Origin of the sequence: Streptomyces sp. NPDC002032, from assembly GCF_042890765.1 — a bacterium.
Lineage (GTDB): Bacteria > Actinomycetota > Actinomycetes > Streptomycetales > Streptomycetaceae > Streptomyces.
The window spans coordinates 1-55,895 of sequence record NZ_JBIASM010000031.1 but is presented as its reverse complement, the minus strand read 5'-3'; the positions used below and the strand labels follow the sequence as shown (position 1 = coordinate 55,895).

Below are 55,895 nucleotides of genomic sequence, written 5' to 3'. Positions count from 1 at the left end.
GATGCACGGACCGGAACACGGCCGCACGATCACCGCCGACCAGTACTGCGGGGACTTCCGCGAAGTCCACCGGACCCCGGACGGCTACAGCTACCAGCTCACCGACCGGGAGGATGACCGTGGCCGCCGGATCGCCGTCGGCTACCAGGACTAAGGGCTGTCCCGCAATTGATCTCCGGCACGTGGAGTCAACGGGGTAACAGCGTGACCGCTCGCTATGCGGCCCGATTGAGAGACCAGGGCGGGCCTGAACTTGTCAGGCGTAGATAGTGAGCAGGGGGCCGTCCCAGGAGACGGAGGACTCCGTCGGCTTGAGCGCGCCCGCCCGGAAGTTGCAGGGGGCGGTCCAGCTAGCGTTGTTGTAGCCCGTCTGCGACCAGTCGTTCCAGTTGAAGGAGTAAGTGTGGCCGCAGAAGTCCTCCCCGCTGACGTAGAAGCGCTCGTCGGTGCTGGACCCGGTGTGAGCGGTCACGTATTTCCCCAGGTTTCGGGACCTGAGCGTCACGTAATTCCCCACCCCGGCGGTCACAAGTCCCCATGGGGACGGCGACCGTGGGCGCTTCCAAGCCTGCAGCCCGAAACTCGGTAGACGCGGCAGGGATACTGCCGTCATGGCCGTTACTCAGCAGCTCGCCCGCATCCCCGCGGGGTATCTCGCCGCTTGCCGTCAGTCCGCCGCCGCGTCATCGGACCGTGATCCCCACTGGGATCCACCGGCGTACGATGTACTGGACCTGGACTGGGCACCGGCGCTGCTGGAACGCGTCGGCGAGGTGGCCGGACTCGGGGAGGTCCATCTCGGTGCTCTTCGCCAGGCCACCGACGGCGACACGGCTCTCGACCTCGGCTTCCTCAACACTCACCCACACGCCATAGCCCCCTTCGGGGGCGCCCCCAGCGGCCTGGCTGCCTCCCAAGTGGCACGCGTCTCCGAACTGCTTAGCCAGATCGACATGCCCCTCCTTCTCGCCGCCCTGCCGGCCGACGAGCGTGACGCCGAATCCTTGATCGGCCAGATGGGCGGCCCCATCACGGGCGGTCTGCGGACGTACCTGCTGGAGCACTTCAACGCCTTGCGCGACTTCTACCTCGACGCAGCAGAGCGCCACCTGCTCGTCGTGCTCTGGTGGGACTGACCCACGACCCACCAGGCGTCCCCAACACGAGCGCCTGGGGAATTACGTGACCGTCGGGCTGGGGAATTGCGTGACCGTCCACACCCGGTTTTGTCGACGTACCAATGGAGCTGGTTTCCGTTCTCCATGCACAGCTTGTACGAGGCGCCGTGGACCGTGCGGTACCAGCCCGTGCAGCGGTCAGCAGCCTGGGCGGTGCCCGCGCCGAATCCGATGGCGCCGCTGATGGCGAGCGCGAGCGCGGCTGAGGCGGTGACTATGCGCCTGATCATGTTTCCCCCCTCATGAGGTGGCGGTAGCCGGCGGGTGCTGGCTACCTCTGTTGAGGCAGCGACATGTGCCACCTCGCACCTCGCCTGCGCGCATCGGCTCGTGGCGAAGCGGTAGTACCACGATTGGCTGCCAGCGCTTGGGCGACCAGACTTTTTTGCGGCAGGATGCAATAGCGATGGGCCAGCACAGGTGCGCTGGGCAGCTTCGATCACCGACTCGCGCCTGACGTCTTCTACCACCTCGCCCAGCCATGATCACGCCCGGCCCCTACTCGTCCGGTGCGCCTGGATGGTGACGCTGGAGCGGCGGGTAGCCGTGGTGTCCGGCACAGCACTGAAGTGCCACGCATTACGGGACAGCTCTTAGGTGGGCCTGTTCACGCAGGCTTCCGTACTCGAGGAGGTGCTCAGTCGGGCGACCTGAGTCGTTGTCTGGGCGAGGCACTGGGCCTGTATGGGGGACCAGGCCGTCGAGCTGGGCTGCATGCGGGCCTGGCCAAGGAGATGACCAGTGTGAACCTCTACGACCACGATCACTTCGATCAGCCCATCACGCTTCCGTTGAAAGCCGTGATGGCTCCGGTCTCCCTTCAGGACCTCGGGCTGTACGTCCAGATCCGGTATCTGCTCACGGTGCGCAGTGGGGAGCTGGAGGGCGTCCTCGGTGAATTCGAGAGGGGGCGCAGCCTTCAGGAGGTGGGAGGCAAAGCCGCGCTGAGAGCCAGCTTGGAGCGGCTGGTCGCAGCCGGCCTGCTCGAACTCCATCCCGATTAGGCCTGAGGCTCGATGCAGGGCATGACGAGGTCCCCGGCAGCTGCCGGGGACCTCGTCGCTGTCTCAGCTACCGCTCACCGTTTCCTCAACCATGGAATCAGCCAGCCACCTGTCCGGATCCGAGGCAGAGCCACCCCACGGCAGCGCAGGCCGGTAGCATCCGCTGATTCTGGCACTTGGGGGAGGGCATACGGATGCTGCTGCAGCCGTTACAGGCCGTCAGGGAGTCCTGGTCGGCGAAGATCCACGACTTCCTCGAACCTGAGGAGAGTGAGATCTACCGGCGCTGTGTACGCGTCGCATTAGCGGACCCGGCTACTGCGCGGCTCCTGGACAAACGCGCAGGGATCAATGCCACCACGATCAATCGCGAGCTGCTCCGCCCGTTCTACCGGGCCGTCGCCGTCAGCGAGTCGTCGCCGGTACGGCACAGGGCTTTCCTGGAGGCACAGGGCCGTCTCCACGAAGACCGGCAACGACATCGACGGGAAGCGGACAGTACCAGCTGGAACTGGGTGGCCGTCTCACTCCTGCTTCTTCTCGGCGGCCTCACGGCGCTCATCGCGCTGGGGGCACCAGCGCTGGTCCTCGCTCCCGCCCTCATGATCGTGTTACTGATCCGTACGGAACGTCCCCTCTGGGTCAACCTCCAGCACTGCCTCCGTGCGGCGCGGTACGCGGGCGTCTGCGCTGTCTTGCGATGGAGGCTGGGGGTGCGTGCCGCGAAGTGGGGAGAGGCGCTGAGCGCGGAAGGGGCCCGTACCACTGCGTTACAGCTGGTCCGTCTGAAGCTTGGAGACGACGTCGACTCGCTGTTCATTCCCGAGGGGGATGACGGGTTGGGGACTCGGGACGCCGTTGTGGTGGTCGAAACCGAGGCCAGGCGTCAGCTCGACCGCAAGCTCGCCCACCTAAAGGACGGAACCATCGCGGTCTCCGGCCCGCGGGGCAGCGGGAAGACGACCCTGCTGGAGGTGAGTGCGAATCGCGCTGATTTCGGGTTCGTCGTTCAGGCTCCGGCGACCTATACCCCTCAGGAGTTCCTGCTCGCGCTCTCGGTCCGCCTGTGCCGGGAGTACATGCGCCACCACGGCTATACACCTCCCGAGTTCACCAAGGCCTCCGCGCTGCGCCGTCTGTACCAGCGGGCGCGACGGGGGACTGCACGCCTGGGATGGTGGGCTGCCTTCGCCGTACCCGCCGGCGGACTGCTGGCCCTGGGGCTGTTCAGCTCAGTGAACTCCCTCTACGACCGCTACGTGCACACCGTGGTCCATCTCGCCCGGGAGACGGCGCACGAGGTGATGAGCCGCAGCGTCCAGATCCTCCACGGGCACGCCGTTGCCAGCAGCGTCATCATCCTGTTCGTCGCCATCGCCTGCTGGAAGCTGCGAGCGGAAGGCTGGCCGTCAGCCTTCCTCAGGGGACTGTGGACCTTCGCCACCGCCTTCCTCGCCCGCGTCATGATCGCGGGAGTCCTCCTCAGCGTCGTTCTGGAAGTCCTGGGCGAGGGCGTCCACGTCGACTTCTCCAGGCTGAGCGTGACCCTCGACAAGCCGCCAGTCCTCCACGGACCTCCTTACGAGACACTGGGGTGGGTCATAGTGCTGGGCCTGCTGTGGGTGTTCTTCCGGATCCTCAAGGAAGCCGACATAGTCTTCCCCTTCCGAGGCCGTGACAGAGCCCTGGAGAACATCGCCGGCCCGCTCACCACCACCGCCGGGATCCTGTTCCTCCTCTACCTGGCCAGCGCCCCCTACACCCACGCCCTCCTCGGGAACAGCCACAACCCGCTGCGCATCGGAGTCCTCATCGTGGCCACCCTGCTGATCAAGGCCAGCCGCTGGACACCCCGCAGCGCGGAACCCGAACTCGTCAGCCGCTGCCGCGACCACCTCTACCGCCTGCAGACCACCCAGTCCACCACCCACGGGATGAGCTCGGCGACCCAGATGCTCGGTCTGGGAAGCACCCACAGCACGTCACTGTCCACCATCCCGCCCAACTTCCCCGAGCTCGTCGACAGCTTCCGTCTCCTCCTCGCCGACATCGCCAGGGAGGAGCACGCCGCTAAGGAGAGCGTCGTCATCGGCATCGACGAGGTCGACCGACTCGGCACCGACACCAAAGCCCTGGCCTTCCTCAGCGAGATCAAGGCTGTCCTCGGAGTCCCTCACGTCCACTTCCTGATCTCCATCGCGGACGACGTCGGAGCCTCCTTCGTCCGCCGCGGCCTGCCCCACCGCGACGTGACCGACAGCTCCCTCGACGACATCGTCCACGTCCAGCCCGCCACCATCACCGAGTCCACGCACATCCTCGCCGAACGCTCCTCCGCACTCACCGCCAACTACGCGATGCTCGCCCACGCCCTGTCCGGCGGGATCCTGCGAGACCTCAGCCGCTACGCCACCCAGATCAAAGAAATGCAAGCCAAGTCGAACTCCTACGAACTCGCCGAGATCTCCCGCCACCTCATCCTCGAAGAACTCTCCGAGACACTCGCCGGCTTCAGGACTCTCCTCAGCAAGCACCAGTGGAACCGGGAGACCAGCGCCATCCTCGAAGTCTTCCGAACCCTTGGCGGATACCTCCGAGACACCCACCCCACCAGCGAGCCCACGCTGCGAACCTCCCTAGAGCAGTTCGCCTTCCACCCCGCCGATCAGCGCCCGGGAGGAACCCCCGACGGGGGACAGCTTGCCGACGACGCACGGCAGCTCATCGTCGAGGCATCCGCCTACGCCTACTTCTCCCTCACCCTCCTCGACATCTTCAGTGCCGAAGGGCTCGACCGCCGTACCCAGCAGGCCGCAGAACAAGGCTTCGACGGAGACCCCGAGCGCCTCGCCGAAGCACGCCAGGAACTCGCCATCTCCCCCTACAGCGCACGCTCCCTCATCGAGGCCATCCGCAAAGCCTGGTCACTGCCGCTTGGACCTACGTCCGCCAGCAGCCTCCCGTGACCCCCGCAGCCACTCGGCAGTCTCCGGGGAGCCGTCTGTCGATGGCTGCCCCGCGGCCACTGGGCAAGCAGCCCAATGGGCTCCTCGGTAGGGCAACGGGCCGGGCTTACTGGTGACGCTCAAGATAGATGCTGGTGAAGACCGCGACTTTGGCCCGCAGCACCCAGGGGTCGAAAGGCTTGGAGATGTAGTCGACCGCCCCGGCCGCGTAGCCGCGGGCGGAGTGCTCGGGGTCCGTCCCCATTGCGGTGAGGAAGATGATCGGGACGTCCCGAGTGCGGGGCCGGCGTTTGATGTGGGCTGCGGTCTCGTATCCGTCCATGTCGGGCATCTGCACGTCCATGATGATGACCGCGAAGTCGTCGTGATCGAGGAGGGCCTTGAGGGCTTCCCGGCCTGAGGAGACGGCGACCAGTTCCTGGTCGAGGGTGGAGAGAACGGCACTCATGGCCAGCAGGTTGTTCGGCTGATCGTCCACCACGAGGATCTTGGGCATACCCTGCGGCACCAGCGCCGTACGGGGAACCGCGGCCACGCCTGTCTGCTGCACCTGCTCTATGGCCTCCAGCTGCCGCTCCAGCAGAGCACACCGCTCTTCTGCCTCGCTGTGCTGCTTCTGCGCGCCCAGCAGCTCGGTGCAGAGCCGAGCCACCTCGGCCTGCAACGCGTCACGCTCCCTCAAGATCTCCGAAACATTGGGATGGGCAGCCGCCAGCCGGTCGGCCCGCTCCCGCTCGGTGCTCCACTCGGCCTCCAAGTGGTTCAGGCGCACTTCCAGATCCGCGATGCGGTGCTGGCGATCGAGCAGGGCATCCCCCAGCACGTCGCCCCGAACGGTAGAGCGACGCGAAACCCGGTCGGCATCGGCCAGCTGCTGCTCCAACACCTCCATGGCGTGCTTGGGCAAGGTACTCGCGGTGACGGCGGCATGGTGCAGACCCCGTACGAGCTCGATCGCCTCCGGAGTGGCACTCAACCCGCGATGCTCGGCCAGATCGGTGAACAGGTCCATCACGACCTCCCACGGAGGCACGCGACTGCCACCCAGATAGCGGGAGAACGTCCCCGGGTCACGCGTCCTACGAGCCGCGTACCGGCGAACCGACACCCCGAGCCCGTCGAACAGCTCCCGTAAGGCCACGGCCAAGGCACGTGACTCCTTCGTCAGACCATCCCCGAGCGGCCGCAACTCACCCACGACGGTCCCCCGATTCCGCCTGCCCCCGCACCTGCTCCGCATCCGATTCGACCGCGATCAGTCTGTCGAAGAAGGGGACGGCCACTCCCACGGCTGCCAGACCGCACAACACGCCACGAGCGATCCCCTCACCGGCGGACACGGCCAGCAGGCCGGCCACACCCCCCGCCAGAGCAGCGAGCAAGAACACCAAAGTCGCCCGCAGCGACAGCAGTGAACGGTCCATCACGTCCCTCTTCGTCAGCCCCGCGCCGGGCCGAACCCGACGCTGCACACCTCCCCCGGCGACGGCCGGACGAGAAGGCCACAGCATGGAACGTGAACGGACCGTTGCACCCGGGCAACGGGAATATCGGCAACGTTGGCGCGTCATCTGGCATCACCCGCTCCGGTTGCAACAGCCATCCCCGCTCGTCAGGCACGCACCTGCACCGGAGGACGCTGCAACACGCCGCCCACCCCGCAACACACCAGACCCGGGCGCGGCTCGCCAGGCGAAAGAAGCCCGCTCACGAAGGCGCCGACAGAGATGAGCAGCATGAGACGCCCACCCGCAGCACACACAAGCCGGAGACGAAGAAACCCCTCACGTCACACCGGTGTCTTCATCGGTCGGGCAACTTTCTCCGCAAGGCCGCGAGCGCCAGCTTCAGCTCCTCGATCATGGTGACGAGCCCTCTCATCTGCGGCTGGGAGGCCTTGGCCACCGCCACCGACGCCAGCGTGGCATGCGTCTGAGCCAACGAAGCGGCCAGCTGCCGCTCCTGCATACTCCGCGACGGGTCGGCCGCAGCCTTCGCCCAGCCGCCCGACAGCCTCATGTACTTCGTGGCCAGGTCGTCGTCAGCCATCGCACCTCCGTCGAGCCACCGAACTCTGCCGCAAGGGAGCACAGGCCCCGGCCCGGCTTGCCGAGACCGGGGACCACGGGGTCTACCGACCGCCGTACGCGGCCTTCAACCGATCGAGGAGGCCCATCGTGTCCTCGGCCGAGAACGCCGTCACCTCAGTGCCTCCCGGTGCATCGACCCTGATCTCCCAGTCGCCGGCGGCACCGGCCGACACCTGGATCGGCGGCTGCGCCATCCACATCACGTCGATACCCCGCCTTATCACCACCCCGACGAGGCCGGGCACCTGTGCCAGACCACCGCGTCCTCCGGGCCCCATGAGCAGATCGGCGAGAGCCTCGTCCGGGGTGTCGCCCCGCACGCTTTCCGAGTTGACGGCGATCTGTCCACCGCCCACATGAGTGAGCGTCGTCGCCATGTACGTGCAGTCCTCATTGCGCTGCCACGGTGGAATGTCCCAGGTGAACGTCATGCCGCGATCTCTCCCCGCAGCCGGGGCGGTTGACTCTCTCCCCGCTGGCCGCTGACGATCCTCAGCCAAACTTGGCCGGTCGTGGGCCCACACCAATCTGCCCGCAGAGTCGCACGCCCGACCGCGGACTGGCATGCCCCTGCGCCTTCGTCGATGCCATCCAGAGGGTGACCCGCATCCCTCACCAAGATCTCGAATGGAACAGCCGAAGGAAGCATGGAGAGTGTCTCCCCGCTCTTGCTATGGGGAAAGGACAGTGCTGGCCTCGGCTGGCGGTCTTGTCAGCCGCCTGTGCGGGAGGCCCGGAAACGACGTGGCCTCCGGGCGTTCTGGGAGCACCCGGAGGCCACGGGGACGGTCCGGTCGTACTGCCCCAGAGCGCTCTGGGCACCGGCCCTGACCCGCACACCCATGTCGGCGCGGGTTGGTGAAGACCCTAGCCGGACCGCGACCCGGCCAGTGCCGGCGCGGTGACCCTCTCCCCGCGTCGAGATCAGTGGCGGGGATGACGCCCCTGAGACCGATTTTCTAGAGCGGAGTGCGCCACTGTCCCTCTCCTGAAATGCTTACCGGTTCAGTCTGCGGTCGGCACTTCAGGGGGATCGGACTTGGCCACGACGCGTGCTCACTACAGGAGGCCTGCCTCAAGCGGAGACAGAACTGCAGCAGTCATGGCACTCTCCGGGGGCGTCGCTGCCGCACTCACTGCGTTTGGTGGTGGCGAGAAGGAGCGGAACAGCGCACCCATCCCGTGGTCGCTCTGGGCAGTACTAGCTGTAGCCACCCTCCTGATAGCAGCTGCCTGCTGTTACTACCTTGGGACGCGGATCCGGCGAGAGCGTGTAGAGACCAAAGCCGCCCAGGATGCTGCGGATCGGCAGCAGGCAGAAGACGCTCAGAGGCTTGCACAGCTCAAGATCGTCACACCACTGGCCACGCTTCTGGAACTGAACCAGACCCAGATCGACGAGTATCACCGGATCGCTACCGATCAGGCCGATCGATCATTCCGCTCCTCCCAGCGAGCGATGGCCATCGGTCTGCTGATCATCATCGGCTGCTGTGCGGCGGGCCTGTACTTCCAGAACGCTCAGGTCAAGGTTTTCGTCGGGTCGATCGCCGCCGTCGCAGCTGGTCTCTCAGCCTTCCTCAACCGCACATACCTCCAGATGTACGGGCAGACACTGAGCCAGCTCAACCGCTACTTCGAGCAGCCGGTCCTCACGGGTTACTACCTCACCGCCGAACGGCTTGCCCAGGACCTGAAGGATGACCCAGAGAGTGAGATGCGCCGCCGCATCATCGATCAGGTCCTCCAGGCGAGCGCAAGGATGAACGGCACTGCAGAGACCGCGGAGCCTGAACCAGATCAGCCTCCGGCCATGCCACGACGTATGAGACGACGCAGGAAGTAACTTGGCCGATTGGCCATCGGCCACCAGTGCGTGTCAGGCCGTCGGCATGAGGATTCGGCTGACCTTGATCCGCACGATCGGCAGAATGTCACCCGATGGACTTACAGGGAGTCGGAGCCATAGCCGCCGCAGTCGTGGCAGTCATCGGCATTCCCTCCACACTGTTGATCGGCCGCTGGCAGCTCCGAGCGGCGCTGAAATCCGCCCAGGCCACCCACGAGGCGGGCCTCGCCCAGGCAGAGGCCACCTATGCCGCCGCCGTCGACACAGTCCGCGGCCAATCAGACTCCGCCCACGACCACTGGCGGCGAGGCGTGCGAAGGGAAGCCTGGTCAGCGTTCCTGCTCGCCTCCGAAGAAGCCACCGCCCAGGCGATAGAAATGCTCAACGGAGTCGCTGCGGCAGAGGAAAGGATCAGCGCGGCACGCAGGGACCTGAAACGGGCACTCGTCGTGCTGGAACTGGAAGGACCCCCAGCAGTGATCCAGGCAGCCATGGACCTGACTGGCTGCTGTGATGAACTGGCCATGCTCGCCACCCACGACGGATACAGCGCCCAAGTATGGAGGGCGTTCTACTCCTCGCTCGATGCCGAACGCCGAGCCATCGGCAGGATGGAACAGCTCACCAGCCCGGTTCACGACGCCTGGGCTGCCTTGGGGCAACTACAAAGCGCCCTGGAGAGCGTGCGGCAGGCCCAAACCCTCGTGACGCTTCCTACAGACGTCAGACCGGGCACCTTCGCCGCACTCGACAGATACGTACCCCACCCGGACGCTCTCATGGCCGACACACACATCGCCTATGAAGCACTTGAACGAACACACGGGTCAGCAGTGCGGTGTCTGAGAGAAGGATTGTCCATGTCAGCCCAAGAAGCCGAGGTGCTGCTGAGGGACTCCATGGACGAGAGCCGCATCGCGATGCTGGACCTCATGGCCGGCGAGCACACACGCCTGGACGAAGCACGTCGAGGGTTCCTCACCGCCGCACGCCACGCCCTGGATGGCGAGCTTCCGAGCGGTGGTCTGCCAATAGGGTCAGGGATGCCGGGCAGCACAGAGACCGCCCGATGACTCCACCGCCTGTCTCAGCCAGCAGAGACACCTGGCCGTTCCCACGGCTGGATACCTGAGCAACCCCAGGCAGGGCTGCCCTGACCAGAACAGCACAGCTCTGCCAGGACCGAGCGTACCGATGGGCAATCAGGACTCACCTCACATCCCCGATGAGCCCTGAACAGGAGCGTGCTCAGCCAGCTGGTCAAGCTGCTGCTGACGCCGCCGCTGTTTGTTGCGGCTCCCTACGGCGACCTTCACCACTACGCCCCTTCCGCCCACCCCGGGCTGCGCTGGAGCTACCTCTCTGCCCTCGAACGCCACCTCCGGCCCCCACTTCACCCCCGAGGGCCTGGCCCTCAGCCCCAGCACTGAGGGCCGCCAACCAAGATTTTTTGAAGTTTTCCTCTCCGGCCCCGTCCAAAGCCGGGTCTGCTTGCCTCATGTGCAGCGACCGACCCACCTGCGGCGGTCGTGAGGAGAACCGAGATGACCGACCTGATCCCGCTGGCCACCCCCTGCCTGGGGTGTGCCGCCCTTGTCGACCTGCTGGACTCTCAGGGCCCTGTCGGCGGCGCCGTGGCGGAGTATCTCGACCCGTCCCGGTGGTGCGACCGGTGCCTGCGCCACTACGACGACTGGGACCGCTTCTTCCTGCTCTACCAGCCACGGGTGCGCAGGTTCTGTCTGGACAGGCTGGAGGGGCTTCTGCCCAGGCATGAGGACTTCCGGCAGGCCGCCGAAGACATCGCTCAGGAGACGATGATCGTCGCTCTTCGGCGCTTCCGGGACTGGGACCGGCCCGAGCGTGCGATCTGGACCACCGCCCGCCGCAAGATCTACAAGATGTGCGAGGCCTACCGGCTCGTGACCGAGGACGGTTTCACCATCACGGTCAGGCACACGTCTTCTGCCGTCCCGGAGGACCTCGGCCGGAGCGATACCCCGGATCCCGCCCAGGCGGTCGTCGACAAGATCGTGCTGTACTCGGCGCTCTCCCGGATTCCCCGCCCCCAGCAGGAGGCCCTCCTGACCCACCTGGCCTTCCAGATTCCGGCGGCAGAAGCCGGCCAGCGGCTGGCCCGGCCGGCATCAACAGTCAAGACCCAGGCGGGTAGCGGACTCACCCGTCTGCAACGGGCAGCCGCCAAGGGTGCCTTCATCGCCCTTCCGGGAGCCGGCCTCGCGGGCCTGTACGAGATCTTCCAGCAGATTCCCCTGGACGCCCTCACAGACCGCGTCACTGATGCACTCACCCACCCCGCCCCCTACCCCATGCTGATCAGCCTCGCCCTCCAGCGCGCCATCCCCTACCTCCGCGACCGCTACCGAGCCCACCGCCGGGCCCGCACCAACGGCAAGACAGGGTCGACCGACCGCTACGACCGCTACGAGCGTTCGACCGGCAAGGGCCGCCACCATGGCAAGGTCTGACACCCAGAACCGCAGCTCCTCCTCATCCTGCCGCCCGCAAATGAACACCGGTGGGTGCTCCCCCGAGGGGTGCGGCACCCACCAGCTAGCACCCCGACGCGGCAGTCCCGCCCTCGTCAGCGGTCCAGGAGACCCAGCTCGCTGTCGGGCCGGCACAGCGGGCACGCCAGCACGTCCGGAGCCGTGAGGAGCAGCTCGCGGACGCTCTGGGCGGTGGAGGGTCTGCCCCGGCTGGTCATGGGGCACAGGCCGGTGTGGGCGCTCGGGGGTGCGGCGGGCTCCGATGCCGTACTCGATCCACCACTGAGGCGGCTCCTGCGGCGGCCGGCGCCGGGCCTTCTCCGCCTCGACGGTGCCGACCGCGGTGATCCTCTCGTCGACGCGGGCGAGGACCAGCTCCAGCCAGCAGCGTATGAGCAGGAGCTGGTCCAGGTCTGGAGGCAGGGGCAGGAGAGGGTCGGAGCCGAACGCGGAATGGGGAGAACATCTCCTCCACGTCCTCGACGCCGCGGTCACCACGGCATGAAGCGACGCCAGGCACCCCCTCCCCGCGTCACCAGCGAGCGGCCACCGGGCCAGCAGACGTCAACTCCCAGCCGAAGTGACCAGCACGACGGCGGCGCGCGAGAGCTCAAGGCCCTTGGGTAGCTGCTCCCGAGTTCGTCGACACGGCCGGAGCATGCGCCGGGGCCGTCGGATTGGAGATGGTGTTACTGCCGTCAACACGGACGAGGAGCAGCAGCAAGGTGGCCACGCCGACTCCGACCAGGAGGGCGGCACCAAGCCGCTCATCGCGGTAGGCCTCACGCACTACAAGAACAACCACGAGGCAAATCAGCGCGAGAGCCCAGGTGATCGGCCCGTTCATCGGGCGACGCCCATCTGTGCGCCGAGCCGACGCTGCTGGTCGACCAGGTACCGGACACGTCGGCGGACCTGTTCACCCGCGCGCTTCGGGTCGGCGGCCTCGGCCCGCTCGGCGGCCTCGCTCCAGGTGGTCACGCCGGGGTCTGACCAAGCCAGCACCACGTTCTGGTGCTCATGGGTCAAAGACTGCAGCACAGTCACCAGGCGGCTGTCCTCCACCTCCTGCAGCAGGACATGCGATTCGCCAGTGTTGGCATCCGCGAGCCAATCCTCCGAGGTGGCCCGGCCGAGCAGGGCGCTGAGCAGCAGCGTTCGCCTGCCTCGCACCCTTCGTTCCCACAACGGAAGCAGGTCGCTGTGTGCCTTGGTGGTCTGCCTTTTCAAGAGCTTGAGCAGAGCCTCGTCGTCGGTTCTCTGGGGGCGGCCCAGGCGGGAGATCCAGGAGCCGGTGAGTGCGGCCTCGACCGCCTCGCGCCACTGCGCCGGCTCGCTGATGCCCAGCCACGTAAGGGCGAAGGCGTCGACAGTCTCGACATCACCGTGGACGGCAGCGCTCCGTGCGTTCAGAGCCGCCCACAACGCCTCGCGCACGGCCTGGGGCGGATTCAAACGGGCGGCCTTGGCCAGGGCCAGCAGCGCTGCGCCGATACGGACCCGTAGTGCCGTGAGAACCCTGGCTAGCTCCTGTTCCAGTTCCCTGACGGTCTGGGCGAGCTCTGCGGGCACGGTATGGGGCGCTTCACGCAGGCGGCGCCTCCCGCGGAGCACAACGACCGAGTCAGCCTTACCTCTAGCGGCCAGCGTCGCCACGCCGGTGACCACCCACTCGGCCCAGATCCTCACGGGCTTGGGAGAGTCTTCGCGCAGTTCAGGCACCCGTGCACGCCAAGGCTGGACGAAGCCCCGGACGTACTGTTCCGGACGCTCCGGCTCGGGGATGCAGCCGAGGCAGGCCCCGGCGGACGGCAGCGTGATCATGTGTGGTTCCTTCGTGACGGACAGGACTGTCACCACTAAGGCGCGGGAACAGGCCCGACCGACCAAGAACCTCCCAATCCGAACTGTGAGCTGCATCACCTCGCGAGGCGTGGCGGTGGGACGGGCCTCAAACCAAGAACCCGATCCCGATTCCCGTCACACAGCCGTAGAACCCTGCGGAGACACCTGCTCGGCCGGCTGGTCAAGCTGCTGCTGACGCCGCCGCTGCTCATTACGCAACGTTTCCACCCGCTGCGTGAACTTCGCCAGCGCCTGGTCCTGCTCGTCCTCCCCGAACCCGCCGTACTCCCCCACACCCAACGCGACCGCGTTGGCCTCCTCCTCGATGGCATCCGCCGTCTGCTGCAGGAAGTAGCTGCGCTCCCGGTACTTGTAGTACCCGGTGAAGGCGCTCGCCAGCGTGACGCAGAACCCCAGAGTGATGACCAGGATGGTCTGCCAGTTCCACTCCTTCGCTTCCAGCGCTGCGAGCGTCGTCATCGCGGTCGAGCCGACCATCACCAGCGACTGAAGCGCGTTGTGAACCCGCCGGTACTTACGGCCCTCACGCTGGTACTGCGCGACGACTTCGGCCACGTCCTCGCGGTACAACCCTCTGCGCTCCCTCAACGGGGTCTGCCTCAACGCACTGAGCAGCCGAAGGGCCTCCCGGTTTGCCTCCAGGGTCTCCTGCAACTCCGCTTTGCGGCAGCTGTACCGGCTCGGGACAATCACGGGGCCGGCGTCCACGAAGTTGTGTGCCTTCACCAAATGGTCGATGAACGTCACCAGTAACGTCAGCCCCGAAACCGCGAGCACCGATCCGAGGACAGCGTTGCCGGCGACTAGGAACTTGTGGTTGTCGGTTTGCATCGCAGACCACGCTACGAGGGCCGGGATGGTCAAGGCGACCAGGCCCATCGCTAGGCCAGACCGTCGCGCGCGCCTCCGCTTCCAGGCGAGATCACGTTCAATGTCCCGGACACTCACCTGCAACTTCCTGATGTCTTCCCTAGCCCTGGCCAAACGGACGCCCTGTGCGTTGTCTACCAACTCTGCTCCTGATTCCACAGACGTACCCTCACGTATCGGGGAGCCGAGTATTGCCCAGCCCACAGACAGCCCAAGAGCGTTCGGCTTGCCTGTGACACGTCCATCACAAGATGGGTACACCAGCGAAGATGGCTCATCTCGCAAGGTGGGCCTCAGGGAACAGGCAACGCTCTTGTCGGCCACCCGCCACTCGAGTACGTCACCAGGCAGCAGACGGACTGCTACACCTGGTCACCTGCCGAGCATGTCCAACTCCATGCGTGCTGCGTCCACAAAGACATCTCGGAGGCCCCTCAAGGCCGTCCGCCCACCGGCCAGCGCCTGCCTCTGTGCCTCTCTGTCCAGACACGCTGTGCGAACCAGAAACGAGGCTTCGGATCCATTCACACCAGCTGCCGCAAGAACCTGGCGGGCCCGACCCTGCACCTCCTGGTCTCCCGGCGCCTGTCCGGCTTCGTCTAGAGCGTCAAGAGCAGCCCGGGCTTTGCGGCCTTCTTCGAACCGCGAGCTCATCTCCTCGTACTCCCATTGGCTCTGCGGCCCCACGGCGTCCCAATCATCAGGACCGACTTGAACCACCTCCGCCAAGCGTCCCCCTTCTTCTGAAATCCCTGATGCCGCCGCGACTGCCTCCCCCAACCGCTCGCGCGCGTGAGCCAGTCTCACGCAGTCGCTGAGCGCCCGGTGCTCCACGTTCAGTGCCCTCGCGAAGACCAGCGCTTCATTTTTGGACTCGTATGCCCTGGCCAAGACACCGGGCGGGCTCATCAGCTCTACCATGGCGTACGCCTTCAGCAAGCTCTCAGTGAGAGCTTCCTGGTCGTCGGCTTCCGTCTTCGGCAACAGGATGTCGAGCTCCTTGACGAACTCTGCCCAAACCTCCTGACATCGCCCCCGTTGCCACTGGGCGTGTGTCTCCCGGGACAGCTCCCTGGCGCTGGCGAGGGCTGCTTGCGACTGAAGCCTCCCGGTCTCCAAGGTCGCGGCTGCCTGAGCCTGCGCGGCCTCCAGTGCCTTCTCCGCTTGTGCCTGGGCACCCCTGAGAGCCTTACTGCCTTGGATGTGCCCCGCGATGATCACCCCTGGGATGGCGAGCAGGGCCACCACAGCCGACGCCACCGATCCGAAGTCCTGGGTTATGAATGTGCTGAGGTTGGGCATGCGCGGCCCCCCGTCCTGTATCGCGCCCGTCCGCCGAACGGTAGCGCTCACGGCGTCCCACAGCACATCGATAAGCCACCCGCGCTCAGCGAAAACGGCCCCGACACCTCGCTACGCACAACACCGGTCCGGCTGGTGCAGGGCGAGAGTGTCCTTGGGCTGTGCTGGCGATGGCGTTAGTCCGCAGAATCCCGTGCCCTCGCTGTCTCGCTCCGGCAGGCCAGCTCTGCACGGACGATCAAGGCCAGCCCTGCACTGCCAACCCCACGGAACGCGTTGATGCCTACATCAGCGACACCTGAAGCCACTCAGGCCAAGTGTGATGTCTGCCCCTGAGGGGTCAGCTTCCTGCTCCGTCCTTACTCGGCTGCGACTTGCTCTTCCGCGCCCTGATCAGGGACCGGCGCCTGTACAGAGTCGTTCCACCAAAAGCCACGGCGTCGCTCTGATCTTGGTGCTGTCCGTCAAGGACTGCCTGTACTTGGCAGTGACCGCCTTCTTCGCGAGACCAGACGAGCGTCCGGCGGCGTGGATTCTTGTGGTCCCAGCTGTCGTAGTCCATGACGGCAACGGTGTTCGACAGCCGTCACCGGGAGGAACCCCATGAGGCTTCAGATACCTCCACCAGGCCATCGAGGAGTTCGATGGCTGAGGCGGCAAGGCTGTTCATGGGCCATGGCTTCCATGTCGCGACGGTGTCGAGTTCGCCGCCAGCTGTGAAGCCGAGCTCGGGATCGACGAGGCACTGGACGCGATGCTCCGCCCGGAGCCGAGGCGTGCGACCGATGTGACGCGGCCACGGTCCTGATCCCGATCCTCCAGCTCGGCTAGGGCTACGGGCAGCGACGCGAGAAGGAAGTTGATGCTCGTGGACGACGAGATCGACAACATCTCCGAGCTGCTCGACCGCAAGGCTTGCATGTGACTTGCGCCATAGGTCCGCCACGGTGGAGCGATCGCTTACAGACGCGCGCTTCGTGCGCTGAAACCGTGTTGACCAGCAGATTCAAAGGCCCACCGGAGCCGGTTTTTCAGGCGCCGGGAAGCTAGGCGTAACAGCATGAAAACCTGCGCCACCAAAGCGTGTTGAGGGAGGGCACACGTGTCCAAGTCGGGATAGGTGACTAGCCTTGTGGACGAGTCAGACGCCCGGCACACGGCGAAGGGAGACTCCGATGAGGCCCATGCTTCCTAGGGCTGGCCTCGCGGAATCTCCCTCTCGCCATACAGCGGGCAACCGTCCCATTGCGAGGAGAGCAGACCCTTGGCGTCACTTGACCGTACCCCAACGCCCTTACCACCCAAAGCCCATCTGCTGGGCTGGCTGACCGCCGTTACCGGGCTCATCGCCGTCATCGCCGTGGTGGTGCTCGCAGCCTTGGGCCAGGGCGAGGCCGCAACGGCCGTCGGGGCCGTCGCAGCTGCTGCCCTCAGCGCCGGCGGTGTCCACGTCACGGTGCAGATCCGCCGGTAGAGCAGCCCGGATCGAACCCACAGGAGGCCCCGGACATCGTGCCCGGGGCCTCCATGCCAGAACGCAACCCCATCACGGGCCGTGCCCCCTGCCCCCGAATGTCACCTCCCGGCCCTACTCCACCCGCGACGGCCTGGCCAGAGGCCCACCCCTGAAGAGATGGACCTCGGCGAACGCGTGCCAGCGATGATCATCAGAACAGCGTGTCCTGTTCAGGTTCCTCGCGCGGTAACGGGGCGACGTCCTCACCGTTCCACTTCGCCTCCAGGTGCTTACGCCAACCGGACGGCGGAGGCCACGGCACTCCCCACTCGGCAAGCTGCCTCTTGCTCCAGCCACCGTTCGCGGTCTGCGCGGCAGATACCTCGTCAGGCGAGGGCACGTAGCTCGTCATGACACAGATGCTGCCCAGCAGGCCCTGACCTCAACAACCGCGCCACTACGCGACCGGAGAGGACTTCCTCCCCGCGTCCCGCCGACGTTGGTCACCCGCTACCCGACGCTGGTACGGAGTTTCAGGAGCCCTCCTGGGACGGAAGCAGAGGATCAACGAACCGGATGCGGTCAAACCGGCGGTCAGGAGCGTTGGGAGGGCGTGACCAGACGTTGGTGGCGTCACGGCGCTGCACTACGTCCTGGACGACTTCTCCGGCGTCACGCGCGAAGCCGCCGGGTACGAGAGCGACACGGTGGCAGTACATGTCGCTGCTGTCCTCCGCGAACCCCTCCCACTTTCCGTCCACGTAGCGCTTCTCAGGCCGGATCACGTCGATCAGCTGGAACGAGTCCAACGGCTGATGGGTCTCGTACGCGTCACGCCCCAGTCCGTAGTGCCCGAGACGCACGTCGCTCGGAACATGGCTGATGCGGAACTGCTCCGACTCGACCAGGGTGGCGTGGTAGGTGAGTGTGTCGACCCACATGAGCAGGGCGACGATCTCGCTCGTCGTGAGGACGTGGATCCAGCCCTGGGTGAAGAACTCGGGCGGGAGCTCGATGAAGGCTTCTGTCTCCGTGGGCACGGTGTACGGGACGGACTCGGCCACGGTGTTCTTGCCGGTTTCCGACAGGAGCTCGTAGCCCTGCCGGGCACGGCCGGGGCCACGGGTCGGCCGGATGAGGTGCATCCGCTCAAGCTGCAGCAGAGCCTGGGTGATCTGCCTGCGGCGGTTGACCATGGCGGAGGCGCCCTGGATCCCGGGGCCCTTGTAGTCGGCGACGGAGGCCATCAGCCGCATCAGCGAATGGTCGCCGCCGGCCTCCAGCTGCACGGGGTAGGGGCTCGACCATGCGTTGCCGGGAACAACTTCGCACTGCGCGGCGTACAGCAGCATCAGCTGCAGGCGCAGGGTGAGCCCCTTGGGCGTGATCATCTGCGCGGCCAGGGGGCGCTCGGCCTTGGGGAGCGGCTTGCGCTCGTCGTCCACGACCTTCTTGACCGGCAGGCGGTAGAACTCCCGCCGGACGCGTACGCCGGTCGGCACCGTACCGCCCTTCCAGATCGCCTGGACGGTCTCGTTGACGGTGGGGAGGAGCTCTCGGCGGAGCTCCCGCAGGGCTCCCAGCCGTGTCTCCACCTTCAGATCTCGTCGAATCTGCACAGTTACCACGGTTTGTCTCGCATGTCTGATTCGATCCACGAGTTTTAACGGATTCCCCGCTACGGATTGATCCGTATGTGTGCCGCATCATCTCAACTAGCAAGTTAGGGCTGACAAGTTGATGGCGCTCATGCGGATCAATCCGTCGCCCATTCTAGCCGACGAGGCATCAGGGGTCGCGCAGGATTTCTTCTGCAGGGCGCGAACAGCCCGGCAGGACAAGGCGGTCGGGGACTTCCCGCTCGCGGACGTCCAGCAGGCCTGGAGCAACGAGCCGTCCAAAGCAGAAGCTCCAAGGCCTGCAGACAGAACAGAACAGGAAACCAGTTTCGTGTCCAAGCTCGAACCTACCGCAGGCCCCGCCTACAGCATCACCTCGCTCCCGGCGACCCCCAAGCCCAGCCGCGCCCTGGAGTGGGCGGACTTCGGCCTGACCGCAGCCTGCATCACGGCCGGCGTCGTCGTCGGCCTCACCGCCTCTGTCCCCGTCGGGGTCGCCCTCATCACGGCCGGAGGCGTCAAGGTCATCGTGAACGTCATCCAGTAGCCGCCTGACCCGCCGCCGGCGGACGCGTGGTGTGGCCGACGGCCCAGACCGCTGGCCACACCACGCAGCAGGCAGTTCACGGAGCCGGGCTCTGCCCGCCCGGCTCCTCCGGCGTGACCCTGGCCCGGTACCGCTCGGCCTCGACCCCGGCGACCGTCTTGGCCAGGCGCAGCGCCTCACTGAGGGTGTGCCGGAATGCGGCCTGACGTCCGACGTCGCTCACGTACTGCCAGTCCGCGCCCGCCGCCGACTCGGTCCAGGTCCGCAGACCGGTCACGGCTCCATCGGTCACCGCCCACCGGTCCGTACCGGCGCGATCGCGCTGCACCACGATCTCCCCGTACCCGCCGAGCCCGATGTCAGGCACCGGGACCCGGAACTCGTGGGCCAGCTCCAGCACCTCTGCCGTCGCCATCGACCCGCCCGTCGACGACACGGTGCGCACCGGCCGGGACTCCACCGACACAGGCGTCACCCTCCCGCCGTCCGTGAGCTCCCAGCTCCCGCCAGCCGCCACCCACACGAGCTCGCCGGGCCCGTCCTCGTGCCTGTCGAACACCTCGTCCTGCTCGTCGACGTACGCCTCGGCCGCGAACCGCTGCGCCACGGCCAAGTCCTCGAACAGTTCGCTGCCGCCCCACGTCGGGTTGTCCTCCCAGGCCGGCTCAAACACCACACGCTCGCCGCTGCTCATGCCTCTTCTCCCCGATCGTGTCGAGCACCCGGCGGTCGCCGGTGTACCGCTGAAGCAACCGCAGCCGACCGTCACGGATCCACAGCATCGGCCAGTCCCGCTCCGCCTCGCCCGCCACCCGCGCCCTGGCGTGCGCGATCGCCTCGTCGAACGCGGCCACGTACGGGCCCCGGCCCACGCCCCACCTCCGCCAGGCCCGGCCCCACGGCACCCGCGCCCGGCGACGTACCGGTCGAGGATCGGCTGTAACAGCTCCCGCCCCCGCTCCAGGTGCTTCACCGCGACGAAGCCGCCCTCCTCGAGGCTCCAGCCGTACAGGCCCGGCGAGAAGATGGCGTCGAACGCCTGGAGCGTCTCGCGGGCGATCGCCCGCCACGCCGCGGGGTCGTCCCACTCCTGGCCGAGGGCCACGGCGATCACCTCTCCCCCGCGTCGAGCTCCGAGCCGGCGACCTGCGGGCCGGGGCCGTGTTCGAGGGCGAGGGCCGCCGCTGTCCGGCAGGCGGCGAGGACCTCGTCGAAGGTGCGCACGGGGTGCTCGCTCCAGACCTCGTAGTCGACGTACGAGGAGCCGGTGCTGAGCCGGAGCACCGTCTCCAGCACGGTCCGCCCGACGAACTGGGTGTCCGCGTCGCCCATGCCGTCGTCCCGGGCGCTCATCAGGGCGTCGCGCAGGTGGTGCCCGGAGAACGGGGCGTAGAGCTGCGGGTCCCAGCCCTTGCGCTCCATCAGGCCCGCCGCGGCAGTCAGGTGCCGCGCCACGGCCTCACCGGTGACGAGCACGCCACTGAGCCCGTACCAGACATCCCGCTGGAGCAGCTGCTGTGCGGCCTGGTCGGCCTGAGAGGTGCTGGTGGCCAGAGTCGTCTTCATCGTCAGCCTCCGTCGTTGTGGTTGGACCAGCGGTGCCCGGCCGGGCACCGCAGGACGTGGACGCTCAGCCGCTGGTGCGGCCCGCGGTCGTCCCACGCGTGGGTGCCCTCCACCGCCGTCTGCTCGCAGTGCGGGCACTCCCAGTCCGCGAGCTCGTACGAGGCAAGCGCCCGCGGCTCCGTCGACCGGGACTCCGCCGCCACGACCACCGCCGTGCCGGCCGTCGGCTCGGCGGGGTGGGTGTAGCGGACCGGGATACCCAGGCTCAGCGCGTACGCGATCTCCGACCGCGTCGAGTCGCCGACGTACCCGCCCGGGTTCACCACCAGCACCTCGTCCGCCATCCGAACCTTCGCCCGGTGCAGCTCATCCAGCCGCACCTTGACCTCCTCGGCGTCCCGCTCGTCCGCCCACAGCAGGTGCGGCCTCTTCATGTCGCACGCCGGGGCCAGCACGATCCGACCCGCGACGGTCTCGCGAAGGTTCGCCTCGGCGAGCTCCGCCCAGAACCGGGTCGAGCCGCACAGACACACCACCCGGGGACGGCTGCCCCCGGCACCGGCGGCCAGCGACTCAACGGCCGCCGGACCCGGCCTCAGGAACGAGATCAGCTTCTTCAACATCAAGGCCCCCTTCGGGCTCAGACCTTCTGCAACTCGTGCGCGTGGCACAGAACGGGAGCGATGAACAGCGATATCCCGCCCACCGTCCACCGGCCGTTCGTGAGCTCGCCCGGCGCCACCTCATCGACGATCCGGCCGACCCTCCCGACCGCCCGCGGGTCATCCGCGCAGGCCGTGATCAGTACCTCGTCGTTCGCCCGGAACGCCATGCCATGTCTCCTCCCCGAGGCCGGGACTGCCCCGGCCTCACGCATCGCCCACCAGCGCTTACGCGGTAGACGGAGTCAGGTAGATCCCGGCGGCACGCCCCAGGAGCAGCGAGGCCACGAACCCCAGGACTCCGCCGACGATCAGGAGCAGCGAGCGAACGACCGTGACCGTCGCCCCGCCGCGGAAGAGCTTCGCCAGGCCGCCGGCCACCACGCCGTACACGACCGAGCCGACCGTCACCGGGTCGTGTCCGTCCTTCGCGGCCGTCCACGCCGCCCAGGCCCCCGCCAAGGTGGCGATCAGGGTGATGAAGACGAGGGTCGAACGCTCGATCATGGCAATCCCCCCAGGGATCAGTACGAGACGGTCAGATCAGAAACTCCGCAGCAGACCCGGCAGGCCGGTGCCTGACAGCTCCCCCTCACCGCCCGACCCGGCCCCGCGAACGAGGCCGGTGCGAGCGGATCAGGCAACCGTCAGACGCCAGCCGTCAGCCGCGGTCCCGGCGGGGGAACGTCCGGTGGAAGCGGCTCCCGTCACCGTCCGCCTCGACGACCTTCCGCGCGTACTCCTCAACCTCCCGACCCCGGGCCTCCCGGCCCTCCGTGGTCAGAGCCGCGGCAAACGTCCCGGTCCGGAACGTCGACATCGCCTCCCGATCCCCGGACGCGATGGCCTGGTCCATGTCCCTGCTCATCTGGCTGTTGTCCTTCACCTCGGTGATCAGATCCCGGATGCGGTTCAGCACGACGATCTCCCTCTACTCGGATTTGGACTGTCAGCGCCGGACAGGACGCCGACGGGAACGCTTCCTGCCCAGGGCCTGGGCCATCCCGTACTGGAAGGAGCCGTACGCCAGGACCGCCCCCGACAGAAACGTGATCACCGGCACCACCGGCTGCCCGACCACCCACAGAGCCACCAGCCCCGTCAGCAGCGCCACGACCAGCGAGGCACGGTCCACGAGCTTGCGCACCGGAGCCGGAACACACGAGCGGCCATCACTCGCTCGCCTCGTCGCGCACCGCATCGTCGGAGCCGACAGACGGCGACACGCGCGGCACCGGGCCCAGACCCAGGTCCGGCGCGCCGTACTCCCACGTCGGCGCAGAAGAACCCTCTCCCCGCGTCGTCTGGGTTCCCTGCTGGTCAGGTACCTCTGTCGGTCGTGTGGGCATTTAGTGCTCCTCTTAGCTATCTGAGATAAGTCACTGATGCGATGCTGGTAGTGCGATCACTGCGAGTATGTAGCAACTGACTACGCGTAGAAATGTAGCGCAGATGTTGTGTGATGTGAAGGGGTCGGTGTAGCGTCATGTCTCGTGAAGGTAAGAAGCCTGAGACGGAGGAGAGGACCATGGAGGAGGTAATCGCCATCGCTGAGGCGCGGCGTAAGAAGCCGAAAGCCGACATTGAGGATCTGCCGAGCCCCGAAGAGCGCAAGAGGGTTCGGAAGGCGTTCGGCATTACGCAGGCGGACGTGGCCGACTCCGTGGGGGTGCACAGGATCACCGTCAGCGCGTGGGAGCGGGGAACGTACGACCCGACCGGCGACGCGCGGGCCAAGTACATGAGCCTCTTCGCGCACATGAAGAAGGAGATCGGTGAGGGGGAGGAGCCCAAGGCGTGAGTGGCGGCAGTGATCGTGTGGCGTTATACCGGCTCTTCGACGAGAAGGGCCGGCTGCTGTACGTCGGCGTGACCAGTAACCCAGCGAAGCGCTGGAGCTTCCATAAGCGGAAGAAGACCTGGTGGCCATTGGTGCAGATACGCGAGATTGAGTGGTGCCTCAGTAGGACTGAGGCGTTGACCATGGAAGCGCAAGAGATCGCTACGAAGCGGCCACTGCACAACGCCGACGGTGGCTGGCAGTACCTTCTGCGGCCCGAGGTCGTGGCGAGTCGCCAGGGATTTGTCCTTCCGACACGTGGAACGACAAAGCTGCCAGTGCCCTCGCAGGCGGATCTTCAGGTACTGGAGCAGGCGGTTCGAACCGTGAAAGACGAAGAGCGGGGTAGCGGGAGCCTTGATCCGCCGCACGTCGAACTTCCGGCAAGAGATGAGCGGATCGAGACTCGAAGGGCCTTCGGACTGGCGCAGGAGAAGATCTCATCTGTCTTCGGCGTAACTACGCTCAGGTTCTCGTGGTGGGAGCTCGGACATAAGGAGCCTCTGGGCTGGGACCGGCTGGCGTACGCCAAAGCCCTGGAGACCATGGCCAGAGTCGTGGAACGGCGTTTGGCCAGCGGTAGCTGAGAGTGGCAAGCAGGAGGGGGACCAGGTACAACCTGGTCCCCCTCCTGCTTCGTTTCCCGCGGGAAACGGTCAGTTCCGATCTGGGAAGCCGAGGGCGGTGGCGACCTTCTTGTACTCCTGGGTGGGCATGCTGTTCGGGGCCAGGATCGGTACGGGGCAGTCCTGGCGGTAGATCTTGGGCATCTCGCCGGACCAGTGGACGAGGGGCAGGAGGATGTCGCTGTACTCGTCCTGGATCTCCTGGAGGGTCTGGCGGTGCTCAGCCAGACCGAAGGACGAGTTGGGTGCGCAGCAGGCGAGGACCCGCTTCATCTCGGGTGCGATGCCCTTGATGGCGTACTTCCTCAGCTCGCGGATCTCTTTGAGCTTCTTCTCCAGGCGGACGAGCGCGCCGGCTTCCTTGTAGGTGCACAGGACCGGCGGCAGGACTTCGCCGTCGACGCTCTTGTCGAGGGCGATGAAGGCGGTGACTGTGGAGCGGCCGTAGGTGGCGGGACAGTCGATGAGGACGACGTCCCATTGGCCGTCCATCTCCGCCAAGCCCTCGCGGAGCCAGTAGGCGTCAGCGGAGCGGGAGTCGTTGAGGATCCGCTCGGCCTCGTCGATGTCCGCGTCGTCGATGTTGCCCGGGATGACGAACACGTTGGGCATCGGCTCGTAGGCGGCGTCGGGGTTCTCGGGGTCGATGTCGTCGACCTGGTAGCGGGCCGGTACGACGGCCTCGCTGAGGCTGGCATCGGCCTTCATGACGTCGGTGATCCCGACCTGGCCGTCGCCGAAGGCGCTGTAGCCGAGGACGTGGCTGGTGTTGCACTGCGGGTCCAGGTCGATCACCAGGGTGCGGTAGCCGCGGGCGCCGAGGATCGCGGCGAGGCTGGTGCACGAGCTGGTCTTGGCGGTGCCGCCGGCCTTGAGCGCGAAGACGATAACCCTGGTCCTGTCGAGGACGCGGGTCGCGATGGCTACGGATGTGCTGGTCATGGAATCTCCGGAAACGAGCGGGGCGGGAGCGGTCAGTGCTCGGGGGAGACGAGGCCGAGCTGGCTCTGCTCCCACTCGGTCGGCTGGTAGGCGGCCTTGCTGGTCATCAGCAGCTGAAGGTGCGCACGGTCCCGGTCGTCCCAGGCGCGGTTGGGCTGGGCGGCGCGGAGCTCGTCGGCGGCGAGACCGATGGCGTAGGCGACACGACGCTTGAGCTTGGTGTCCTTCGAGGCGGCGACCTCCGTGACGTACTTGCTGGGCCGCCCGAAGTCCGGCCCCTTGCCGAGCTCACGGAGCCAGGAGTGGGCCAGCGCGGCGGCCGGCCGCCACTCGTCGGGGTTGAGCACGGCGTCGACGAGGCGGGTGTACATGTCCTCGGCGGAGGCGTAGCGCTCCTCGGTCAGCAAGATCTGGCAGGCGACCGCGCGCACCTTCGCCGCAGCGGCGGCCTCACTCACCTCGGTTTTGTTCGGGGGAGCGGCGTCGCCCTGGGCCTGCTTGGGGATCGGTGCCTTCTCGTCCGCAGCAGCCTTCTGCAGCTTCCGGGCCGGCTCCTCGTCCTGCTGCTCGGGGGCTGTGGAGTCGCGGCTTCGAGGGGACTCGCCGTCCGTCGAGCCGGAGCCGGTGTCGGGTACGGCGACGGAGGCCGTCGTGTTTCCCGCGGGAAACGCTGCCTGCTGTTTGAGCCTGTTCTTCGCCGCCTCGGCGCTCAGACCCTCGTTGCGCATCCAGCCGAAGGCTTGGATCTGCAGCTCGTGCGCGGCCGGGGAATCGTTGGCGGCCTCGCCGTCCTGGATGGTCGACAGGACGTAGGCGGCCTTGTGGGACAGGTCGCCCTCGTGCACCACGGTCTGGATCTCGGCGGGCAGATCCAGCAGGTTCAGGTACCGGGACACGGTGCCCTTGCTGCCGTACTTCGACCGCTCGGCGATCTGCTCGGTGGTGAGCCCGCGCTGGCGCAGCAGATCGAGCTGGAGGGCCTGTTCGACGGGGGAGAGCCCGACGCGGTCCTCGTTCTCGGAGATCAGGTTCTCTTCGACCGAGCGGGACCTGGCCCACTTGTTCCTCAGGATCACCAGCATCGGCTTGCCGGCCTGCTGCGCTGCGGCGTGCCGCCGGTGCCCGGGGCCCAGGATGTACCGGCGCTCCGGGTGCGCGACGAGGTCGGCCCACTGCGGGTACATGTCCAGGAACAGATCCATGTGCATCACCGCGCCCGGTGTGTGGACACCCTGCCGCGCGACGCTGGCGACCATCTCGTCCATGTCCCCGAGCGCCATGCGCCGGTTCATGGGGTTGGGGGAGATGGAGAGCGGATCGCACTCGAAGAGCTCCCCCTCCTCCGGGTCCAGCGCGTGAATCCCGGTCGCGATGCTCTTCTTCTCGGTGGACTCCGCCGCGGCCTTCTCACGCTCGGTGCTGAGCTTTCCGCTGCCCCGCTTCTTCAGGGGCCTGCGCGCCGGCGTGGTCATGGAGTCCTCCGAGTGGTGCAACGTCTGATGGTGGAACCCTAGCGGCCACGTCCCAGCCAGTGGACGACCCCGTACGAAGCGGCGCCTCCTCCCCGCGTCTTCGCCGAAGGCCCCGGCTAGGGTCGGCGCCGTGACCATTGCCCTGTTCGACCTGGACAACACCCTCATCGACCGCCAGGAAGCCGTCGCCAACTGGGCGCGCACCTTCGCCGCCGACCACGGCTTCGACCCTGCCACGGAGGCCCAACTCGCCGGAGCGCTTGGAGAACGCGCCTACCCCGCGACCTTCGCCCGTCTTTGGGACGAGCTCGGCCTCACCGAGTCGGCGGCTCAGCTCTGGACCGACTACGTCCAGGGCATCGCCGCCGCCGTGAAGGTCCGGCCCAACGCCATCGAGGGCATCGAGCAGCTGCGCGCCACCGGATGGAAAGTCGGGATCCTCACCAACGGAGCGGGCGACATCCAGCGGGCCAAACTCACGGCGGCCGGACTGGCCGACGTCGTCGATGCCATCGCGATCTCGGAGGAGATCGGCGCCCGCAAGCCCGACCCGACGGCCTTCCACACCGCCCTCGCACTTTGCGGAACCGACCGAGAAGCGACGGCTTGGATGGTCGGAGACAACCCGCAAGGCGACATCAACGGCGCCCACCAGGCCGGGCTGCGCACCATCTGGCTCCGGGGCCGCGCATGGCCGGAAGACCTGCCGGCCGCGGACCACAGCGTCGACAACGTCACCGCCGCCATCGAGATCCTGCTGACAGAAGGCAACCAGTGACCACGATCGGACTCCTCCACCCCGGGGCAATGGGCGCAGCCGTGGGTGGCCAGCTCGTCCGCGCCGGCCACCAGGTCTTGTGGTGCCCGGAAGGCCGTTCCAAGAAGACGAGGGAACGCGCGGAGGCCCACGGGCTCACGGCCACCGACCTGAAGACGTTCTTGTCCGATGCCGAGGTGGTGCTCAGCATCTGCCCACCGGCCGCCGCAGAGGACCTCGCCCACAGTGCCTCCGGCTACGACGGCATCTGGGTGGAGGCCAACGCCATTTCGCCGCAGCGGACCGCGCGCTGCGCCACCCTCCTCCCCGCGTCAACCGTGGTCGACGGCGGGATCGTCGGTTCCCCGCCCACCGGTGGGAAACACCCGACGCTCTACCTCTCCGGACCCATCAGCACGGACGCCGTCGCCAGCCTCTTCACCGCAACCGACGTCCGCACCCACATCCTCGGAGGCCGGCTCGGACAAGCCTCCGCGCTCAAGCTCTCCTACTCCAGCTACCAGAAGGCATCCCGCGTGCTGGCCGCCGTCTCCTACGGCCTCGCAGCCGACCACGGAGTCGACGACGAACTCCTCACGATCGCCGGAAAGCGGCCGGGGTCCTACCTCACCGAGGTCGACTACATCCCCAAGACCGCCGCCAGAGCCTGGCGCTGGGGTCCCGAACTCATCGAAGCCGCCGACATGCTGCGCGACGCCGGCCTCCCGGACGAGATGCTGCGCGCCGCGGCCGCCGCCCTGGCCCGCTGGGAGCAGGCGAAGGACGACGGCCGCATGGACATCGCGAAGGCGCTGGAGCAGCTGCGCCAGCTGCCGGGCTAGGAGCCGTTTCCCGCGGGAAACGCACCGCGCACGCGCTCGCTGATCAGCACGGCGGCATCGGCGGGAGGATGGTCGCCGGTCTGCACCGCCAGGTCCCAGATCTGCTGAGGGTGGGCATCAAGGTCGTCCTGGGTGGCCTGCCAGGCCGCGAGCCGGGCCTCGGTGTCAGAGTCACCGCGCCCAGCAGAACGGGCCGCAGTCTCCTCACGGGTGCACCACAGAAGGACGGTCGTCCACCGAGCCGGGTAGGCGTCGATAACAGCCTGGACGCCTTCGATCTGCCCCAGGTGCAGCACCGGGGTCTGCCCCGCCGAGACCATCTCGTCCAGGCCGGGCTGGTCGACGACGTACACGTTGCCGTACCGGCTGTTGGAGTAGATGACCTGGCCGTCCTTCTCCAGTGCCGCGAGGTCCTCGGTGCTACCCATCCGGTAGCCGTCGGTTTTGCCGCTGCCGACCTTGAGCCGCTGGAACTGAGCGAAGCCGGCGTCGAGCTCGACGAGCGCGCGCGTGATGGTGTCCTTCCCGGCGGCTGGCGGCCCGTACAGGATCACGGCGGGAGGCAGAGCGGTCATGAGTACATCCGTCCGATGGCGAGCTTGGCCTGGTCCGTGAGGCTCACCGCGGAGCCGAGGCGGTTGTCGACGACGAAGTGGTCCACCTTCGGAGCGAAGTCCACGTCGACGCCCTTGATGTAGTCGTCCCAGTTGCTCAGCTTCCAGGCGTCGCGGGCTGCGCTGCGGAACGTGATGTACTCGCGCATGCTTTCGTGATCGCACTTCACCCAGATCACGGCGACCTCGGCGCCCTGGGCCTTGCACCTGTTGATCAGCCGTTGCATCCAGGCCGGGTCGGAGAACTCGCGCAGGAACGGCGCATCGAGCACGGTGCTGATCCCGGCGCGGATGTTGTCGGCTGCGGTCTCCATCAGGCACTGGTACTCGGCATCCCGCGCCTTCTCCAAGTACAGCGGCGTGTGCCTGTCGTGAGGATCGCCGCCGTGGGCAACCAGGAGGGCCTCGACCAGTGGCCGGGTCAAGGAGTCCTTGTCGAGTCGCGGCCAGCCGGTCAGGTACGAGATGAACTCCGCGAGCTCGCTCTTCCCGCTTCCTGCGTAGCCGCCGACCAGCACGAGATGAGGGCGGTGCGGATCGCCGCCCGTGTGGCGCCGACGCCAAGCATCCAGGATCCGGTGCCGCAACCCGTGATGGTCGACCTCACCACCCGGAGCGATCTGCAGAAGCGCCGACTCCACGGCCTGGACGTGCGCGCCGGTCACGGAGTCGGTGTGCGGCGTGATCTTCGGAACCTGGGACTGTTCCTCGTGCGGCAGCTTGCTCCGGAACTGGAGCTCCCAGGGCGCCGCGTTGTACAGGAGGCAGTACGCCCGCTGGTAGTGCGGGTTCGGGTACGCCTTGCCCGCCTCGTGGTTGAAGACGGTCTGGAAGTTCGCCTGGATCGGAAGGCGGGCGATCTCCGCAATCTTCCGCAGCTCCTCTCCGGACCCCTCCAGCGTCAGGCCGTGGGCCTCGCGATGCTTCCGCAGAGTGCCCGGCACCCATCCCGGATGATCTTTTGCCACCACGTCACCCCCGCCGTTCGTATCCATAAACCGGAGGCTAGGTCCGCCTCACGAGAGTCCGGTATCAGCCGCGAGTTGAAGCGATCGTTGAAAAAGCCCCTGAGCTGCGCGGATGCACCCCTTCGACTTGAACGATAGTCCGCGAATCCGTCACATCGACGGGGAATCGGCGAGCAAGCCGAAGGCCCGGGTCACTGACCCGGGCCTTCGAAGGAAGCAGTCAGGGCTTGAGCCCCGGAAGGTGGCCGTTCGCGGCGCGGGCGGCCTGGGCCAGCTCGGGAATCTCCACGACGGTGATGCCGGCCGCAGTCAGCATCTCGACGCCCTGGCAGTCGTCGACAAAGTACGAGGGCTCGCGCCAGGCGACCACCACCCGCGACAGCCCCGAGCGCAGGATGTGCTGCGTGCACGACAGTGGCCGCGAACGGCGCTGGCTGCATGGCTCCAGTGAGGTGTAGATCGTCCCTCCGCGAAGCTGGGCGGAGCTGACCTTCGCGAGTGCAGCCTCTTCTGCGTGGACATGCAGGTCGCCGCCTTCGCGGGAGTACCCGCGGGCAACCTCTTCCCCCGACGCGTTGAGGACGATCGCACCGACGCTGAAAGCGCCCTCGGCGGGCGGGCAGGAGTGGGACAGCTCGATCGCCGTCTTCATCCACTCGTAGTCGGCGTCTGTCCAGGCGCGCTCGGTCACTGGCCGCTCTCCTGCTTGGGTAGGTAACGCAGCAGCGCCACGTCGCCGACAGCCCGGACTTCGGCGAGCGTCATCCGCCGGGTGGAGCCGCCCGGGTACGACGCCGGGTTGAGGAACGAGGGCGCGTCGCCCTGGCCGACGACGAGCGGAGCGATGGCGAGGTGAATCTCGTCGACCAGCCCGGCGGACAGGAAGGCAGTGTGGATGGAACCCCCACCCTCGACCATGAGCTGCTGAACGCCTCGTTCGCCCAGATCGTCCAGGAGCCGACCGAAGTCGACGTCCTCGCCGAGAGAGACCACATCCGCCAGACCAGCGAGCCGTTCGCGGAGCTTCTCCGCCCCCGCGTCGGTGGTGTAGGCGACCTTCGCTTCTCCGTGGTGCCAGAACTTCAAGTTCGAGTCGAGATCACCCGAGGCGCTGATCGTGACCTTGAGCGGGTACGCGGACTTGCCTGCCGCGACTCGGGCCGCGCGGCGCTCCTCACTGTTGACCAGCAGCCTGGGATTGTCGGCGCGCATCGTTCCCGCGCCGATCAGGATGGCGTCGGACTGGGCCCGTACTTCGTCGACGCGGTCGAAGTCCGCGGAGTTGGACAGCAGGAGCCGGTCAGCGCTGGTGTCGTCGATATGGCCGTCGACCGAGGTGGCGACGCTCAAGAGGACATAGGGGCGGGGCAACGGTTCTCCCTGGTAAGAGCGGTAATGGGGCAGAGGGTACGGGTCACGCTTCGTGGACGACACAGGCGTCGAGCGAGTCCCGGAACTCGCGGACCGACGGGACCGCGTGCCACCCCTGCAGTGCGCTGTCGAGATGAGCCAGCTCCGCCATGATCCGGGCGGATCCCGTCTCGCTCCCGATCGCCAGAGCCTCCAGCCCGACGGTGGCGGCCTGCTCGGCGTCCCTGGTGCCGGCCAGCGCCAGCGCCTCGCGGGAGAGGTACACCCCGCGGTCGCGGTGATACCCCGGAGGCAGCGCGGAAATCGCCGTACGGAACCCCTCGGCGGCCGCGCGATGGTCACCGAGCGCCGACTGGCTGCGAGCCTGCTGGACGCTGATGTAGGCGTCGTCCAGCCACACACCCCAGTTGGACGAGGGATCGGGATCCACAGCGTGGAGGAGCTCGCGTGCACGGTCGTACGCCCGCGACGACTCGGCTGCCTCTCCCTGGAGCGCATACCCGTGCGCGGCATACGTCGCCGCGACGGCCGCCAGCCGACTCCCCGGGCGGGCCACGCCTTGCGCTGCTTCCGCCACGTCGACCGCTTCGACCGGGTCCAGCATGTCGCCGGCCAGCTGGCTCTTCCTCGCCAGGATGTAGACGGTGAGGTCCGGATCTCCGGCCCCGTGGGACCACTGGAGTGCACGGTCCATCCAGTACTGCGCAGCGCGGTGATCTCCCGCGTCCTGGTGAAACCAGCCGCACAGCTCGGCGAACTGGGTCTGGACCTGGAGGAGCTGGCGACGGTCTGTCCCGCGCTGGCCCTCCCGGAGCGAGGTGATGGTGTGGATCTGCTCCTGAACCTTCGGGATGAGCTGGTGGGGACCGAAGAGGTTGTCGGAGTCGATCAGCACCCGGCGGATCGCCTGGAGGTGCTCAACCGGGTTGCGGTCCACCATCGGTGCCCGCGGGGCCGCTTGAGCCAGCGGAGCGCCCACGAGGCTCGTGGCAGCAGCAGCGCCCAGGCCGCCCAGAAATACCCTTCGATGTACGGACACGAAGATGATCCTTCCGTCAGAGGTACGGCAAGGGATGGAGATCCCCTCCTCCTCCGACGGTGCCTGTGTGCTGGCTTCCTCGGCCAGACCGGTCGGGCTGTTGGCCACATGGGCCCCCGCTTTGGCCACATGGCCACGAGACAGGACATCCAGTCCCACGCCGCTCTGGATTGCTTCGTGGAGGCGGACCAGGGTGCCGCGGGCCTCCAGGGCGTCGTCGTACGCGCGGACTAACGACGCCGAGGGGGCCTGTTCCCCGCGCTCGGCGCGCGCCATGTAGCTGTAGTCATACCTGATCCGCGCCTTCAACTTGGCCAGGGACAGTCGGCGCTCGTTCCGCCACGACCGCATTTCCGCGCCCAGGTAGTGCTGTGGGCTCGCGTGCGGTGTCAGTTCGTTCGGCCGCTGCCCCACGTCGTCCTCCCCGATGTGGCCCACGTGGCCAGCACCCAGCGGCCACATGCCGCACCTGCCATCCGGGCTTGCACTGCGGATACAAACGGATCACAGGCAGCGCTCAGCCTATCCACCACCGGTGACAGCCGGTAAGGGCTGAGCACGGGAGGAGGGCTGATGCAGCGCCAGCACGCGGTCTCTACACGTGATTTCAACGAGCAGTTCCCGGCGCGTGAAGACCGGGTTGAAACAGCCCCGATAGGCAGCGTGATACCTGCTGTCCGGCTTCCGCGCTTGAGTTGGCACATCGAAAACGCCAGCTCGGAGGGGACGCAGATGAACGCCACGATGAAGCTCGACACCGTCGCCGACCTCGCACTTCGCGTAGCCGCAGTCCGCGACTCGGTAGCACTGCCCGACATCGAGTCCACCATCGAGGAGCTGGGGGAGTGCCGGCGGTACGACGCCGGGCGCTGGTACCTCGGCACCGCTAGTTCCAGTCGCACCATCGCCCGGGACTTGGTCCGGACCGAGGAGGAGCGCGAGTTCTGCCAGGGCTGCCCGGTCCGCGACCGCTGCCTCTCGCTGGCCGTACTCACTGGAGACACGGACGACAGCATCCACGGCGGTCTGCTTCCCGTGCAGCAGCGCGAGGTGGAAGCGGCCCTGCACCAGCAGGGAAACGCGGTGCTGCTCCAACTCCCCTCCCGCGTCAAGGCTGTCAGCGAGCCTCGCGCAGCGTGAGGACTTAGCCTCAGCGCCTCAAAATGTAGCGTGGGATGTTGCGTCATCTATGTGTGTGCATGTAGCGTGAGGTCTAAGCGCTTCACTTAGCGAAAATGAAGCGGCCCTAGTGAAGTGCGTCCTGACCTGGAGGAGAACGAAATGACCGGATGGATCGGGGATTTCGCCGAGGCGAACCCCTGGCCCGTGGCGATCGGAGCCGTGGTGGTCGGCTTGGCGCTGCTCGCGCTGCTGGCTGTCGCGGCGAAGGCCGGGATCAAGGCGTTCAAGACCCGCCGCTACACGCAGGGCCGGATGACGGTCGCCCAGATCGTCGCCACGATCGGCGCCCTCGGGGCGACCGGCGTCGGCGCCAACACGGCCTGGCGGTTCGCTGGGGAGCACCTGCACATCACCCACGCAGGCGAGCGGGCTGCTCTCTTCCTCGTCGGCGAGGTGATGCTGTTCGGCCTGGCGCTGATGGCGAGGCAGAACCTGCACAACGCGGAGATGCGGCGTACGGGCCTGCCGGGCACGTTGGTCTGGGTCCTGTCCGCCTTCCTGGCGGTACCGGCGATCTCGGAGTCCGACTCGGCGGCCGGCGCGGCCTGGCGAATCGTCCTCGGCCCGATGGGCGCCGCGCTCCTGTGGCACCTGGCGATGGGCATCGAGCTGCGGCACTCCGGTGAGGAGAACGCCGAGAACAACGGCGTCGCCGCCCGGATCCTGCGCCGGTTCCAGCAGCAGCTCCTGGCCCGGCTGGGCATCGCTGAGCACGACAAGGACGCCGAGGAGCTCATCCAGGAGCGGGCGCGCAGCCGGGCCGCTGAACTGGCGGACAAGTACCGCAGCCTGAGCGACAAGCAGCTCAACGGATGGCGTGGTCGACGGCTGCGGAGCAAGCTGCGCGCGACGCTGCGTCGTGCCGATGTCGCAGGGAACCCGGAGCGCAAGAGGCTCCTCCTGGCGGACCTGGCGGTTTCCTCGCACGCCCCGGCTCTGGTGGAGCTGGTGCACCCGTCCCCGTGGGTCGAGGTTCCCGAGGTCACGGCCGCGCTGGCCGCTCCGGCTGCGGAGCTGACCAGCAGCGAGGAGCGGATGTTCGAGGTGTTCCGTACGTACCTCGCCCAGCACGGCTCGGCCGCGGCTCTCCAGCTGGAGGCGGGCAACCCCCTCCCCGCGTCGAAGGACGGCGTGGACGAGGCGCTGGAGCAGCTGCTCGAGGAGGCAGGCAAGAGCGAGGACGGTCCGGACGACGATGACGACCCGAAGGGTCCCGGCGATGCGCCGAGCCCGGAGGCGAGCGACGGCGACGCGGTCCTGAACGCCACGGTGTGGGCGCAGGAGTCGCCGGAGGAGCAGGTGCAGGAGCGGGAGCCGGTCCTGAGCCGCGAGGAGATGGAGCGGGCTGCGCACACTGCGAAGTTGCAGGAGCCGGAGCTGTCGAAGAACAGCGACGCGATCCGCTACGCGATCTCGGTGACGGGTTCGACAGTGGCCGGGCAGCTCGTTCGGTGGCTGGCCCTGCACGGCCGGGAGGGCGTGAACGACGGGCAGGCGTACCGGGTTGCGAAGAAGCAGGTGGAGGAGAGGCGGAGCAACATCCGTCAGCTCCGCCCTACCTCCGGGGACTGACGTGGCAGCCGGGATGCAGCGGGTTCGGCAGGCGGGCTCGACCGCGTGTCCGGTCTCCGTGATGGTCTCGGCCGTACAGCAGAGCTACGGCAGGACCCCAAGACAGCACGAGAGCAGCGAAATACCTGATCAGAACCGCAGTGAGTTGGTTGATCCGGTCGGCGGGCGTGACGCCTGGCAGCAATCCCCGCCGACCGGTACGGCCCACCAGATGGATGGAGATGACCGTGGACGACATTGTCGCAGCGGCCCGGCAGGGCCAGGACCAGAGCGGCAGTACCGGCCGGAACGACGAGAACAGCAAGAGCAGTGAGAGCAGCCCCTTCGAGCAGGGTCACGCCCTGCCCGGCGGGGTGACGAACGGCGGGAAGAGCAGCGCGCTCGCCCAGGTTCTGGCGCAAATGCAGGGCCGTGAGCAGGGCGTGCAGGGCTCCGTGCAGGTCGTGTTCGACCTGAAGGTGTTCGTGGAGCAGCCGGAGCAGGTGCAGCAGACGCTGATGGGGCTGCTCCTGACCGGCTCCGCCGCCGAGATCAGCCTCCGTGACGACGTTGCGGCGGGTGAGTGAGGATGCCGGTCTGGATCCTCCTCGTCGGCGCCCTGGTGCTCGTGGCCCTCGTGAAGGGTGGGGCCGGCCGGAGCGAGCGGCGCCTGGCGAAGGCCATAGCGCACCAGCAGATGCCGATGCAGGCAGCGGACGCCCCGGCCTGGATGCCCGGAGCCTGGGCGAAGGGCCACAAGCGGCACTGGCTGAGCCTGGTCCCGCGTTGGGCCAAGGTGCTCCTCCTGGCCGTCCTGGCGGCTGCGGTGGGTGGCATCTGGTGGCTGTGGGCCAACTACCAGGGCCTGTTCACCCTTGCGGTGGCGGTCATCCTCGTGATGGCGGTGTGGCTGTGGAGGCGCGGTCGGCTCGCTCGGCGCCACCGCGAGATGGTCGTGAAGCCGTTCTTCGCGGCGGCCCGCAAGATCCTGAACGACATCCCGGACGGCGCGACGTACAAGGACTGGGTGTCGATCCCGCAGCACCTGATGGGCGGGGAGGATCTCGTTCGCCGCACGCTCCGGGACCGGCTGCCGGCCTCGCTGGTGGAGCGCATCGACGCGTCAGCGACGGTGGCCCGGCTCTCCCTGGCCTGGGTGAAGCTGCTCCGCAGGCCCGTTGCCTGGCTCGACTGGTTCCGGGCGCTGAAGCTGGTGGCCTGGTGGCTGGAGCGCCGGGCCGCGGCTGAGGCCGACGCGGCTCTGTCGGTCAAGATTCCGCCGGAGGCCGAGCTGGGCGATGGAGAGCAGGCACGGCTGAAGAACCTGGTCAGCCGCAGGATTCCGGGGGAGTGGGACGCGTCCTGGGACCACCAGAACTTCGTGGTGACGTTCAAGCACCCGCCGCGCCCGCCGGCCAAGGTCCTGTTCAGCGAGGTCCAGGACATCATCGACGGGCTGAATGACTCGCAGGTCCTGCTGGGCCTGGGCACCCGCAACGAGAAGATCGTTCTGGACTTCGAGGACGAGACCCCGCACGTGGGTCTGTCGGTCGGTACGGGTGGCGGCAAGTCGTCCACTCTGCGGAACATCATCGTTCAGCAGATCCGCAAGGGGGCCGAGAAATTCATCATCATCGACCCGAAGCTGATTTCCCTGGACTGCCTCGACGGAATTCCCGAGGTCGAGATCTACACCGAAATTGCGGAGCAGTGGGCGGCCATCGCGGGATTCGCGCTGGAAATGGAGCGCCGCTACCAGATCAAGAAGGCCGACAAGTCCGTGACTTTCCCCCGCTGGTTCCTCGTCATGGAGGAGCAGAACGACTTTGCGGAGGAGTCCTACCAGACCTGGATGGACGTCAAGGAGAAGAAGGACCCTGCGCGTCCGCCGGTGTTCAGCCAGCTCGCCAAGAGCCTTTTCAAGGGCCGTCAGGCGAACATGAACATTATCTCCGTCTACCAGCGTCTTACCGCCCGTGCCGCAGGCGGTACGGAACTGCGTGACCAGTACGGCGCAAAGATTCTCGCCCGTTTCTCCCCGCAGGCGTGGAATTCTCTGGTCGCGACGACGCCGAGGCCGAAGAGCTCGCGCCACAACGGGCGGGCGATCGTGGTCATCGGCGGGTCCGAGCGGGTCTGCCAGCTGGTGTTCGTCGACGAGGACGAGGCCAGGGCGTACGCGCTCAACGGCCGCAGCCCGGTTGCTCCGCCGGCCTACGTGCCGATCGCTCAGCGTGAGGCGGAGGCTCTTCCGGAGCCTGTGTCCATGGTGGGGGCAGGAGTGTCCACTCCTAGCGATCACCTGGGAAGTGTCCATGGACTGTCCATGGACAAAACCGACAGTAACGGTGCAAACAGCTCCAGCACTGAGAGTGATGTCCATGGCGGTTCGGACGGGGTCGTGATCCCCCTTGTCCAGCCCCGGGAGGAGCCGGAGCCGATCGTCGGCAACGACGCGGCCGCCGCCTTCCTGGAGATGGAGAAGGACGCCTTCGTCAAGGCCCGCAGCCGCTACAAGAAGCGCGAGGGCGACGACATCCCGGGCACTTTCCAGGTCGGGAATTACCCCGCCTGGTGGCCCAAGGACCTCAAGCGGTGGCAGGCAAACCTCCCCCGCACGGGCGTCAAGGAAGTCGCCAGCAAGTAGCCGAATAGCGTGTGGCGGCCCGGATATCACCGGGCCGGGCCGCCACCGCCGATATCAAACCCCCTTTGCTTAACGCTCCTTGGATACCCCTGTCTCAAAATCCCCCGAGAAACGGTGAATTCAAATGGCCAGCATTTCCATCATCCTTCTCCTCATCGCAGCCTGCGCAGCCCTCATCAAGATGGGCTCCATGAAGGTCTGGCACGTGATCATCGCCGGAATCCTCGGCTTCTACATCCGGGATTCCTCGATAGGGCCGCAGATCGGCGAATGGCTCGCCGCGTTCTTCAACTGGCTCGGAACTCTCAAGGTCTGAACCGGCCGCCGTCGCTGGTTCCCGGCGCGTAGTTCCGCACCGGGCTCCGGCGTCCACGACCGGACCGCAGCCCCGTCTCGACCGCATGAGAAAGGAGCGCCACCGATGTTGAACTTCACCTCCCTCCCGCGCCCGGCCCGGACCGCGTTCATCGCCCTGATCGGCATCCCGGTCTTCGCCATCACGGTCCTGGACCCCGACCAGCTCGACGGCCCCAAGCCCCTCGGCCAGGTCATGACCCGCGACGGCGGCCGGCTCACCGTCCGCACCGCCGACGGCCAGGTCCACGAGATCACCGAGCACCCGGCCGCGGTCCGGCTGTGCGACTCCGGCCGGACCTTCCCCGCCTGCACCCGCTGACCCCGGCGCCCGGCAACCCGCTGGTCGTCCAACCCACCGCGAAGGAGCCCGAGATGCGCATCACCGACAAGGACGCGATCAACCACACCGAGGCCGCCCGGATCGCCGGGACCGTCCTGGTCGCCGCGCTCCGCGGCGGCAACCTCAGCGGCCGCCAGAAGCGAAAGATCGACCGGATCATCGCGGGCGCCGAGGAGCGCGAGGCCGCCCTCGCTAAGGAGAAGGCCAAGAAGGCGAAGAAGTAGCCCCCGGCCCGGCACACCCCCACCCCGATAACGCACCACCTCCATCTCCGACCCACCCACGGGAGCGAAACCCAGATGAGCACCGACCACACCGACTCCACCGGCCGCCAGAACGAGATCCCGGCGCCGTTCCTCTTCCTCAAGACCACCGCCGAGGTCGCCCCGGCCGAGCCGGGCATCGCCACCGGCTCGTTCGCCCAGAGCCTGCGAACGGCCCTGCGCCGCTGGTACGGCGTTGCCCGCCCGGTCGTCGGGGAGTGGCTGGAGGAGCGCGCGGACGACCTGCGCAACGCGTTGCGCGACGGCTGGGGCGAGACGACGACGTGGATCAAGGCCACGGTCGGCGCGACCGTCCTGCTGGCCGTGGCGGCCGTGGCCGTGATGAGCCTGGCCCTGATTGCCGAGTCCGCCGTCGACGGCGTGAACGCGGTTGCGGGGGTCCAGGTGCCCGCCGGTTCGGGCGGTCGGACGGGCCTGTTGGCCTCCATCACCAGCCCGGTCTGGACGTACCTGCAGAGCCACACCGCGGGCCTCGCCGTCACCGCGCCGACCGCGTACGGCGCCTGGATCCTCACGGTCGGCGGTACCGGTCTTCTGTCCTTCGTCACCAAGGCGTTCGGCGCCCGCCTCGCCTGGGGCGCCACGGGCGCGGCCACCGCCTGGATGGTCTGGCACGGCGCCTCCGCCGACGGCCGCGAGGTCGCCCTCGGCATCACCGTCATCGCCTTCGCGGTGCTGTCCGTCCCGGCCCTGCGCGCCTTTCGCCTCCGCGGCTTCTGACCCCAGCCCCTTCCCCGCGTCCATGCCTGAACGAAGGAGAACCCCGTGAACACCCCGACGCAGCCGGCCGAGCAGAGCGCGCTGGAGCAGCTGCTCACCGCGTACGCCGAGTTCCACAGCCCCGAGGCCGTCCGCCGCATCGCCGACCTGAACGAGCGGGCCGGGGCGATGGAGGCCGTCGGCCGCTGGGTCACCGACCTCCCGCAGTCGCTGGCCGCCGCTCTGTCCAACCCGGACGCGTGGACGGCGTTCCCCTCGCTCCGCCTGGGCGTCTACTACGTCCCGGCCGCCGCGGTCGTCCATCTCGGTCATGGGGTGTGGCTCCACCACACCTGGTGGCCGACCGAGCCCGGGTTTAGCGGTGACTCGGAGGCGACGCTGCTGGCCCCGTGCGCCTGCGGCAAGGGCTACCAGTCCTTCGAGGTCACCACGCAGGAGGACTTGGTCGGCACGCTCGCCGCCCTCTCCGGGGCCGCGCTCCTCGCCGGAGACATCGAGGGTCGGCCCGACTGCGACGACGACGGATCCTGCCGCAGCACCTCCCTGAACTGACCCGGCATGTTCCCGGCGGGCCCGCCCGCCACCGCACCGCCCAAGTCCCGATCACCCGGAGGAGAACCGACATGAGCATCCACCAGCTGACCACCGCCACCGCCAACGTCACCGCGACGGTCTTCACCGACCAGGGCGCCCTGATCGCCGCCCTCGACGCCCAGACCGACACCGCGTTCGCCGACCCGCAGACCCTCGCGCTCACGGCGATCCGCCGGCTGCGCGAGTCGGCCGACCACCAGCCGCAGCTGCTGGCCACCCGCGGCTGGGTCGCCGACATCACCGCGCTCCTGGAGTCGATGACCGCCGCCGCGCAGGCCGCCGAGCAGAGCGAGCTGGCCGAGCTCCTGGGCGACGCCGCCGAGATGGCGGACGACCTGCTGATCCTCCTGGCCCGCGCCGCGCACGGCACCCTCCCGGCCACCGCGGGCGACGGGGACGGCGAGGAGCTGGAGGACGACGAGGACTGGGCCGACGACGAGCCGATCGCGGCCTGACACCGAGAACGAAAGAGGAGGCCCGCCATGAAGTACCGCGTCGACATCCCCACCCGGGACAAGGTCACCGGCGCCCGGGGCTGGCAGTACCTGGTCGTCACCGCGACGGTCAGCCGCGAGGCCCGCGAACTCGCCCTGGCCGAGGCCGGGGACCTAGCCGCCGTCCGGCACCGCCGCGACGCGGACTTGGTCCTCGACGACCCCGCCCGACCGCTCCAGGTCTGGGACGTCACCCGCCGCTAGCTACGCCCCGGGACGGCCGTCACCACCGGCAAAAGTGCGTCGACCGTCCCGGGCCCCCGGCACCCCAACAGAGAACCGGAGATCACCATCATGACCGCTTCCCTCGCCGAGATCGAGACCAGCACCCGGCTCCTCGCCGACGAGGTCGAGGCATGGCTGGCCCAGATCACCCCCGCCAGCCCCCTCCCCGCGTCGCCGGTTGCCGTCACCGGGCGGGGGACCGGGATCGACATCGCAGCGCTCGTCGCGGCCGGGCTCGCGGAGGTCGAGCGCAACGAGCGCGCGACCGCCGCCGCCCAGCTGGGCGCCCGCCCCACGCTGCTGGAGCGGCTCACCCGCCGACACCTGCGCCCCGCCCACCTGGCCAGCGTCCACATCCGCCGAGCCGCCGCCGTCCTCGCCACCGCCGGATGGTGCCGAGGCGAACTCACCGACGCCAGCGGCCGGCACTGCATCCTCGGCGCACTCCAGGCCGCCGCCGCCGAAGCCGACACCGCGCTGCGCTCCCACGTTCACATCCGCGCCGCGATGACCGACCCGGCCCCCTACGCCCGCCCCTCCGACGCGTACCTCGCCCGGCTCGACGCCCAGGCCCGCGCCTGCGGTCTGGACCCCTCCGACGTACGCCGCCGCCACGACATCGCGGTCGCCAACAACATCGGCCAGCTCACCGTTGGCGCCGTCCTCGAGCTCCTGGAACGCGCTGCCGCCATCGCTGAATCGGCCGGCGACTGACCTGTCCGCTTTCCCGCAGACCATGACCGCTCTCCGACCCGACCGAGACGAGGACCCATGACCACCGCCTACCCCCCCGACCCGATGAGGCCCCACCTGGTGCCGCTCGGCGCCGACGCGGACAGCGCCGCCCCAGTCTTCCTGGACTGGGAGACCACCCCGCACCTGACGATTGCGGCAGGGACCGGCTACGGCACCACCTCCCTGATCCGCCTGATCGTCGCGCACACCGTCGCCACCGGAGGCACCGCCACCGTCATCGACGGCTGGACGTGTGAGTACGAGGAGTTCGTCGGAGTCCCCGGCCTCGACGTCGCCTACGAGCCGCCGGAGATCGAGGACGTCATCCGCTCGTACGTCGGCGACATCGAGGACCGCCTCCGCGCCGCTGCCAAGGACCCCCACTTGGTCACGGACGGCAGGGTCCTGGCCGTCGACGGTCTCCCGGCTCTGTGGCACAACGCGAAGGAGGAAGAGGACCACGGCCTGCTGTGGGCGCTGACCGACCTCAAGCGGATCCTGCTGAACGGCCGTGCCGCGGGCGTCCACCTGGTCACCGACATCGACGCCGCCACCGTGGTGCAGCAGCTGGACGCCGACCTGCTCCGGTCGGCCACCGCCACCCTCATGATCGGCCCCGCCGACCACGACCTGGCACGCCTGCTGGGCGTCGACCCGCTGTTGGAGCGCCCCCGCGCAGGCGCCGCGATCTGGCGCACCCCGGCCGCCGTCCAGGGCCGCCAGCTCGACCTCCCGCACATCACAGCCGAGCAGGCCCGCAGCCTCGCCCTCGGAGTTATCCACAGCTGACCTGCGGTGGGAGCCGAAATCCGTCTCCCGCGTCCACAGGCTCCTCGTGTTCGACTCGCGTTCCGCCGGGACCCCGGTCCCGGCATACGACCGAAAGGCAGCGACTGGTGAGCGACGTGAACAACACCCTCGACGCCGTGCAGATCGCCGCGCACGGGCTGGTCGTGGACCTCGCTGACGTCCTGGTGCGAGGCCACCTCAAGGAACACCCGTCCCTTATCGCCTTCCGCCTCGGCGTCGTCAGCGGCGCCGTCGACCAGGTCCGCACCGTCGTCCAGGCCGAGCGGCACTCGGGCCGGTGGCCGCGCCTGGCCGCAGACCCCGCCGCCGAGCACGAGCGCGAACGCGCAGCCTTCGCCGGACACCACTGCGACTGCCCTTACTGCCCTCAGGCCCTCTGACCACCAGCTCCAGACACAGGAACGGGGCGCGTCCCCATCGCCAGCAAGCAACGGACGCGCCCCGCACACACCCCGAAGGGATAGACCGAGATGACCACACCGATCGCCCGGGACGCAAGCGGCATCGCCGCGTGCCCGCCCACCGACTCCTGGTGCGCCGACTGCGACGGCCGCCCCTGCCGGAACCTGGAGACGTTTCCCGCGGGAAACCCCCGCGCGCTGACCGAGGCCGACCAGCTCGCCGCCACCGCCGGCCACGGCGCGCACGTCCACTTCGCCGCCCGCCGCGACGAGTTTGTCGTCGTCCTGCCCGAGGCGGTGGCGGCATGAGCGACTACCTGCGCCCGTGGCGCTGGGACCGCGAGGACAAGGCCGCCAACCGCCAGGCCCTCGAAGTCCACCGCTACGGCCACGTCATCCGCTGCGACCACCGCGGGCTCCTCATCGACGGCGAACGGATCGACACCATCCCGGTGTACGAGCCGGTTCCACGCCCCAAGGGCGAGCCGGAGCCCGTCCCCTTCGAGCTCGGAGACGACGGCCGGCTCTTCTACCGGGGCCAGCTCAAGGCCGTCCTGGCCCCGCCTGCGCCTGGCACGTACGGGCCCCGCCCGATCTACATCCACCCCACCGCCTCCCCGCGTCTGCAGTCCTCTGGAAGGAGCACCGCCGCATGAAGCTCACCCTCACCACTGAGACCCTGACCGACGCCCTGCGGCTGGTCGGCCGCCGCATCCCCGCCAGGCCCACCGCACCGACGGCGGCCGGACTCCAGCTGACCGCCGACGGCCAGCAGCTGACCCTCACTGCCTCAGGCGACCCGACGACGATCGGGGTGCGCACCGTAGTCCCGGCGTCCGTGCACCTGGCCGGCACCGCCGTCCTGCCCGGCCGGATGCTCACTGCCATCGCCCGCACCCTCCCCGCCAAGGCCCCGCTCGACATCACCGTCGACACTGGCATCGCGAACTTCACCTTCGGCGCCAGCAGCATCGCCGTCCCGCTCCTGGACGGCGACTACCCGGCGATGCCCGACCTGCCCATGACCGTTGGCACGGTCAGCGGCCGAGAGTTCGCCGCAGCCGTCAACCAGGTCGCCGTCACCGTCGGCACCGACGACACGCTGCCCATGCTCACCGGCATCCGCGTCGAACTGGCCGGCCACGAACTGAGGCTCTCCTCCACCGACCGGCACCGCGCCTCCTTCCGGTCCATCCCCGTCGAGCGGACCGCCCGCCGGGCCCCCTCCCAGCTCTGCATCGTCCCCGGCAAGGCGCTGCGCGCCACGGCCACCGACCTCCGGCACGCCGAGACCGTGACCTTCGGCCTGCCCGCGGCCGAGGGACAGCGGTTCTCCGTGTCGACGCCCGGCATGACCGTCGCCCACACGCCGCTGGAGGCCACTCACTACCCGGACCTCAGCAAGGTCACCCCGAAGAGCTTCGCGACCACCGCGGTGCTGGACCGCATGGCACTGGTCGAAGTGGTGCGCCGCGCCGTCGCCGTGGCGGGCGACTACGTCCCGGTCTGCCTCACCATCCAGCCCGGCGCCCCCGTCGTCGTCGCGGGCGGATCCCGCTACGAGGCGCGGACCCGGGACGAGCTGGACGCCCGGTCCGTCAAGGGCGAGCCGATCCGCCTGGCCCTCAGTGCGACGTACCTGCTCGGCGGCCTAAGGGCCCTCAAGTCCCGCACCGTGCAGCTGAGTCTGACCCGGCCCGACCGGCCGGCGCTCCTGCACACGCCCGGGTCCGACCGGGGCGCTCTGCGCTACCTGCTGATGCCCGTGCGCCAGTACTCGGACGCGCCGACGCCCAACTGACCCGCTCTGTGGGCCCGGTCACCCCATCCGGTGGCCGGGCCCACCCCGCTGAGAACAGTTGTGACGAGTTTTGCAAGGAGTGGTGTGTTGTGACCCGAGCTTCGGTGAAATCCGGTACCTTCAGCGTCAGTAGATTTTCGTTCGGACGTTTGGAGGATCACGGTGCCAGCAACTCCGCGCACTCCTCGGAAGTTTCCGGCCGAGGGGGTGACCTCGCGGCGCGCTCCTGGTTCGGCAGCGCAGGGCGTGACCTCGACGGACATCGCGCGCATGGCAGGGAACGTCTCGCGTCCGTCGGTCTCCACGATCGTGAATATCGCCGGTGTTCCGGGTGCGGGTATCAAGCGCGGGATCTCACCGCAGAACGGGCAGCGGCTCGTGGCGGCGTTCTCGGCGGGAATGCTCACGGAGAAGCTGGCGCGCTCGATCGCCGAGGACCCGCACGCCGTGATCCGAGCCTGCGAAGCGCTCCGCGAGGTCGTGGAGGAGATCGTCCGCGCGAAGGCCGACGGATCGGGGGCCATAACGGCAGCCTGACCTCAGGTACGACAAAGGCCCGGTTCTCCTGGCAAGAAGTGTCCGGGCCCTCATCGCTGCAACAGGCGATCCGTCTGATCCACATCCCCGGGGCTGGTAACCCCGGGTCTCGGCCTAGCAAGCCGTCTGTGGTTGGACGAGAACGCCCTTCGTCATTTGAGAGGGTACCCATGGCTTCGGCCATCCACTACACCAGCAGTTCAAATGTCCGGAATGTCACTCCGTCTGTGTCGATCTACGACGGCGGTGACCAGTGACCTCGCCCACCACCCAGACTTCCGCGCAGGGCTCCCACGACCGGGTGAGCCTGCAGCGGTTCCTCGCCGCGCTTGAGGCACACGACTGCAACCCGCGCCCCCGCGGTGACGGCCTGGACGCCCTGTGCCCCGTGCACGACGTGAACAGCCCCTCGCTCTCCGCCGACTGGAAGCCGCCGACCCACGACAAGGCCGGTCGCGTCGTCTTCGAGTGCAAGGGCGGCTGCGACCGCGCCGACGTCATCGCCGCTCTCGGGCTTAAGTGGGCAGACCTGTACGACGGGCTGTCTCCTGAGGCCCAGGCCAAGACCGGTGCCCGGGCGACCTCCCTCCCGCGTCGCCGTACGGCCCCCGAGGCCGCGACTGAGCCTGCGCAGGCCCGTACCCCGGGCAAGGACGTGGCCAAGGCTCGCAAGGCCACCCAGGCCCGCCTCAAGAAGGCGCTGGCCGGGCACACCCACACCTTCGCCGAGACGACCCACACCTACACCGACGTCGACGGCGGGATCCTGGCCCGGGTCCACCGTCACAAGTGCACGGACGTGGCCTGCCCGGACAAGAAGAAGGGCCGCCGCTTCGCCACCTCCTACCCGGACGGCAAGAACCCCTACCCGGGCCGCAAGCTCGGCGACTGGCTCGGCCTCTACAACCTCCCCCTGGTCGCCGCCGCCATCAAGGACGGCCGCACCATCCACGTCACCGAGGGTGAAGGCGACGCCGACGCCGTCATCGCAGCCGGGGGCGTGGGCACCTCGCACTCCAACGGCGCCGGTTCCTGGTCCAACCAGCACACCGAGCAGCTCCGCGGCGCGCACGTCGTGGTCGTCGCCGACAACGACCTCGTCGGCTACCGCCACGCCGCCCAGGTCGCAGCCGAGCTCGACGGCGTCGCCGCCTCCGTCCGCGTCGTGCGCGCAGCCGTCGATACGGATGGCGCGGACGCCACCGACCACCTCCAGGCCGGTCACACCCTGGACGACTTCGAGGATGTCGACGCCCTCACGCTGGAAGGCGCGCTCGCCGAACCCGCAGCCCCGGCCGCGGCCCCCGCCCCGGAGAAGCGCCCGGTCAAGAAGGCGGAGCCGAAGGAGAAGACCGGCCCCAAGCGGCGCGGTCCCAAGCCCGCCGAGATCGAGCCGGCCAACCCCCTCGCCATGTCGACCGGCCAGTGGCGCTACTCCCTGGGCGACGGCAGCGACGAGTTCGACCGCGGCGTCTACCGCCTCACCACCGTCCGAGACCCCCGCACCGGCGAACGCGTCGAGGTCTGGGAGTTCTCCTCCGTCCTGCCCTACGTGCTGGAGCAGCTGGTGGTCCGCGACGGCGCCGCCCGCCGCGCCCGCCACGACCTGCGCCTGACGATGTCCCTGGACGAGGGCGCCGAGATCGCCAAGTGCACGCCCGACCAGATCAAGACCGGCGAGTGGGCGCAGATGCTGAACGTCCCGCTGAGTGCGGACGACAAGGTGCAAAAGGCCGTCCAGACCGCCATCAACGAGATCGCAGTCACCTACGCCCCCGAGCAGGAAGCCGTCCCGCGCTGGGTCAACGAGGACACCCTCGTTGTGCCCTCCGGCGACGTCGCCCCGCCCGGATACTTCGTCGAGATCCTCAGCGAAGGCCGGGCCCGCACCAACTGGCAGAAGCTGCTCACCCTCGCCGCCCAAGAGGGCAACGAGCGCCTGGCCCTGATGCTCGGCGCCGCGCTGGGAGGCATCTACCTCAGCCCGCTGGAGCGCCAGGGCTTCTGGATTCTGGCGGTCGGCGGAGCCCGCCAGGGCAAGACGACGGCTATGGACGCGGGCGCCGCGATCTTCGGCAACCCCAAGTACGTCGTCACCGGTTGGAGCGTCAGCCCGATCGGCCTGATGGAAAGCCTGGGCGCCCTCGGCATCGTCACCGCCTTCCGCGACGAGCTGGGAGCCTCCGGCCTCAGCGGCCCCAAGCTGGAACAGACCATCTTCACCACCACCGACGGCGCCAAGCGCACCATCGGCCTGCGCGGCGGCGGCTCCCGCACCACCGCCGGATGGGAATCAGTCCTCTTCGCCACCGGCAACGTCTCGGTCACTGGCCGCATCACCAACGAAGGCATCGCCGCCCGCGTCGTGGAAATCCCCACCCCCATCGTCAAGGACGGCCAGACCGCCAAGCGCGTCAAGCAGCTCAGCTACCGCGCCTACGGCTGGCCGCTGCGCTGGCTCCTGGCCGACCTGCGCCTGAACGACTTCCGCGACGCCGTCGCCAAGGCGGAAGACGAGCTGGGCAGCGGCGTCGACGGCGTAGCCTCCACCCTCGGCGAGCACCTGGCCCTCGCGATTGCCGGCGCCGAACGCCTGGAAGAGATGCTGGACGTCACCGGCCTGCGCGACGCCGCCCTCCGCGCGGCCCGGGAGCGCCTTGGCACGCTGACCATGGAGCTGGAGGAGCGCGGCGGCAACCCGGCCGACCGCCTCCTGGCCGCCGTCGTCCAGGCCGTCTCCTCCCGGCCGGGCGCCTTCCCCGACTTCGCGCTCTACAAGGCGTACATCCAGGGCGGCGAGAACGCCCCGCAGCTCGCCTCGCGCGAACTCGAAGGCTTCTACCTCGCCCCTCAGCATGTCGCAGTGTTCTCCAACGGCATCAAGGCCATCGCCGCCGACGCGAACATCGAAGACTCCCTCCTGGGCCTGCGCGACCTCCGAGACGACGGCCGCCTCATCACGAACAATCAGCTCCGCAACAAGATCCGAACCGGTCGTACGACCGTCGACACCTACACCTTCGTCCTCCCCACCGGAGACGACACCGACGACGACCCCACCCCCGGTACGGAGGGAGGAGGCGGCGAGGGCCCCGGAGACGACAACGGCGCGCCCCACGGCGACAGCCCTGTCCAGGACACCCTCACCGACGAGCCCAAAGCCGACGCTGCTCCCCAGCCCGGCCCCGCTCCGGCCAGCACTCCGCCTGCAGACGAGGAGGAGACCCGCATGGCCGTTCAGATGGACGACGTCCCCGGCGGCACCTGCGTGCGCTGCGGACACCACACCACCCACCAGAGCAACGGCGCCTGGGCGCACATGGAGATCCCCGGCGTCATGCGCTGCGACGTCGGCTACCTCGACCCCAACATGCAGCACCTCAACGCCCAGGCATTCCCCCACCTCGCCCAGCAGCCCGCCGCACCCTCGGCCCCCGTGACGCCCTCGATCCCGGCCCAGGCCACCGCGCCCGCCGAGACCCCCTCCCCGCGTCCCAGCGTCATCTCGGCGCCCCCGCACAAGTCCCGTGCCCAGCTGGAAACCCCGGCCACCACCAAGATCTACCCCAACGGCCCGCTCGCCGTGCTCGATACCACCGAGGACGGCCAGCTCGTCGCCCACCTGGTCGACGGCCGCACCCTCGACTGTCCCGCCCGCTCCATCCCGACCCTGGTGAAATGGGCCCTCGACGCCGGACTCGGCCAGGCCCGCCTGCACCGCTGGGGAACCGACGCCGATCCGCTCGTCATCCTCACCGCCGCGGCCACCAAGAAGTTCGGCTTGCCCCCCGAGCTCGAAGACGAACGCGGCCAGCGCCTCGAAGACGGACACCGCGTCATCAAGGCCATCGAGAAGGCTGGCTGGTCCCTCACCCGCCGAGGCTTCGGCCCCTGGCCCAGGATCTACAAGCCCATCAACGGCGGCCGCCGCATGTGCGTACAGCTCGGCATCGCTCCTTGGGGCGCCCTCGGCAAGGAATCCCAGTGGTCCCTGCCCGACGACATGCCCGCCCCCGAGATCGCCCGCACCCTCGGCATCTACGCCCAGCGCGTCATCGCCCCCCGAGGCACCGTGGCCACATCCGGCCTGGAACTCATGCTCCAGCTGCGCCCTCCCACCCGCCCAGTGCGAGTCGAGATCACCGACGAGCAGACCGGAGAGGTCACCGAGACCTACGTCTCCGGCCCCGTCGAAGGCTCCCTCACCCAGCCCCGCCAGCCGGCGCCCTGCGAGACCCGTGCCGAACACCCCGTCGTCCATGCGCTCTACGGCAACAACCGCCCCGACGACCAGGTCATGCGCGAGGAAGCCTGGTCCTGGCACCGCGCGCCCGAGAAGGAGGAGCGCTCCCGCACTCACGTCGTCGGCATCGACACCAACACCAGCTTCCTCTCCGGCGCCTCCCGGCTCCTGGTCGGCGACAGCGACCCCGTCCACCACCAGCGCCCCGCCTTCGACCCGAAGACCCCCGGAGCCTGGCGAGTCGACTTCTCCGACGCTGACCTCGATCCCCGCCTGCCCAACCCCTTCACGGCCAACGGCGAGCGGCCCACCGGCCCAGGCTGGTACACCACCCAGACAGTCGACTACGCCCGCAAGCTCGGCCTCAACCCCCAGCCCCTCGAAGGCTGGCTCCGCGAACCCCTCGGCGCGGGCTGGCTCGACCCCTGGAACGAGCGCCTGGCAGCCGCCTACAAGACCACCATGGCCCGCCTGGGCATCACCGAGGACATGACCCCGGAAGCCTTCCTGGAAGCCATGGAGCGCTACGAGAACGGCGACGGCGACCAGACCGAGCGCCTCGTTCTCCGGGCCATCAAGCAGTCCGTGAAGTCTGGCGTCGGCCGCCTCAACAGCAGCCCCGCCCGCTACCGCAACTACGTCGATGGCCAGCCCTGGCCCGAGCTGGAGAAGCCCTGGTGGCGCCCCGACATCCGGGCCTCCATCATCTCCACCGCCCGCGTCATCCAGCACCGCCGCATCGTCAAGACCCAGCAGCTCACCGGCCTGGCCCCGCTCGCCGCCTACAGCGACTGCGTTATCTACCCGGCCAACAGCCCCTCCCCGCTGGAGATCATCCCGCGCAACGCCGACGGCACCCAGGTACCCGGAGCCTTCCGCCTCGGCGTCTGCCCTGGCTGGGCCAAGCTCGAAGGCGCCCGCTCCATGAACTGGTACGTCCAGATGAGCGAGAAGGTCAACCCCGCCCGCTACATCGCCCCCCGTGAGGGCGAGCGCAACGACGAAGGAGAGTGAGACACCCCATGGGCAAGTTCCTCGACGGACTCCGCCGCGCCGTCCACGCCAAGATGACCGAGGCCCAGGCCATCCCTAAGACCACCAAGGGCCGTGCCGCGGCCCTGCTGCGCGACGAGAAGAAGAAGGGCGGCGAGGCTGGCGCGATCCAGCGCGCCGCCGCCCGCCTCGGCATCCACCCCGACTCCTTCCGCCGATACGTCAACGGCAAGCGCAAGAACCCGCCCAAGCACATCGAGGAGAAGCTGGCCAACGAGGTACGGGCGGTCTGGAAGCCCAACGTCCAGAAGAAGCTTGCCCAGCAGGCCAAGACCGCCCCCGTGAAGATCAGCGGCAAGGCCGAGTTCGGCTACTCCAACAGCCACTCCGGAACGCACACCCCAGACCCGCGCACGCGGCACATCGCCGAAACCCTCCCGCCCCACTACGCCACGCCCCTCTGGCAGGCACTCGAAGACGGCGACGAACAAGAAGCCCAGCGCATCGTCCGCGAGTACATCCAGAACGAGTACATCCGGGAAGCCGGAGGAGACAACCAGTACACGGAAATCGAGTTCGGAGAAGTCCGCTACATGGACTTCAATTTCTGACGCATTGAAGGGTGAGGCTCCGGAGCGAATCTGGGGCCTCACCCTTTTCCATACCTAGGCGCTCGGATTACGGCTGCGGGAGTCTGTTTGCAACAAAGTTCGCCGCTACCAGAGTTACAAAAAACACTCCTTTCTCTGACTGTTTAAAGAGACTGCCGATAAGGGGGAGTCCGGTCCGCAACGCACCGTTAAAACGGTCGCGGTACTGGGTTGGCAAGGTCATCTGAAGACAGGGGTAAGATTGCGAAAGGAGGGGACCCGGGTGCTAACCGCACTCAGACAGCGCTTAGTTGTCGCCACTTCAATAGCTTAGCCCTAAGAGACAACGTAGATAGTTTCCAGCGCAACTTCTCACGCGCTCATGGAGACCTCATGACTACGGCCCGGAAAAAAATCCCTCAGATCATCTGTGTTTCCTGCCTCAGCGCCGCACTCATTGCATCAGCAGGAGTCACCACAGTCATAGCGGCTTCACAGACATCCGCGAACGCATTGGTCCAAACGAAACCCCAGGAGGACGGAGACGGTGGTGACTCCGGCACCGGCCAGGGGACGGACACCGGCCAGGGGACGGACACCAGCCAGCAGACGGACACCAGCCAGCAGACGGACACCAGCCACCAGACCGACACCAGCCACCAGACCGACACCAGCCACCAGACCGACACCAGCCACCAGACCGACACCAGCCACCAGACCGACACCAGCACTGGCCAGACTCGGCTGCGGTCCGTGCCTGTTGGCGAACCCGACCAGAACCGGAGCGTCGAGACGGTCAAACAAACCTACAAGCAGAGTCACAAAGAGAATGACGGAGGTCTGCTGAGCCGATACGAGAAGCTGAATCCGGTGCAGAAGCAGGTAGTGAATTGCGCAACGGGCAGTCTTGCGGGACAAGTCGGCAAGGTCCTGAAAATTTCGGGTGAGGATTACTCGGTTTTTCGAGATGCTAAGAATGGTTTGATCCTGGGAAAGGACATCGCCACCGGCAACGTTTACAACCTGACGTGGGACGCTGCGGCGTCGATACCTGGCCCTGGAGGGACGCTTGTCTCGTGCATCAGGATTGGGGAGAAAGTTGTCCAGCAGTACGTTGAGGACGTAAAGAAACAGACGGAGGAAGAGACTAAACGGAAGCTGCCGGGTCTTGAGGAGCAGCTCAAGAAGGGCGATTCGGTTAAAATTCAGCAGCCCCCGGGAGTTCAGCAGAACCCTCTGTCCAGGAGCAGTGGAGGCTGAGGCGGCCTCCTTCAAGTGAGAGTGCTTGCGCGCCTGCGGCTGTCATCCTCGTTCGAGGTGCGGACAGAGGTCTGCCGGCCGCTCGCTGCTGTGGGTCCAGGGGATCAAGGCGGCACAGGCTGGCCGGGTCCGGGTGGTCAGGGTCCGGCAGTGTCGGAGTTCGGCTACACGAACTCTAGGCACCATCCCCACCCCCCGAATGCGGCACATCGCCGAGACCCTGCGCCCCATCCGTTTCATGAACTTCGACATCTGACAGGGTTGTGGCCCCCGGGGAAAGACGTCCACGGGGGCCACAACCATGATCTGCTAGCGCTGGCGCCAGCCTTCCTGAAAGTCGATCTGGCTGTCTACGGAGCTCTTCTTCTGTGAGGCGTAGACGACCCGCCAGGCGGTCGCTTCGGCATCGCGAAGCCACCACTCCCCGAGTTTGACCTGCCGGTATCCGCTGACGCCGTTCTCCTCCAACGCCTGGCCGATCACCAGTCCTGCCGCGGCCTGCTGCTCCTGGTCCATCTCCTCGAAGGCGCTCAGGAGCTGGTACGCCAGCCCGATGCCGTCACCATTCAGAGCCCGTAGGACCTGAGAGCTGATGTTCGGAGGCATGAAGATCGCGCTCCCAGACGCCTGCCACAGCCGCAACCAGAAGTCCTTCGGGTCATCCGACGGAACTGGGAGCCCACCCATGAGCGACACCAGATGCGCCGCCGCCGCGTACGCATCAGAGTGAGCCACGGCCAGCAGCGCAACGTTCGCGACCTGCTCCACGCTGAGGCCGGCCACCTCGAACTCGGGCGTCAGATTGAGATGCAACTCCAGAAACTCGGCAAAGGTGGGGGGCTGGTGTATGTCAGGAACCATGAGACCTCCTGCGTGTCCCGGCACATTGAGGGCCGAGTACGGCGACCCGACATCGTCGCAGCCCTCCCCCCCACAGTGCAGCTGCTTCATACGGGTTGGCTGGGAGTGATCCCTGGCAGACAGGCGAGCCGCGACTCAGACCTCGCGGTCTTCGTCTTTGTGCGGGTGGCGACGGCGCCACGCCTGCAGCATGGCACTGCCAGCAGCCACAATGGCCGCAGTGACGAGCTGTGTAGGCAGTTCAGTGAGAAGGCCGTGCGCCATCAGATCGATGGAGTGGTTGAGCCAATCGAGCATCAGCGAAACTCCGGTACAGAGGGGTGCCTGCCGCAGGAGGCGACCGTGGACGTGTGATCGCCCGTTTGCAACACCGGGCGCCCTCCACAGACTTCATCTGCTGTTATAGACGGGTCCAGTTGTCCGGGAGCGGAACCGTACAAGCCTGAACAACGGCTCGTTGTCCGCTTTCAAGTCGGGGGGGAAGAGTTGCCGAAGCAAGGGCAGCGCCGGACACGTCCATGGGGGGCGCTGCGAGGTACGACGGAGCAAGCCAATGAGGTGGCACAGCTCCTGCGAAAGTGGCTCGATCAGAGCGACATGAGAGTCGACGATGTCCTGGCCGCGCTGAAGCCAGAACACTTCACCAGTGGCAAGGTACCCGGCCGCTCAACGGTGTCCGACAGGCTCGCCGGGATCGGGTTGAAGACAGATTTCGTTGAGGCGATCGCGGACATCTGCTCAAGCGACGTTGCCGCCCGAGATGACCTACTGGGTCAAGTCCGCTCTTTGCAGGAGCGAGCCGCCACAACCGACGTTCGGAGTGACAGATCGGAGAACCAAAGCCGCGGTGAGCAGAGCGATGGCGCCAGGCTCGCCGTGGAACTGGTCATGGTTCAAAAGAGGTCTCTGGAGGTCTCTGACAAGCTGATGCGCGCGCTGGAACGCGCACAGGAGCTGGAGAAGGAACGAAACAGTGCCAACCACATGGTGCTGCTCCTGCTGACCATGGTGGACAAGCTGCAACGTGACATTACGGCCCTGGCACGCGAACGAGACCGGCTTCGGGCCTCCCCAGCAGTTCGCCAGACCTCGCTGGACCATGTACGCGCACGGTTGACCAGGAGTGAGCAGCAACGGACGAAGGCTGAGTCTGAGCTGGAACGTGCACGTGGAGAGCGCCACAAGGCTGATCGACTCGCAGAAGAAGCTGCAGAACAGGTTCGCATCCTTACGGAAGAGTTGGACCGTCTCCGTGCCCAGGTTCCGGATTTCAGCGCTGAGACGAGTCCTGTCTCCGCCCCCTTGACGCTTCACGAGCCGCTGGACACCGACGCCGGCGACATCGACCAGGCGCTCGCGAAAGCTGCTCGTCACCTGGATGACGGGGCTGGACGACTTGACCGTCTCGCCGGCGAACTGCATCTGGACAACCCGCCGGACAACGTCGTGGCCAGTGAGGAAGGACTGGACAACCATCTGCTCGGTTCGCTCCTGGAAGAGCCGGACAACTTACGGATGTCCCCGGAGGCTGTGCTCAAGGGCGTCCAGGTGCTGCAAGTGACCGCTGACGACATGCCCGAAGGGCTGAAAGAAGCCCCGATCTCTCAGTCCTGCGGCGAAGTGCTGGAGACGGTGTCTCTCCTCCGCTTCGCCGGGTACGACGACCTCGCGGATGGCTTTCTGATGCATGCTGGAGCGCGCCGGCCGTCTGACGACATTCCCACACTTATCGATGCCCTCCGTGCAGGCGAGCGCCCCACAGATGCCTACCAACTACTGACCGGAGTCGGTCAAAGAAGACTTGCCCGTGAAGTAGTGGAAGTAGTGTCCCTCCTGCGTGAGGGACAACATGATGCTGAGGCCTACCAGGTTTTGGCCGCAGTAGGCCGCGTGAGATCAGGGAAGGCTGTTGTCGAAGTCCTGAATCTGGTGACTGCGCAAGACGAGAGTTGGGTTCTTAATGCGGCTCGCCGAGATCGCGATCTTCAGGATCTTCCGTCCCTGATCCACGCCCTCGAAGAAGCTAATCGACGCAGTGCTGCCAGGATGATGAGTTCTGCATACACCGAGAGAGCCCAAGATCTTCGAACAGCCAGCGGATTGGGGCACCTAGATCCCGATTTCCTGGGTGACATCGGTGACGACGACGACGATTCCCAGGATAATTTCGATTTCCGATCTTATCCAACTCCAGTTGATCTTCATGATATTTCTGAAGATGAAGCAGTGATGGAAGTTGTTCCGAAAGTTCGCCCTCATGTGATGAGCGAGTCTAAGTCGGTTTCTCTACCAATCAACAGGGTGGTCCTTTCAGTAGCAGATAAGGCGCTGCTGAAACGCCTCCTTCCTGAGCAACAAAGAATCAGCAGTCTGTGCGAGCGGCCGACTACGGTCGAGGAGATATCGCAAAAACTGAGGCTTCCACTCGGCGTCGTCATAATTTTTGTAGGAGATTTGGTAAAGTCAGGAATCCTCGTACAGGTCGCAACGGGTGATTAGTCTGAGCTGATCGGAGAGCGACCTCAAGCCTCTGACATGCTTGCCCCCCGCTTAACCAGCAAGTTCCCCCATCGAAGTCACGAGGGGGCTGGGCAAGCTGGCTTACCCAGCCCCCCGCAGGGCTTGCCCAGCCCCGTTTGAGGGCGCCTCCCGATGCTTGGAACGGGACGCACGCTGAAGCGCACGCGGTGTCGCGCGCCTTGTCACGCCAGCAGCCTCACCCCGCAGAAGCGGTGCGGTGGCTGTCAAGCGGGAAACCGGGTGGGGGGTTCGGAGAGTCTCTCCATGTCAGATCCTGTGTGACGGCTTCTCGGCTCCGCGCCGCGGGCGCCGGCAAGGAAGATAGCGGACATCCTGGCAGGGATGGCGACGCTGGGAGCCAGTTCTCAACCTAGCCTAGATCCAGCGGAGTTCCTTTACGAGAAGGTCAACGAAAGGGCGCTACTGGGATATTCGAAAGCTTGCTGATGGGTAAGATAGAAGAAATCTAGATGCCCATCTGACGCAAATTCAAATCATTTCAAGAATCGCCTTGTTAGCTCTGATCGCGGAGAGATCAGAGCTACAGGAAAGGCGCCGCATAAACATCGGCCACCTGGTTTAATTCCGCGAAGCGGGATTAAAAAGTTGAATCCAAATTCGGGAAAACTGGAATTCTGGTAAAGTTAGGCCACCTTCTCCCCGCGTCGCTGCGTCTGTCTGAACCTTATCTGACCAGCCCCTTTCTAGTTTGCAACCTAGCTTGGGTATGCGGGCCGCGGAGCGGGCCGCCTTCCCTGGGATGACGCGGAGCGTCACCCCTCCCGCTCCGCGGG

The 55,895-nt window shown here is 67.5% G+C and carries 62 protein-coding genes and 1 pseudogene (1 of these 63 running past the window's edge); 35 read left to right on the top strand and 28 right to left on the bottom strand.

Features of this window, described 5'->3' with window-relative positions; translation table 11 throughout:
* Positions 1-154, top strand: partial view of a hypothetical protein gene (locus tag ACFYYT_RS35585; RefSeq protein WP_351824344.1) — the 3' portion only. 14 nt of this gene lie to the left of the window's left edge; 154 of the gene's 168 nt are visible here — the last part of the coding sequence; its start codon lies off the left edge, out of view; it ends in the stop codon at positions 152-154.
* Positions 155-256: 102 nt separating this feature from the next.
* Here the strand turns inward: ACFYYT_RS35585 and ACFYYT_RS35580 are convergent, their stop codons facing one another.
* Positions 257-472: a hypothetical protein gene (locus tag ACFYYT_RS35580; RefSeq protein ID WP_351824341.1), complete on the bottom strand. Its 216-nt coding sequence runs from the start codon at positions 470-472 to the stop codon at positions 257-259.
* A 139-nt stretch (positions 473-611) separates the two neighbouring features.
* Here ACFYYT_RS35580 and ACFYYT_RS35575 point away from each other — a divergent pair, with 139 nt between their 5' ends.
* The 3 genes from ACFYYT_RS35575 (at position 612) to ACFYYT_RS35565 (ending at position 5,148) form a co-directional block, all read left to right on the top strand.
* Positions 612-1,136: a DUF1877 family protein gene (locus tag ACFYYT_RS35575; protein ID WP_351824338.1), complete on the top strand. Its 525-nt coding sequence runs from the start codon at positions 612-614 to the stop codon at positions 1,134-1,136.
* 785 nt (positions 1,137-1,921) lie between these two features.
* Positions 1,922-2,182, top strand: coding sequence for a hypothetical protein (locus ACFYYT_RS35570; protein ID WP_351824336.1), 261 nt, complete (start codon positions 1,922-1,924; stop codon positions 2,180-2,182).
* 860 nt (positions 2,183-3,042) lie between these two features.
* Positions 3,043-5,148 carry a hypothetical protein gene (locus ACFYYT_RS35565; RefSeq protein WP_351824333.1) on the top strand — a complete coding sequence of 702 codons (2,106 nt, stop codon included), beginning with the start codon at positions 3,043-3,045 and terminating at the stop codon, positions 5,146-5,148.
* 106 nt (positions 5,149-5,254) lie between these two features.
* On the opposite strand, the gene ACFYYT_RS35560 is transcribed toward ACFYYT_RS35565, so the two are convergent.
* From ACFYYT_RS35560 to ACFYYT_RS35545, 4 genes are all read right to left on the bottom strand, one after another.
* Positions 5,255-6,346 carry a response regulator gene (locus ACFYYT_RS35560; RefSeq protein WP_351824330.1) on the bottom strand — a complete coding sequence of 364 codons (1,092 nt, stop codon included), beginning with the start codon at positions 6,344-6,346 and terminating at the stop codon, positions 5,255-5,257.
* The gene (locus ACFYYT_RS35555) at positions 6,339-6,572 is read right to left on the bottom strand and encodes a hypothetical protein (protein ID WP_351824327.1); all 234 of its coding nucleotides are present in this window, start codon (positions 6,570-6,572) and stop codon (positions 6,339-6,341) included. The genes ACFYYT_RS35560 and ACFYYT_RS35555 overlap by 8 nt, the downstream gene beginning before the upstream one ends.
* 379 nt (positions 6,573-6,951) lie before the next feature.
* Positions 6,952-7,197: a hypothetical protein gene (locus tag ACFYYT_RS35550; RefSeq protein ID WP_351824324.1), complete on the bottom strand. Its 246-nt coding sequence runs from the start codon at positions 7,195-7,197 to the stop codon at positions 6,952-6,954.
* Positions 7,198-7,279: 82 nt separating this feature from the next.
* Entirely contained in the window at positions 7,280-7,669 is a 390-nt protein-coding gene (locus ACFYYT_RS35545) for a hypothetical protein (protein WP_351824321.1), read from the bottom strand.
* Positions 7,670-8,277: 608 nt separating this feature from the next.
* On the opposite strand from ACFYYT_RS35545, the gene ACFYYT_RS35540 reads away from it, so the two are divergent.
* The 3 genes from ACFYYT_RS35540 to ACFYYT_RS35530 all read left to right on the top strand — a co-directional run bounded on the left by ACFYYT_RS35540 (position 8,278) and on the right by ACFYYT_RS35530 (position 11,576).
* Positions 8,278-9,084: a hypothetical protein gene (locus ACFYYT_RS35540; RefSeq protein ID WP_351824318.1), complete on the top strand. Its 807-nt coding sequence runs from the start codon at positions 8,278-8,280 to the stop codon at positions 9,082-9,084.
* A gap of 134 nt (positions 9,085-9,218) precedes the next feature.
* Positions 9,219-10,160 (top strand): hypothetical protein, encoded by a 942-nt coding sequence (locus ACFYYT_RS35535; RefSeq protein ID WP_351824315.1) that lies wholly within the window; start codon positions 9,219-9,221, stop codon positions 10,158-10,160.
* A 471-nt stretch (positions 10,161-10,631) separates the two neighbouring features.
* Positions 10,632-11,576, top strand: a complete 945-nt coding sequence (locus tag ACFYYT_RS35530) for a sigma-70 family RNA polymerase sigma factor (protein ID WP_351824312.1) — start codon at positions 10,632-10,634, stop codon at positions 11,574-11,576.
* A 116-nt stretch (positions 11,577-11,692) separates the two neighbouring features.
* On the opposite strand, the gene ACFYYT_RS35525 is transcribed toward ACFYYT_RS35530, so the two are convergent.
* From ACFYYT_RS35525 to ACFYYT_RS35510, 4 genes are all read right to left on the bottom strand, one after another.
* Complete coding sequence (locus tag ACFYYT_RS35525) at positions 11,693-12,052, bottom strand: DUF6233 domain-containing protein (protein WP_351824355.1); 360 nt, start codon at positions 12,050-12,052, stop codon at positions 11,693-11,695.
* Between the two features lie 388 nt (positions 12,053-12,440).
* A complete protein-coding gene (locus ACFYYT_RS35520; RefSeq protein WP_351824308.1) occupies positions 12,441-13,421 on the bottom strand; it encodes a hypothetical protein in 981 nt (326 codons plus the stop codon).
* Positions 13,422-13,577: 156 nt separating this feature from the next.
* Entirely contained in the window at positions 13,578-14,294 is a 717-nt protein-coding gene (locus ACFYYT_RS35515) for a DUF4231 domain-containing protein (RefSeq protein ID WP_351824305.1), read from the bottom strand.
* Positions 14,295-14,705: 411 nt separating this feature from the next.
* Positions 14,706-15,635 carry a hypothetical protein gene (locus ACFYYT_RS35510; RefSeq protein ID WP_351824302.1) on the bottom strand — a complete coding sequence of 310 codons (930 nt, stop codon included), beginning with the start codon at positions 15,633-15,635 and terminating at the stop codon, positions 14,706-14,708.
* A gap of 1,264 nt (positions 15,636-16,899) precedes the next feature.
* On the opposite strand from ACFYYT_RS35510, the gene ACFYYT_RS35505 reads away from it, so the two are divergent.
* Positions 16,900-17,109 (top strand): hypothetical protein, encoded by a 210-nt coding sequence (locus tag ACFYYT_RS35505; protein ID WP_351824299.1) that lies wholly within the window; start codon positions 16,900-16,902, stop codon positions 17,107-17,109.
* A gap of 193 nt (positions 17,110-17,302) precedes the next feature.
* Here ACFYYT_RS35505 and ACFYYT_RS35500 read toward each other — a convergent pair whose 3' ends face one another.
* Positions 17,303-17,503 carry a hypothetical protein gene (locus ACFYYT_RS35500; RefSeq protein WP_351824296.1) on the bottom strand — a complete coding sequence of 67 codons (201 nt, stop codon included), beginning with the start codon at positions 17,501-17,503 and terminating at the stop codon, positions 17,303-17,305.
* Positions 17,504-17,624: 121 nt separating this feature from the next.
* Positions 17,625-18,710, bottom strand: coding sequence for a hypothetical protein (locus tag ACFYYT_RS35495; protein WP_351824293.1), 1,086 nt, complete (start codon positions 18,708-18,710; stop codon positions 17,625-17,627).
* A gap of 331 nt (positions 18,711-19,041) precedes the next feature.
* On the opposite strand from ACFYYT_RS35495, the gene ACFYYT_RS35490 reads away from it, so the two are divergent.
* Positions 19,042-19,257 (top strand): hypothetical protein, encoded by a 216-nt coding sequence (locus ACFYYT_RS35490; protein ID WP_351824290.1) that lies wholly within the window; start codon positions 19,042-19,044, stop codon positions 19,255-19,257.
* 76 nt (positions 19,258-19,333) lie between these two features.
* Here the strand turns inward: ACFYYT_RS35490 and ACFYYT_RS35485 are convergent, their stop codons facing one another.
* The 8 genes and pseudogenes from ACFYYT_RS35485 to ACFYYT_RS35450 all read right to left on the bottom strand — a co-directional run bounded on the left by ACFYYT_RS35485 (position 19,334) and on the right by ACFYYT_RS35450 (position 22,632).
* The gene (locus tag ACFYYT_RS35485; RefSeq protein WP_351824287.1) at positions 19,334-19,951 is read right to left on the bottom strand and encodes a hypothetical protein; all 618 of its coding nucleotides are present in this window, start codon (positions 19,949-19,951) and stop codon (positions 19,334-19,336) included.
* Positions 19,923-20,129, bottom strand: a complete 207-nt coding sequence (locus tag ACFYYT_RS35480; RefSeq protein ID WP_351824285.1) for a hypothetical protein — start codon at positions 20,127-20,129, stop codon at positions 19,923-19,925. The genes ACFYYT_RS35485 and ACFYYT_RS35480 overlap by 29 nt, the downstream gene beginning before the upstream one ends.
* Before the next feature lie 238 nt (positions 20,130-20,367).
* Positions 20,368-20,823, bottom strand: coding sequence for a hypothetical protein (locus tag ACFYYT_RS35475; RefSeq protein ID WP_351824282.1), 456 nt, complete (start codon positions 20,821-20,823; stop codon positions 20,368-20,370).
* Between the two features lie 218 nt (positions 20,824-21,041).
* A pseudogene (locus tag ACFYYT_RS35470) lies at positions 21,042-21,446 on the bottom strand (hypothetical protein); the annotation flags it as partial.
* A gap of 17 nt (positions 21,447-21,463) precedes the next feature.
* Positions 21,464-21,655, bottom strand: a complete 192-nt coding sequence (locus ACFYYT_RS35465; RefSeq protein ID WP_351824279.1) for a hypothetical protein — start codon at positions 21,653-21,655, stop codon at positions 21,464-21,466.
* Positions 21,656-21,713: 58 nt separating this feature from the next.
* Positions 21,714-21,992 carry a hypothetical protein gene (locus ACFYYT_RS35460; RefSeq protein ID WP_351824276.1) on the bottom strand — a complete coding sequence of 93 codons (279 nt, stop codon included), beginning with the start codon at positions 21,990-21,992 and terminating at the stop codon, positions 21,714-21,716.
* Positions 21,993-22,146: 154 nt separating this feature from the next.
* A complete protein-coding gene (locus ACFYYT_RS35455; protein WP_351824273.1) occupies positions 22,147-22,404 on the bottom strand; it encodes a hypothetical protein in 258 nt (85 codons plus the stop codon).
* A gap of 30 nt (positions 22,405-22,434) precedes the next feature.
* Complete coding sequence (locus ACFYYT_RS35450) at positions 22,435-22,632, bottom strand: hypothetical protein (RefSeq protein WP_351824271.1); 198 nt, start codon at positions 22,630-22,632, stop codon at positions 22,435-22,437.
* A gap of 381 nt (positions 22,633-23,013) precedes the next feature.
* Between ACFYYT_RS35450 and ACFYYT_RS35445 the strand changes: the two genes are divergently transcribed.
* Both ACFYYT_RS35445 and ACFYYT_RS35440 read left to right on the top strand, forming a co-directional pair.
* Complete coding sequence (locus ACFYYT_RS35445; protein WP_351824268.1) at positions 23,014-23,286, top strand: helix-turn-helix transcriptional regulator; 273 nt, start codon at positions 23,014-23,016, stop codon at positions 23,284-23,286.
* A complete protein-coding gene (locus ACFYYT_RS35440) occupies positions 23,283-23,912 on the top strand; it encodes a GIY-YIG nuclease family protein (protein ID WP_351824265.1) in 630 nt (209 codons plus the stop codon). The genes ACFYYT_RS35445 and ACFYYT_RS35440 overlap by 4 nt, the downstream gene beginning before the upstream one ends.
* 69 nt (positions 23,913-23,981) lie before the next feature.
* Here ACFYYT_RS35440 and ACFYYT_RS35435 read toward each other — a convergent pair whose 3' ends face one another.
* A complete protein-coding gene (locus tag ACFYYT_RS35435; RefSeq protein WP_351824262.1) occupies positions 23,982-24,893 on the bottom strand; it encodes an AAA family ATPase in 912 nt (303 codons plus the stop codon).
* Positions 24,894-24,925: 32 nt separating this feature from the next.
* Entirely contained in the window at positions 24,926-26,365 is a 1,440-nt protein-coding gene (locus ACFYYT_RS35430; RefSeq protein WP_351824259.1) for a ParB/RepB/Spo0J family partition protein, read from the bottom strand.
* Between the two features lie 130 nt (positions 26,366-26,495).
* Between ACFYYT_RS35430 and ACFYYT_RS35425 the strand changes: the two genes are divergently transcribed.
* A complete protein-coding gene (locus tag ACFYYT_RS35425) occupies positions 26,496-27,143 on the top strand; it encodes an HAD family hydrolase (RefSeq protein WP_351824256.1) in 648 nt (215 codons plus the stop codon).
* Positions 27,140-27,964, top strand: coding sequence for a DUF1932 domain-containing protein (locus tag ACFYYT_RS35420; protein WP_351824253.1), 825 nt, complete (start codon positions 27,140-27,142; stop codon positions 27,962-27,964). Before ACFYYT_RS35425 ends, ACFYYT_RS35420 begins: the two co-directional genes overlap by 4 nt.
* Here the strand turns inward: ACFYYT_RS35420 and ACFYYT_RS35415 are convergent.
* The 5 genes from ACFYYT_RS35415 to ACFYYT_RS35395 form a co-directional block, all read right to left on the bottom strand.
* Positions 27,961-28,539, bottom strand: a complete 579-nt coding sequence (locus ACFYYT_RS35415; RefSeq protein ID WP_351824250.1) for a guanylate kinase — start codon at positions 28,537-28,539, stop codon at positions 27,961-27,963. The genes ACFYYT_RS35420 and ACFYYT_RS35415 overlap by 4 nt on opposite strands.
* The gene (locus ACFYYT_RS35410; RefSeq protein WP_351824247.1) at positions 28,536-29,573 is read right to left on the bottom strand and encodes an AAA family ATPase; all 1,038 of its coding nucleotides are present in this window, start codon (positions 29,571-29,573) and stop codon (positions 28,536-28,538) included. Before ACFYYT_RS35410 ends, ACFYYT_RS35415 begins: the two co-directional genes overlap by 4 nt.
* 193 nt (positions 29,574-29,766) lie before the next feature.
* A complete protein-coding gene (locus ACFYYT_RS35405; RefSeq protein ID WP_351824245.1) occupies positions 29,767-30,237 on the bottom strand; it encodes a dCMP deaminase in 471 nt (156 codons plus the stop codon).
* Entirely contained in the window at positions 30,234-30,896 is a 663-nt protein-coding gene (locus ACFYYT_RS35400) for a dihydrofolate reductase family protein (protein ID WP_351824242.1), read from the bottom strand. Before ACFYYT_RS35400 ends, ACFYYT_RS35405 begins: the two co-directional genes overlap by 4 nt.
* Before the next feature lie 64 nt (positions 30,897-30,960).
* Positions 30,961-32,394, bottom strand: a complete 1,434-nt coding sequence (locus tag ACFYYT_RS35395) for a helix-turn-helix transcriptional regulator (RefSeq protein WP_351824239.1) — start codon at positions 32,392-32,394, stop codon at positions 30,961-30,963.
* Between the two features lie 294 nt (positions 32,395-32,688).
* Between ACFYYT_RS35395 and ACFYYT_RS35390 the strand changes: the two genes are divergently transcribed.
* The 21 genes from ACFYYT_RS35390 (at position 32,689) to ACFYYT_RS35290 (ending at position 51,720) form a co-directional block, all read left to right on the top strand.
* Positions 32,689-33,096: a WhiB family transcriptional regulator gene (locus tag ACFYYT_RS35390; RefSeq protein ID WP_351824237.1), complete on the top strand. Its 408-nt coding sequence runs from the start codon at positions 32,689-32,691 to the stop codon at positions 33,094-33,096.
* 141 nt (positions 33,097-33,237) lie between these two features.
* Positions 33,238-34,710: a hypothetical protein gene (locus ACFYYT_RS35385; protein ID WP_351824234.1), complete on the top strand. Its 1,473-nt coding sequence runs from the start codon at positions 33,238-33,240 to the stop codon at positions 34,708-34,710.
* A gap of 227 nt (positions 34,711-34,937) precedes the next feature.
* Positions 34,938-35,276, top strand: coding sequence for a hypothetical protein (locus ACFYYT_RS35380; RefSeq protein WP_351824231.1), 339 nt, complete (start codon positions 34,938-34,940; stop codon positions 35,274-35,276).
* Between the two features lie 2 nt (positions 35,277-35,278).
* Positions 35,279-37,336 (top strand): FtsK/SpoIIIE domain-containing protein, encoded by a 2,058-nt coding sequence (locus tag ACFYYT_RS35375; protein ID WP_351824228.1) that lies wholly within the window; start codon positions 35,279-35,281, stop codon positions 37,334-37,336.
* A 124-nt stretch (positions 37,337-37,460) separates the two neighbouring features.
* Positions 37,461-37,652: a hypothetical protein gene (locus ACFYYT_RS35370; protein ID WP_136216825.1), complete on the top strand. Its 192-nt coding sequence runs from the start codon at positions 37,461-37,463 to the stop codon at positions 37,650-37,652.
* Positions 37,653-37,757: 105 nt separating this feature from the next.
* Positions 37,758-38,012: a hypothetical protein gene (locus tag ACFYYT_RS35365; protein WP_351824222.1), complete on the top strand. Its 255-nt coding sequence runs from the start codon at positions 37,758-37,760 to the stop codon at positions 38,010-38,012.
* A 53-nt stretch (positions 38,013-38,065) separates the two neighbouring features.
* Complete coding sequence (locus ACFYYT_RS35360) at positions 38,066-38,257, top strand: hypothetical protein (RefSeq protein WP_351824219.1); 192 nt, start codon at positions 38,066-38,068, stop codon at positions 38,255-38,257.
* Positions 38,258-38,332: 75 nt separating this feature from the next.
* Positions 38,333-39,037 (top strand): hypothetical protein, encoded by a 705-nt coding sequence (locus ACFYYT_RS35355; RefSeq protein WP_351824216.1) that lies wholly within the window; start codon positions 38,333-38,335, stop codon positions 39,035-39,037.
* Between the two features lie 45 nt (positions 39,038-39,082).
* A complete protein-coding gene (locus tag ACFYYT_RS35350) occupies positions 39,083-39,589 on the top strand; it encodes a hypothetical protein (RefSeq protein WP_351824213.1) in 507 nt (168 codons plus the stop codon).
* A 71-nt stretch (positions 39,590-39,660) separates the two neighbouring features.
* Positions 39,661-40,086 carry a hypothetical protein gene (locus ACFYYT_RS35345; protein ID WP_351824210.1) on the top strand — a complete coding sequence of 142 codons (426 nt, stop codon included), beginning with the start codon at positions 39,661-39,663 and terminating at the stop codon, positions 40,084-40,086.
* Positions 40,087-40,113: 27 nt separating this feature from the next.
* Entirely contained in the window at positions 40,114-40,329 is a 216-nt protein-coding gene (locus ACFYYT_RS35340) for a hypothetical protein (RefSeq protein WP_351824207.1), read from the top strand.
* Between the two features lie 90 nt (positions 40,330-40,419).
* A complete protein-coding gene (locus ACFYYT_RS35335; RefSeq protein ID WP_351824204.1) occupies positions 40,420-41,064 on the top strand; it encodes a hypothetical protein in 645 nt (214 codons plus the stop codon).
* 57 nt (positions 41,065-41,121) lie between these two features.
* Positions 41,122-41,874 carry a hypothetical protein gene (locus ACFYYT_RS35330; protein WP_351824201.1) on the top strand — a complete coding sequence of 251 codons (753 nt, stop codon included), beginning with the start codon at positions 41,122-41,124 and terminating at the stop codon, positions 41,872-41,874.
* A 107-nt stretch (positions 41,875-41,981) separates the two neighbouring features.
* Positions 41,982-42,275, top strand: coding sequence for a hypothetical protein (locus ACFYYT_RS35325; RefSeq protein ID WP_351824198.1), 294 nt, complete (start codon positions 41,982-41,984; stop codon positions 42,273-42,275).
* Between the two features lie 90 nt (positions 42,276-42,365).
* Complete coding sequence (locus ACFYYT_RS35320; RefSeq protein WP_351824195.1) at positions 42,366-42,605, top strand: hypothetical protein; 240 nt, start codon at positions 42,366-42,368, stop codon at positions 42,603-42,605.
* Complete coding sequence (locus tag ACFYYT_RS35315) at positions 42,602-42,952, top strand: hypothetical protein (protein ID WP_351824193.1); 351 nt, start codon at positions 42,602-42,604, stop codon at positions 42,950-42,952. Before ACFYYT_RS35320 ends, ACFYYT_RS35315 begins: the two co-directional genes overlap by 4 nt.
* Positions 42,949-44,097 carry a DNA polymerase III subunit beta gene (gene dnaN / locus ACFYYT_RS35310; protein WP_351824190.1) on the top strand — a complete coding sequence of 383 codons (1,149 nt, stop codon included), beginning with the start codon at positions 42,949-42,951 and terminating at the stop codon, positions 44,095-44,097. The genes ACFYYT_RS35315 and dnaN overlap by 4 nt, the downstream gene beginning before the upstream one ends.
* A gap of 246 nt (positions 44,098-44,343) precedes the next feature.
* Complete coding sequence (locus ACFYYT_RS35305; protein ID WP_351824187.1) at positions 44,344-44,634, top strand: hypothetical protein; 291 nt, start codon at positions 44,344-44,346, stop codon at positions 44,632-44,634.
* Between the two features lie 253 nt (positions 44,635-44,887).
* Positions 44,888-49,891: a telomere-associated protein Tap gene (gene tap, locus ACFYYT_RS35300; RefSeq protein ID WP_351824184.1), complete on the top strand. Its 5,004-nt coding sequence runs from the start codon at positions 44,888-44,890 to the stop codon at positions 49,889-49,891.
* A gap of 8 nt (positions 49,892-49,899) precedes the next feature.
* Positions 49,900-50,481, top strand: coding sequence for a telomere-protecting terminal protein Tpg (gene tpg / locus ACFYYT_RS35295; protein WP_351824181.1), 582 nt, complete (start codon positions 49,900-49,902; stop codon positions 50,479-50,481).
* Positions 50,482-50,853: 372 nt separating this feature from the next.
* Positions 50,854-51,720 (top strand): hypothetical protein, encoded by an 867-nt coding sequence (locus tag ACFYYT_RS35290; protein ID WP_351824178.1) that lies wholly within the window; start codon positions 50,854-50,856, stop codon positions 51,718-51,720.
* A gap of 309 nt (positions 51,721-52,029) precedes the next feature.
* On the opposite strand, the gene ACFYYT_RS35285 is transcribed toward ACFYYT_RS35290, so the two are convergent.
* Both ACFYYT_RS35285 and ACFYYT_RS35280 read right to left on the bottom strand, forming a co-directional pair.
* Positions 52,030-52,581, bottom strand: a complete 552-nt coding sequence (locus tag ACFYYT_RS35285; protein ID WP_351824175.1) for a hypothetical protein — start codon at positions 52,579-52,581, stop codon at positions 52,030-52,032.
* Between the two features lie 135 nt (positions 52,582-52,716).
* Positions 52,717-52,878 (bottom strand): hypothetical protein, encoded by a 162-nt coding sequence (locus ACFYYT_RS35280; RefSeq protein ID WP_351824172.1) that lies wholly within the window; start codon positions 52,876-52,878, stop codon positions 52,717-52,719.
* Positions 52,879-53,139: 261 nt separating this feature from the next.
* Here ACFYYT_RS35280 and ACFYYT_RS35275 point away from each other — a divergent pair, with 261 nt between their 5' ends.
* A complete protein-coding gene (locus ACFYYT_RS35275) occupies positions 53,140-55,080 on the top strand; it encodes a DUF742 domain-containing protein (RefSeq protein WP_351824169.1) in 1,941 nt (646 codons plus the stop codon).
* Positions 55,081-55,895: the final 815 nt, after the last annotated feature.

Coding starts and splice junctions, on each gene's coding strand:
- ACFYYT_RS35575 (WP_351824338.1), top strand. CDS start 612: ATGGCCGTTACTCAGCAGCTCGCCCGCATCCCCGCGGGGTATCTCGCC.
- ACFYYT_RS35555 (WP_351824327.1), bottom strand. CDS start 6,572: ATGGACCGTTCACTGCTGTCGCTGCGGGCGACTTTGGTGTTCTTGCTC.
- ACFYYT_RS35550 (WP_351824324.1), bottom strand. CDS start 7,197: ATGGCTGACGACGACCTGGCCACGAAGTACATGAGGCTGTCGGGCGGC.
- ACFYYT_RS35545 (WP_351824321.1), bottom strand. CDS start 7,669: ATGACGTTCACCTGGGACATTCCACCGTGGCAGCGCAATGAGGACTGC.
- ACFYYT_RS35530 (WP_351824312.1), top strand. CDS start 10,632: ATGACCGACCTGATCCCGCTGGCCACCCCCTGCCTGGGGTGTGCCGCC.
- ACFYYT_RS35520 (WP_351824308.1), bottom strand. CDS start 13,421: ATGATCACGCTGCCGTCCGCCGGGGCCTGCCTCGGCTGCATCCCCGAG.
- ACFYYT_RS35515 (WP_351824305.1), bottom strand. CDS start 14,294: ATGCAAACCGACAACCACAAGTTCCTAGTCGCCGGCAACGCTGTCCTC.
- ACFYYT_RS35510 (WP_351824302.1), bottom strand. CDS start 15,635: ATGCCCAACCTCAGCACATTCATAACCCAGGACTTCGGATCGGTGGCG.
- ACFYYT_RS35500 (WP_351824296.1), bottom strand. CDS start 17,503: ATGACGAGCTACGTGCCCTCGCCTGACGAGGTATCTGCCGCGCAGACC.
- ACFYYT_RS35485 (WP_351824287.1), bottom strand. CDS start 19,951: ATGAGCAGCGGCGAGCGTGTGGTGTTTGAGCCGGCCTGGGAGGACAAC.
- ACFYYT_RS35475 (WP_351824282.1), bottom strand. CDS start 20,823: ATGAAGACGACTCTGGCCACCAGCACCTCTCAGGCCGACCAGGCCGCA.
- ACFYYT_RS35465 (WP_351824279.1), bottom strand. CDS start 21,655: ATGGCGTTCCGGGCGAACGACGAGGTACTGATCACGGCCTGCGCGGAT.
- ACFYYT_RS35460 (WP_351824276.1), bottom strand. CDS start 21,992: ATGATCGAGCGTTCGACCCTCGTCTTCATCACCCTGATCGCCACCTTG.
- ACFYYT_RS35445 (WP_351824268.1), top strand. CDS start 23,014: ATGGAGGAGGTAATCGCCATCGCTGAGGCGCGGCGTAAGAAGCCGAAA.
- ACFYYT_RS35435 (WP_351824262.1), bottom strand. CDS start 24,893: ATGACCAGCACATCCGTAGCCATCGCGACCCGCGTCCTCGACAGGACC.
- ACFYYT_RS35430 (WP_351824259.1), bottom strand. CDS start 26,365: ATGACCACGCCGGCGCGCAGGCCCCTGAAGAAGCGGGGCAGCGGAAAG.
- ACFYYT_RS35415 (WP_351824250.1), bottom strand. CDS start 28,539: ATGACCGCTCTGCCTCCCGCCGTGATCCTGTACGGGCCGCCAGCCGCC.
- ACFYYT_RS35410 (WP_351824247.1), bottom strand. CDS start 29,573: ATGGATACGAACGGCGGGGGTGACGTGGTGGCAAAAGATCATCCGGGA.
- ACFYYT_RS35390 (WP_351824237.1), top strand. CDS start 32,689: ATGAACGCCACGATGAAGCTCGACACCGTCGCCGACCTCGCACTTCGC.
- ACFYYT_RS35385 (WP_351824234.1), top strand. CDS start 33,238: ATGACCGGATGGATCGGGGATTTCGCCGAGGCGAACCCCTGGCCCGTG.
- ACFYYT_RS35375 (WP_351824228.1), top strand. CDS start 35,279: ATGCCGGTCTGGATCCTCCTCGTCGGCGCCCTGGTGCTCGTGGCCCTC.
- ACFYYT_RS35370 (WP_136216825.1), top strand. CDS start 37,461: ATGGCCAGCATTTCCATCATCCTTCTCCTCATCGCAGCCTGCGCAGCC.
- ACFYYT_RS35365 (WP_351824222.1), top strand. CDS start 37,758: ATGTTGAACTTCACCTCCCTCCCGCGCCCGGCCCGGACCGCGTTCATC.
- ACFYYT_RS35360 (WP_351824219.1), top strand. CDS start 38,066: ATGCGCATCACCGACAAGGACGCGATCAACCACACCGAGGCCGCCCGG.
- ACFYYT_RS35355 (WP_351824216.1), top strand. CDS start 38,333: ATGAGCACCGACCACACCGACTCCACCGGCCGCCAGAACGAGATCCCG.
- ACFYYT_RS35345 (WP_351824210.1), top strand. CDS start 39,661: ATGAGCATCCACCAGCTGACCACCGCCACCGCCAACGTCACCGCGACG.
- ACFYYT_RS35340 (WP_351824207.1), top strand. CDS start 40,114: ATGAAGTACCGCGTCGACATCCCCACCCGGGACAAGGTCACCGGCGCC.
- ACFYYT_RS35335 (WP_351824204.1), top strand. CDS start 40,420: ATGACCGCTTCCCTCGCCGAGATCGAGACCAGCACCCGGCTCCTCGCC.
- ACFYYT_RS35330 (WP_351824201.1), top strand. CDS start 41,122: ATGACCACCGCCTACCCCCCCGACCCGATGAGGCCCCACCTGGTGCCG.
- ACFYYT_RS35320 (WP_351824195.1), top strand. CDS start 42,366: ATGACCACACCGATCGCCCGGGACGCAAGCGGCATCGCCGCGTGCCCG.
- ACFYYT_RS35315 (WP_351824193.1), top strand. CDS start 42,602: ATGAGCGACTACCTGCGCCCGTGGCGCTGGGACCGCGAGGACAAGGCC.
- dnaN (WP_351824190.1), top strand. CDS start 42,949: ATGAAGCTCACCCTCACCACTGAGACCCTGACCGACGCCCTGCGGCTG.
- tpg (WP_351824181.1), top strand. CDS start 49,900: ATGGGCAAGTTCCTCGACGGACTCCGCCGCGCCGTCCACGCCAAGATG.
- ACFYYT_RS35290 (WP_351824178.1), top strand. CDS start 50,854: ATGACTACGGCCCGGAAAAAAATCCCTCAGATCATCTGTGTTTCCTGC.
- ACFYYT_RS35285 (WP_351824175.1), bottom strand. CDS start 52,581: ATGGTTCCTGACATACACCAGCCCCCCACCTTTGCCGAGTTTCTGGAG.
- ACFYYT_RS35280 (WP_351824172.1), bottom strand. CDS start 52,878: ATGCTCGATTGGCTCAACCACTCCATCGATCTGATGGCGCACGGCCTT.